The sequence below is a fragment of the Flavobacterium crassostreae genome, assembly GCF_001831475.1.
GTDB lineage: Bacteria > Bacteroidota > Bacteroidia > Flavobacteriales > Flavobacteriaceae > Flavobacterium > Flavobacterium crassostreae.
Window position 1 is genome coordinate 1499456 of record NZ_CP017688.1, and the last position, 57671, is coordinate 1557126.

Annotated in this window: 52 protein-coding genes, 7 tRNA genes and 3 rRNA genes (1 of these 62 cut by a window edge); 28 read left to right on the forward strand and 34 right to left on the reverse strand. The window is 37.1% G+C overall.

Features of this window, described 5'->3' with window-relative positions:
• On the reverse strand, nt 1–572 hold the 5' end (the start) of the coding sequence (locus LB076_RS06690; protein ID WP_066336644.1) for an ATP-binding cassette domain-containing protein. It extends 664 nt beyond the left edge of the window; the window shows 572 of its 1236 coding nt (coding positions 1–572); it begins with the start codon at nt 570–572; the stop codon falls past the left edge of the window.
• Between the two features lie 255 nt (nt 573–827).
• On the opposite strand from LB076_RS06690, the gene LB076_RS06695 reads away from it, so the two are divergent.
• Together LB076_RS06695 and LB076_RS06700 are read left to right on the forward strand one after the other, a co-directional pair.
• Nucleotides 828–1421 carry a 2OG-Fe(II) oxygenase gene (locus LB076_RS06695; protein WP_066336642.1) on the forward strand — a complete coding sequence of 198 codons (594 nt, stop codon included), beginning with the start codon at nt 828–830 and terminating at the stop codon, nt 1419–1421.
• Between the two features lie 144 nt (nt 1422–1565).
• Nucleotides 1566–2735 (forward strand): proline dehydrogenase family protein, encoded by a 1170-nt coding sequence (locus tag LB076_RS06700; protein ID WP_066336639.1) that lies wholly within the window; start codon nt 1566–1568, stop codon nt 2733–2735.
• Nucleotides 2736–2815: 80 nt separating this feature from the next.
• On the opposite strand, the gene LB076_RS06705 is transcribed toward LB076_RS06700, so the two are convergent.
• Entirely contained in the window at nt 2816–4606 is a 1791-nt protein-coding gene (locus LB076_RS06705; RefSeq protein ID WP_066336637.1) for an ABC transporter ATP-binding protein, read from the reverse strand.
• Nucleotides 4607–4825: 219 nt separating this feature from the next.
• On the opposite strand from LB076_RS06705, the gene LB076_RS06710 reads away from it, so the two are divergent.
• A tRNA-Val gene (locus LB076_RS06710) sits at nt 4826–4900 on the forward strand.
• A gap of 151 nt (nt 4901–5051) precedes the next feature.
• On the opposite strand, the gene LB076_RS06715 is transcribed toward LB076_RS06710, so the two are convergent.
• The 3 genes from LB076_RS06715 to LB076_RS06725 form a co-directional block, all read right to left on the reverse strand.
• Nucleotides 5052–5372 carry a transposase gene (locus tag LB076_RS06715; RefSeq protein WP_232505676.1) on the reverse strand — a complete coding sequence of 107 codons (321 nt, stop codon included), beginning with the start codon at nt 5370–5372 and terminating at the stop codon, nt 5052–5054.
• A gap of 120 nt (nt 5373–5492) precedes the next feature.
• Nucleotides 5493–6476, reverse strand: a complete 984-nt coding sequence (locus LB076_RS06720; protein ID WP_070786661.1) for an ISAon1 family transposase — start codon at nt 6474–6476, stop codon at nt 5493–5495.
• Entirely contained in the window at nt 6460–6822 is a 363-nt protein-coding gene (locus tag LB076_RS06725) for an ISAon1 family transposase N-terminal region protein (RefSeq protein ID WP_070786662.1), read from the reverse strand. The genes LB076_RS06720 and LB076_RS06725 overlap by 17 nt, the downstream gene beginning before the upstream one ends.
• A gap of 879 nt (nt 6823–7701) precedes the next feature.
• Between LB076_RS06725 and LB076_RS06730 the strand changes: the two genes are divergently transcribed.
• The 5 genes from LB076_RS06730 (at nt 7702) to rrf (ending at nt 12829) form a co-directional block, all read left to right on the forward strand.
• Nucleotides 7702–9215 (forward strand): 16S ribosomal RNA (locus LB076_RS06730).
• Between the two features lie 129 nt (nt 9216–9344).
• A tRNA-Ile gene (locus LB076_RS06735) sits at nt 9345–9418 on the forward strand.
• A 94-nt stretch (nt 9419–9512) separates the two neighbouring features.
• Nucleotides 9513–9586 (forward strand) — tRNA-Ala (locus LB076_RS06740).
• Between the two features lie 124 nt (nt 9587–9710).
• Nucleotides 9711–12593 (forward strand): 23S ribosomal RNA (locus LB076_RS06745).
• Between the two features lie 126 nt (nt 12594–12719).
• Nucleotides 12720–12829: ribosomal RNA gene (gene rrf, locus LB076_RS06750) — 5S ribosomal RNA — on the forward strand.
• Together the 16S, 23S and 5S rRNA genes with 2 tRNA genes alongside form the textbook arrangement of a ribosomal RNA operon.
• 122 nt (nt 12830–12951) lie before the next feature.
• Here rrf and LB076_RS06755 read toward each other — a convergent pair.
• The 4 genes from LB076_RS06755 to LB076_RS13845 all read right to left on the reverse strand — a co-directional run bounded on the left by LB076_RS06755 (nt 12952) and on the right by LB076_RS13845 (nt 16007).
• Nucleotides 12952–13935 carry an ISAon1 family transposase gene (locus LB076_RS06755; protein ID WP_070786761.1) on the reverse strand — a complete coding sequence of 328 codons (984 nt, stop codon included), beginning with the start codon at nt 13933–13935 and terminating at the stop codon, nt 12952–12954.
• Nucleotides 13916–14281 carry an ISAon1 family transposase N-terminal region protein gene (locus tag LB076_RS06760; RefSeq protein WP_066334588.1) on the reverse strand — a complete coding sequence of 122 codons (366 nt, stop codon included), beginning with the start codon at nt 14279–14281 and terminating at the stop codon, nt 13916–13918. Before LB076_RS06760 ends, LB076_RS06755 begins: the two co-directional genes overlap by 20 nt.
• A gap of 453 nt (nt 14282–14734) precedes the next feature.
• Nucleotides 14735–15604 (reverse strand): IS4 family transposase, encoded by an 870-nt coding sequence (locus LB076_RS06765; protein WP_198402038.1) that lies wholly within the window; start codon nt 15602–15604, stop codon nt 14735–14737.
• Nucleotides 15605–15854: 250 nt separating this feature from the next.
• Entirely contained in the window at nt 15855–16007 is a 153-nt protein-coding gene (locus tag LB076_RS13845) for a hypothetical protein (RefSeq protein WP_157776673.1), read from the reverse strand.
• A 481-nt stretch (nt 16008–16488) separates the two neighbouring features.
• Here LB076_RS13845 and LB076_RS06770 point away from each other — a divergent pair, with 481 nt between their 5' ends.
• From LB076_RS06770 to LB076_RS06790, 5 genes are all read left to right on the forward strand, one after another.
• Nucleotides 16489–17187, forward strand: coding sequence for a toxin-antitoxin system YwqK family antitoxin (locus LB076_RS06770; protein WP_066334592.1), 699 nt, complete (start codon nt 16489–16491; stop codon nt 17185–17187).
• An 82-nt stretch (nt 17188–17269) separates the two neighbouring features.
• A complete protein-coding gene (mnmA, locus tag LB076_RS06775; RefSeq protein WP_066334593.1) occupies nt 17270–18457 on the forward strand; it encodes a tRNA 2-thiouridine(34) synthase MnmA in 1188 nt (395 codons plus the stop codon).
• A gap of 118 nt (nt 18458–18575) precedes the next feature.
• A complete protein-coding gene (locus LB076_RS06780; protein ID WP_066334596.1) occupies nt 18576–20210 on the forward strand; it encodes a S8 family serine peptidase in 1635 nt (544 codons plus the stop codon).
• A gap of 68 nt (nt 20211–20278) precedes the next feature.
• Nucleotides 20279–21169 carry an NAD(P)H-dependent flavin oxidoreductase gene (locus LB076_RS06785; RefSeq protein ID WP_425598069.1) on the forward strand — a complete coding sequence of 297 codons (891 nt, stop codon included), beginning with the start codon at nt 20279–20281 and terminating at the stop codon, nt 21167–21169.
• Between the two features lie 9 nt (nt 21170–21178).
• Nucleotides 21179–21592 carry a hypothetical protein gene (locus LB076_RS06790; RefSeq protein ID WP_066334602.1) on the forward strand — a complete coding sequence of 138 codons (414 nt, stop codon included), beginning with the start codon at nt 21179–21181 and terminating at the stop codon, nt 21590–21592.
• A gap of 112 nt (nt 21593–21704) precedes the next feature.
• Here the strand turns inward: LB076_RS06790 and LB076_RS06795 are convergent, their stop codons facing one another.
• Both LB076_RS06795 and bshC read right to left on the reverse strand, forming a co-directional pair.
• Entirely contained in the window at nt 21705–22124 is a 420-nt protein-coding gene (locus LB076_RS06795) for a nucleoside-diphosphate kinase (protein ID WP_066334605.1), read from the reverse strand.
• 88 nt (nt 22125–22212) lie between these two features.
• Nucleotides 22213–23802, reverse strand: a complete 1590-nt coding sequence (gene bshC / locus LB076_RS06800; RefSeq protein WP_066334607.1) for a bacillithiol biosynthesis cysteine-adding enzyme BshC — start codon at nt 23800–23802, stop codon at nt 22213–22215.
• 232 nt (nt 23803–24034) lie between these two features.
• Here bshC and LB076_RS06805 point away from each other — a divergent pair, with 232 nt between their 5' ends.
• Nucleotides 24035–26227: a B12-binding domain-containing radical SAM protein gene (locus LB076_RS06805; protein ID WP_066334609.1), complete on the forward strand. Its 2193-nt coding sequence runs from the start codon at nt 24035–24037 to the stop codon at nt 26225–26227.
• A gap of 5 nt (nt 26228–26232) precedes the next feature.
• On the opposite strand, the gene LB076_RS06810 is transcribed toward LB076_RS06805, so the two are convergent.
• From LB076_RS06810 to LB076_RS06830, 5 genes are all read right to left on the reverse strand, one after another.
• Entirely contained in the window at nt 26233–27144 is a 912-nt protein-coding gene (locus tag LB076_RS06810) for an N-acetylmuramoyl-L-alanine amidase (protein WP_066334611.1), read from the reverse strand.
• Nucleotides 27145–27166: 22 nt separating this feature from the next.
• Nucleotides 27167–27628, reverse strand: coding sequence for a hypothetical protein (locus tag LB076_RS06815; protein ID WP_066334613.1), 462 nt, complete (start codon nt 27626–27628; stop codon nt 27167–27169).
• Nucleotides 27629–27664: 36 nt separating this feature from the next.
• Complete coding sequence (rimO, locus tag LB076_RS06820; RefSeq protein ID WP_066334617.1) at nt 27665–28984, reverse strand: 30S ribosomal protein S12 methylthiotransferase RimO; 1320 nt, start codon at nt 28982–28984, stop codon at nt 27665–27667.
• A gap of 207 nt (nt 28985–29191) precedes the next feature.
• Nucleotides 29192–30679, reverse strand: coding sequence for an OmpP1/FadL family transporter (locus LB076_RS06825; RefSeq protein ID WP_066334630.1), 1488 nt, complete (start codon nt 30677–30679; stop codon nt 29192–29194).
• A 30-nt stretch (nt 30680–30709) separates the two neighbouring features.
• On the reverse strand, nt 30710–31762 hold the full coding sequence (locus LB076_RS06830) for a hypothetical protein (protein WP_066334631.1): 1053 nt from the start codon (nt 31760–31762) through the stop codon (nt 30710–30712).
• Nucleotides 31763–31863: 101 nt separating this feature from the next.
• Between LB076_RS06830 and proS the strand changes: the two genes are divergently transcribed.
• The 9 genes from proS (at nt 31864) to LB076_RS06875 (ending at nt 39850) form a co-directional block, all read left to right on the forward strand.
• The gene (proS, locus tag LB076_RS06835; RefSeq protein WP_066334634.1) at nt 31864–33342 is read left to right on the forward strand and encodes a proline--tRNA ligase; all 1479 of its coding nucleotides are present in this window, start codon (nt 31864–31866) and stop codon (nt 33340–33342) included.
• Nucleotides 33343–33418: 76 nt separating this feature from the next.
• Nucleotides 33419–33490 (forward strand) — tRNA-Glu (locus LB076_RS06840).
• A 49-nt stretch (nt 33491–33539) separates the two neighbouring features.
• Nucleotides 33540–33611, forward strand: a tRNA-Glu gene (locus tag LB076_RS06845).
• A 42-nt stretch (nt 33612–33653) separates the two neighbouring features.
• Nucleotides 33654–33725, forward strand: a tRNA-Glu gene (locus LB076_RS06850).
• 39 nt (nt 33726–33764) lie between these two features.
• Nucleotides 33765–34016 carry a 30S ribosomal protein S20 gene (rpsT, locus tag LB076_RS06855; RefSeq protein WP_066334643.1) on the forward strand — a complete coding sequence of 84 codons (252 nt, stop codon included), beginning with the start codon at nt 33765–33767 and terminating at the stop codon, nt 34014–34016.
• A gap of 97 nt (nt 34017–34113) precedes the next feature.
• Nucleotides 34114–34187 (forward strand) — tRNA-Arg (locus LB076_RS06860).
• Between the two features lie 255 nt (nt 34188–34442).
• Entirely contained in the window at nt 34443–36239 is a 1797-nt protein-coding gene (gene typA / locus LB076_RS06865; protein WP_066334646.1) for a translational GTPase TypA, read from the forward strand.
• A gap of 366 nt (nt 36240–36605) precedes the next feature.
• Nucleotides 36606–38057, forward strand: coding sequence for an alkaline phosphatase PhoX (locus LB076_RS06870; RefSeq protein WP_066334648.1), 1452 nt, complete (start codon nt 36606–36608; stop codon nt 38055–38057).
• Nucleotides 38058–38062: 5 nt separating this feature from the next.
• On the forward strand, nt 38063–39850 hold the full coding sequence (locus LB076_RS06875) for a cytochrome-c peroxidase (protein WP_066334651.1): 1788 nt from the start codon (nt 38063–38065) through the stop codon (nt 39848–39850).
• A gap of 83 nt (nt 39851–39933) precedes the next feature.
• Here the strand turns inward: LB076_RS06875 and LB076_RS06880 are convergent, their stop codons facing one another.
• The 10 genes from LB076_RS06880 to LB076_RS06925 all read right to left on the reverse strand — a co-directional run bounded on the left by LB076_RS06880 (nt 39934) and on the right by LB076_RS06925 (nt 46986).
• Entirely contained in the window at nt 39934–40707 is a 774-nt protein-coding gene (locus LB076_RS06880; RefSeq protein WP_066334653.1) for a TerC family protein, read from the reverse strand.
• A 42-nt stretch (nt 40708–40749) separates the two neighbouring features.
• Nucleotides 40750–41148 (reverse strand): DNA topoisomerase IV, encoded by a 399-nt coding sequence (locus tag LB076_RS06885; RefSeq protein WP_066334658.1) that lies wholly within the window; start codon nt 41146–41148, stop codon nt 40750–40752.
• 10 nt (nt 41149–41158) lie between these two features.
• Entirely contained in the window at nt 41159–41731 is a 573-nt protein-coding gene (locus tag LB076_RS06890) for a pentapeptide repeat-containing protein (RefSeq protein WP_066334660.1), read from the reverse strand.
• Nucleotides 41731–41952, reverse strand: a complete 222-nt coding sequence (locus tag LB076_RS06895) for a DUF6095 family protein (protein WP_066334662.1) — start codon at nt 41950–41952, stop codon at nt 41731–41733. The genes LB076_RS06890 and LB076_RS06895 overlap by 1 nt, the downstream gene beginning before the upstream one ends.
• Before the next feature lie 67 nt (nt 41953–42019).
• The gene (gene murQ, locus LB076_RS06900; RefSeq protein ID WP_066334664.1) at nt 42020–42838 is read right to left on the reverse strand and encodes an N-acetylmuramic acid 6-phosphate etherase; all 819 of its coding nucleotides are present in this window, start codon (nt 42836–42838) and stop codon (nt 42020–42022) included.
• A gap of 269 nt (nt 42839–43107) precedes the next feature.
• The gene (locus LB076_RS06905) at nt 43108–43923 is read right to left on the reverse strand and encodes a DJ-1/PfpI family protein (protein WP_078055281.1); all 816 of its coding nucleotides are present in this window, start codon (nt 43921–43923) and stop codon (nt 43108–43110) included.
• 12 nt (nt 43924–43935) lie between these two features.
• Nucleotides 43936–44670, reverse strand: coding sequence for an SDR family oxidoreductase (locus LB076_RS06910; protein WP_066334667.1), 735 nt, complete (start codon nt 44668–44670; stop codon nt 43936–43938).
• A gap of 49 nt (nt 44671–44719) precedes the next feature.
• Nucleotides 44720–45304, reverse strand: a complete 585-nt coding sequence (locus tag LB076_RS06915) for a Crp/Fnr family transcriptional regulator (RefSeq protein WP_066334799.1) — start codon at nt 45302–45304, stop codon at nt 44720–44722.
• Between the two features lie 187 nt (nt 45305–45491).
• Nucleotides 45492–46160 carry a ZIP family metal transporter gene (locus LB076_RS06920; protein WP_066334670.1) on the reverse strand — a complete coding sequence of 223 codons (669 nt, stop codon included), beginning with the start codon at nt 46158–46160 and terminating at the stop codon, nt 45492–45494.
• A gap of 61 nt (nt 46161–46221) precedes the next feature.
• Complete coding sequence (locus LB076_RS06925; protein ID WP_066334673.1) at nt 46222–46986, reverse strand: class I SAM-dependent DNA methyltransferase; 765 nt, start codon at nt 46984–46986, stop codon at nt 46222–46224.
• 150 nt (nt 46987–47136) lie between these two features.
• Here LB076_RS06925 and LB076_RS06930 point away from each other — a divergent pair, with 150 nt between their 5' ends.
• Both LB076_RS06930 and LB076_RS06935 read left to right on the forward strand, forming a co-directional pair.
• A complete protein-coding gene (locus LB076_RS06930) occupies nt 47137–48309 on the forward strand; it encodes a THUMP domain-containing class I SAM-dependent RNA methyltransferase (RefSeq protein ID WP_066334676.1) in 1173 nt (390 codons plus the stop codon).
• Between the two features lie 111 nt (nt 48310–48420).
• Complete coding sequence (locus LB076_RS06935; RefSeq protein ID WP_066334681.1) at nt 48421–48657, forward strand: hypothetical protein; 237 nt, start codon at nt 48421–48423, stop codon at nt 48655–48657.
• Between the two features lie 78 nt (nt 48658–48735).
• Here LB076_RS06935 and LB076_RS06940 read toward each other — a convergent pair whose 3' ends face one another.
• From LB076_RS06940 to LB076_RS06965, 5 genes are all read right to left on the reverse strand, one after another.
• Complete coding sequence (locus LB076_RS06940) at nt 48736–49524, reverse strand: DUF6048 family protein (RefSeq protein ID WP_066334683.1); 789 nt, start codon at nt 49522–49524, stop codon at nt 48736–48738.
• Entirely contained in the window at nt 49496–50017 is a 522-nt protein-coding gene (locus LB076_RS06945) for a DUF6452 family protein (protein ID WP_066334684.1), read from the reverse strand. The genes LB076_RS06940 and LB076_RS06945 overlap by 29 nt, the downstream gene beginning before the upstream one ends.
• A gap of 33 nt (nt 50018–50050) precedes the next feature.
• Nucleotides 50051–51463, reverse strand: coding sequence for a 23S rRNA (uracil(1939)-C(5))-methyltransferase RlmD (gene rlmD / locus LB076_RS06950; protein ID WP_066334686.1), 1413 nt, complete (start codon nt 51461–51463; stop codon nt 50051–50053).
• Nucleotides 51464–51802: 339 nt separating this feature from the next.
• Nucleotides 51803–53086: a mechanosensitive ion channel family protein gene (locus tag LB076_RS06960; RefSeq protein WP_078055283.1), complete on the reverse strand. Its 1284-nt coding sequence runs from the start codon at nt 53084–53086 to the stop codon at nt 51803–51805.
• Between the two features lie 149 nt (nt 53087–53235).
• Nucleotides 53236–53868 (reverse strand): GDSL-type esterase/lipase family protein, encoded by a 633-nt coding sequence (locus tag LB076_RS06965; protein ID WP_066334691.1) that lies wholly within the window; start codon nt 53866–53868, stop codon nt 53236–53238.
• Nucleotides 53869–54130: 262 nt separating this feature from the next.
• Between LB076_RS06965 and LB076_RS06970 the strand changes: the two genes are divergently transcribed.
• Nucleotides 54131–54544 (forward strand): OsmC family peroxiredoxin, encoded by a 414-nt coding sequence (locus LB076_RS06970; protein WP_066334693.1) that lies wholly within the window; start codon nt 54131–54133, stop codon nt 54542–54544.
• A gap of 89 nt (nt 54545–54633) precedes the next feature.
• Here the strand turns inward: LB076_RS06970 and cysM are convergent, their stop codons facing one another.
• The 3 genes from cysM to LB076_RS06985 form a co-directional block, all read right to left on the reverse strand.
• The gene (gene cysM / locus LB076_RS06975; RefSeq protein WP_066334696.1) at nt 54634–55521 is read right to left on the reverse strand and encodes a cysteine synthase CysM; all 888 of its coding nucleotides are present in this window, start codon (nt 55519–55521) and stop codon (nt 54634–54636) included.
• Between the two features lie 2 nt (nt 55522–55523).
• Nucleotides 55524–56315 carry a serine O-acetyltransferase EpsC gene (epsC, locus tag LB076_RS06980; protein ID WP_066334805.1) on the reverse strand — a complete coding sequence of 264 codons (792 nt, stop codon included), beginning with the start codon at nt 56313–56315 and terminating at the stop codon, nt 55524–55526.
• 197 nt (nt 56316–56512) lie between these two features.
• A complete protein-coding gene (locus tag LB076_RS06985; protein ID WP_066334698.1) occupies nt 56513–56791 on the reverse strand; it encodes a DUF2752 domain-containing protein in 279 nt (92 codons plus the stop codon).
• Between the two features lie 105 nt (nt 56792–56896).
• On the opposite strand from LB076_RS06985, the gene LB076_RS06990 reads away from it, so the two are divergent.
• Nucleotides 56897–57079: a hypothetical protein gene (locus tag LB076_RS06990; RefSeq protein WP_066334701.1), complete on the forward strand. Its 183-nt coding sequence runs from the start codon at nt 56897–56899 to the stop codon at nt 57077–57079.
• Nucleotides 57072–57626: a Smr/MutS family protein gene (locus LB076_RS06995; RefSeq protein ID WP_066334702.1), complete on the forward strand. Its 555-nt coding sequence runs from the start codon at nt 57072–57074 to the stop codon at nt 57624–57626. Before LB076_RS06990 ends, LB076_RS06995 begins: the two co-directional genes overlap by 8 nt.
• The last annotated feature ends 45 nt before the right edge of the window (nt 57627–57671 follow it).

The window sequence follows — 57671 nt, forward strand, 5'->3', positions numbered from 1 at the left end:
AGATTGGTCATTTTGACTAGTATGTCTTGGTCTAAAAAGATGGGTTCTAGCGGGGCTGGTATTTGGGTTGCCAGAAAGTGGTGTGCTGGGGTTATAATGGATTTTAATAGCTTTAGGTCAAAAGAATTGTCATCGACGGCTGCTTTTGGAATCTCTAGAATGTCTAGGTCTACCATGCGGTTTGCTAGTAGTATTATCTGGGTTTTTTGGGTTAGTTGTTGTAGGGTGTTTATAATGGTTTGTCTAGATTTTTGGTCCAGATGGTCTAAGGGGTTGTCTAGGATTAGATACTCTGGTTGTTGGTGGATGCAGTAGTTCAAGAATACTTTTTTGCGCTCTCCAGAAGAATAAGTTTGTAACTTTCGGTTGGTATCTAATGCGCTGCTTAGGGCATTATATTGGTGTTCTTTTTGGATAAAGGCGTTTATGGTTGCGTCTGAAAACACCATGCCTTTTTGGTGGTTATAGATGGATAATTTGCCCGTTGCTTGGTTAGAGATGAGGGTGTTTATGAATTTATTTTTGTCTACTTGGTTGGATAAAAAAATCCCCAAATGCTGTAATTGTTGCATTGTTTTTTATTTAAGAAGATAAAATTAAACTTATTTTAGGGAATAAAACGGATAATTTTTAAATCTAACAACAACTATTTTTTTAGTTCCAAAACGTAGAGATACTATATTGGCGTTTAGGCTCCAAGTAGCCTTTTAGAGAGTTGGTTTTGGGTATTCTTATTTTAAATTAGTAGGTTGTGCCAACTTGGTGTAAAAGGGAACGAATATATACTACCTTGCATCAGTGGTTGTACTTGCAACCACGCAAACCAAATGGAAAATAGCTTTGAAGCTTTGATTGCTACTTATATTGCTAATGGGGTAGGGATTTCGGAATTTTTTTTGAGCACTACTTTATCGACTAACTTAAGACAAAATTTATGTAATTTACAACAAAAGAGTTTGCTTATTGCTGCCGGTACCGGAAATGCTGCTATGGTATCTTATGATACGGATATACGTAGTGATTCTATTTATTGGTTGGATAAAAAACACAACGATCCTTTTGAAAACCAATTTTTTGCTCAAATGGAGGCTTTTATTCTTTATTTGAATGAAAGTTGTTTTGCAGGTATTACGGGCTACGAATTTCATTATGCATTGTATGAAAAGGGCGATTTTTATTTGCAACATTTAGACCAATTTAAAAGCAATCCAAGCAGAAAGTATTCTATTATTTGTTATTTAAATCCGGATTGGAAAGAAGCAGATGGAGGCGAATTATTGATCCATCTTTTGGATACAAACCAAAAAATTCCTCCTACGGCTGGCAAAACCGTTTTTTTTAAAAGTGATCAATTGTTGCATGAAGTTTTGCTTACTAATACTACCAGAATGAGTATTACTGGCTGGTTAAAGAGTGATTAATTTTGGTGTTTTGTGGCTCTTGATTAGTTTGTTAAAGGCTAATCTTAAACTAAGTACATTTTTAAAAATAAAAGGATTATTTTTTTGATAAATTATCATTCAAAAAAAATAAACTATGATTATCTTTGCACAAAAAACCTGTAAATGGAAAAAATTTTCAACAATACACAAGTTGCCTTTTCATTAAAGAGTGATACAGAACTTGATCGTGCTTATTTTTTATTTAAAATGATTGCAAACCAACCCTTAGTTCGTATTGGAACTGCAATGACTAATTTTGCTCTAAAGGCAAAACTACCTGTTGAGGGACTAATTAGGGCTACTGTTTTTGATCATTTTTGTGGAGGAATCAATGAAGAAGATTGTCTGTCTGTGGTAGATAAAATGTACACCAAAGGGGTTTCGTCCGTATTGGATTACTCCGTAGAAGGAAAAGAGTCCGAAGACCAATTTGATGCTGCCTTAAAAATGACTCTCAAAACGATTGAATTTGCTAAGGAACGTATGGCAATACCTTTTGCTGTATTTAAACCCACTGGTTTAGGACGTTTTGAATTGTATGAAAAAATAGGCAGAAAAGAAGTTTTGTCCACCAAAGACCAAGCAGAATGGGATCGAGTAGTGGCTCGTTTTGATTTAGTTTGTAGTGAAGGACATAAAAAAGACGTAACCTTATTGATTGATGGCGAAGAAAGCTGGATGCAAGATGCTGCCGATGATTTAGTTACTGCCATGATGCGCAAGTATAATAAGGAAAAAGCAATTGTATTCAATACCTTACAATTGTATCGTTGGGATCGTTTGGATTATTTAAAAAAATTAGCTGCCCTTGCCAAAAGCGAAGGTTTTTATATAGGGATGAAAATTGTTCGTGGAGCTTATATGGAGAAAGAAAACCAACGCGCTTTGGATAAAGGATATCCTACTCCAATTTGTGCTACAAAACAAGCTACAGATACCAATTATGATACCACTGTTAAGTATATGATGGAGCATTTGGATCAAATGTCTATTTTTGCAGGCACCCATAACGAATCCAGCACCTATACACTAATGGAGTTGATGAAATCCAAAGGAATTGCCTCTAACGATACCCGAATTTGGTTTGGTCAACTGTATGGTATGAGTGACAATATCAGCTATAATTTAGCCCAAAACGGATACAATGTGGCTAAATATTTGCCTTTTGGACCTGTTAAAGATGTGATGCCTTACCTTATACGTCGTGCAGAAGAAAATACCTCTGTTGCTGGTCAAACCAGTCGTGAATTAGAGATGATTAAAGCAGAACGAAAACGCAGAAAAGCGAAATAATAGGTAATAAACAGGCTTTTTATATATAAAAAAACTCCATTAGGCATGACTTAATGGAGTTTTTTGGTAGTAGTTATTTTTTAAAAATCGGTAAACTGTAAGGTGCTTAAGTTTTTATATTTACCGTTTTCTAAAGCAATTAGCTCTTGATGGGTTCCTTTTTCGGAAACAATTCCGTTGTCTAGAACCAAAATTTGATCGGCACTACGGATGGTTGCTAGTCGGTGAGCAATTATAATACTTGTTCGCCCTTGCATAAGTATCTCTAAGGCTTCTTGAACCAGTTTTTCGCTCTCACTATCTAAGGAGGATGTGGCTTCGTCCAGAATCAAAATACTCGGATTTTTAAGCAAAGCTCTGGCAATGGCTATACGTTGGCGTTGTCCGCCAGATAATTTAATTCCTCTTTCGCCTACAATGGTTTCAAATTTTTCTGGAAAACCTTCTATAAAATTTAAAGCGTTGGCTTGTTTTGCGGCCATATAAATTTCATCCTCTGTGGCGTTGGGTTTACCGTAGGCAATATTTTCTTTAATGGTTCCACCAAAAAGGATCACATCTTGAGGAACAATACTCATGTTGCCTCTTAACGTTTCCAGATCATAATCATAGATGTTTTTACCATCAATTAAGATCGTTCCGCTTTCAATATCATAAAAACGCAACAGTAAAGAAGCAATAGTAGATTTACCCGCTCCACTAGGGCCAACTATGGCAATTTTTTGTCCAAAGGCAACATCAAAGCTTACTGCTTTAAGCACTTCTATTTCTTTACGCGATGGGTAGCTAAAAGCCACGTTACAAAAGTTTACGGTTCCTTTTAATTTAATTGGATTTGCTGTATCTATGGTGGTAGATATGGCTTCTGGTTTTTCGTCTAATAATTCAAAAACACGCTCTGTGGCACCAACTGCTTTTTGAATTTGTGCATACATCTCGGCAATACCACCAAAAGACGCTCCTATGAAGGTAGTGTATAGTATAAAGGAAATTAAATCTCCAACGCCTTCTACTTCGCCTTTTATGGTCAAGGTAATTCCGTACCAAACTACGGCAACGACACATCCAAAAAGGCATAATATTATAAAGGAGGCAAAGTAACCTCTATATTGGCCACCTTTAATAGCAATTTTTACAATTTCATTAATTTTATTTTTGTACCGTTGTAGTTCATACCATTCATTAGCAAAGGCCTTAACATTAGTGATACCTTGTAGTGTTTCCTCTACGATTACTTGACTTTCGGCTACTTTATCTTGTGTTTTTTTGCCATATTTTCGAATAAAACGACCAAACACTACCGCTCCCACTGCCACAAGCGGTACAATGCAAAGCATCATTAACGTTAATTTTGGGGATATACTACCCAGAATTATAAATCCTCCAACAATTAAAATAAATTGACGTAAAAACTCGGCAATTGTTGTTGTAAAAGTATCTTGTAATTGAGAGATATCGGCACTAATACGGCTATTTAGTTCTCCGACACGTTTTTGGGAAAAAAAAGACATTGGCAATTTTATCAAATTCTCGTAGAGTGCAAATCGAATATTGGATAAGGAATTTTCGGTAAAGTTAACAAAAAGCGATATTCTAAAAAAAGAGAATATAGCTTGTAAGGCCAAAACCCCCATTAATAATAAGGCAATCTCATTTGCTTGATCCAAATCTTTATTAGTAACACAATCTACCAACATACCCATTAATTTTGGAAAGGCTAGGGCAGTGGCACTGGTCAACAACAAAAAAATCAATCCTACAAAAAATTTCCATTTGTGATTTGTAGCATATTTAAAAATCCGAAGTGCTTTTTGAAGCGAATTGGAGTTTAATTTCGCTTTTGGTAAATCATTTTCTTTAATTCGAGCCATTTTTTTTTATTTATGATGCAAAGGTACCACTATAGGCAATCATTACAAAAAAATAATATAGCGATGTTTTTTTGTAAGTTATTGTAATAGAGGTATAAAGAAAAATAGCACAAAAAAAAGTGATTTATTTTTTTAAAAAGGCTTGTAAATACCAATTCTAAGTGTATCTTTGCACCAGCAATAACAAATGACAACTTAATTTGGTTTGCTTCTAAAATAGGGCGATTAGCTCAGCTGGTTCAGAGCACCTCGTTTACACCGAGGGGGTCGGGGGTTCGAACCCCTCATCGCCCACAAAACTTCTCAAGAAATTGAGAAGTTTTTTTTTGCAATAAAAATTCCAACCCATCCTTTTTTGGGATCAATCCCAAAACCTGTGGAGCGACAAGAATTAGGGGATCAGTCTCAAAACGGATCAGTCCCAAAACCTGTGGAGCAGCAAAAATTAGGCATAAATAGTAGTTAGCCTAAAAAGAAAGAATTCTACATTTCGAACACCTCTAAACTGAGATCTAAATGCTTTTATTTTTGCATTGAACGATTCAGCCGAAGCATTAGTACTTCTGTTATCAAAATAGTTTAATATGGTTTGGTAATGATTTATAATTGTGCGAGAGATTGTATTGAAAGACTTAAATCCAGATTGATTTACTTTTTCATGCCATTTAGCTAATTTTGCAAAACCAATAATTTTATCGGTTGTTTTCTCAAAGATATTTCTCAAATCCTGAGCTAAATCATAGGCTTTTTCAATGTCAGGATACAATTCAAATAATACTACAGCTCGTTCTATTTGATTTTTAGACCACTTTGATTTGGGATCAATCCCAAAACCTGTGGAGCGACAAGAATTGGATCAATCCCAAAACCTGTGGAGCGACAAGAATTAGGCATAAATAGTAGTTAGCCTAAAAAGAAAGAATTCTACATTTCGAACACCTCTAAACTGAGATCTAAAAGCTTTTATTTTGGCGTTAAAGGATTCTGCTGATGCATTAGTACTTCTGTTATCAAAATAGTTTAATATGCTTTGATAATGATTCATTATCGATCTTGAGATTGTATTGAAAGACTTAAAACCAGATTGATTTACTTTTTCATGCCATTTAGCTAGTCTGGCAAAACCAATGATTTTATCCGTTGTGTTTTCAAAAATGTTCCGTAATTCTTGAGATAGATTGTAAGCTTCTTTTATGTCGGGATATAATTCAAACAACAATAATGCTCGTTGTAATTGATTCGCCGTCCATTTTGATTTATTCTTGTATAAGAAATACCTACTTCTAGCAAGTAACTGCTTAATAGTATCTCCATTAGTCAATACTTCAGGCTCAAACCTTTTCTTGTTTTTCTTCGCTTTTTCTATTGCCTGATTTTCTTGGTCTATAGCTTGCCAACGGTATTTAATTCTTATTTCCTGTAAAGCTTCTGTAGCCAATTTTTGAACATGGAACCGGTCGATGACGCGAGTAGCATTAGGGAAACATTTTTTAGCAATCAATCCCATGTTTGCTGCCATGTCAAGAGTTATTTCGGTAACAGAATTTCGTAGTTTAAGCGGTATTTTTTCGATAATAGCAATTACTGTTTCTGCTTTGGTTCCAGCAATCATAGCGACTATAGTTCCTTTCTTTCCCTTTCCAGCTTTGTTGGTCAAAATAGTATAGAGTTCGCCATTGGACAAGGAGGTTTCGTCAATTGATAAGCGTTTGCCTATGTTTTCTGGAAATATAAGCCATTGTTTTGCGTGTAGTTTTTGATCCCATATTTTGAAATCACTTAAGAAATCTTTGTATTGATGTTGTAGATTCTTACCGCTAACGCCATAGAAAGAGGCGATAGCATTGCAATCATTAGGCTTGGAATCTATGGATCTCTTTTAAAAAAGACGCAAACTCCTGTGTCACCCGAGTTCCGTCTGCTACTAAATTCCAATCTCTAAAAACTACTTTTCCAGTATCTTCATTCAGCCATCTTCTTCGAGTGATATGAAGATATACCTGATGCCCACGAATAGGGAAATCCTGAACTGTTATTTCATCAAAGAATCCTTTTGAGCTCAATTTTGATTGTCGATGTTCTTTAGGAATTGAATTAATCTCCTTTAAGTAAAGATGAAGTATCTCTTCCTCTTTTTTATAGGAAGTCAGTTCAAAGTATTCAACTATAATTTCAGGAAGTAACAACTTGAGAAGGTCGACAAAAGAATCTTGCATTTGTATTAAATTTTAAAATGCAAATATCTAAATTTAATATTTCCCCACAACATTTAGACTTGATCCAAACAAACCCTACCTATATACAAAAAAAAACAAAGGAGCTATTTCCTGCTATCCGCTACAATCTACCTCGCCGAACCCCGTCTCGGCAGGATTTCCACTACTATCAGGGCTAGGAGCGAGGCGTCTCAAAACCAATCTCATTCCAAAGTTAAGCCTACCTATATATAAAGACAACAGATACACCTGCAAAAAACAACCACCAAACCCCTAAAACCAGCAGAATAACCACCCAAAAAGCAGCGAAGACCTATAAAAGCAACAAAAGAAGCATTTGTATAGAATTAAAAACAAAGCAGTTAGCGATTCATATTAATAAAAGGTGAATAAAAGGTAAAAAAAGTATTGATTAACCGAAAAAAGGCGGTAGTTTTGCACCCGCAACAAGAAACAAGTTCTTTCAAATACTGGCAAGCAGAAGAAATCAAGGCGAAAATTTATTTTTCAAAAAAGAGTTCAAAAGCTTGTGAGAATTAAAGCAAAAGTTTACATTTGCACCCCGCAAACAAGCGACGTTATTTGACATACTGCTAAGAGAAATAGAGAAAAAGTTAAAAAATTATTTTTAAAAAAAAACCTCAAAATTTTCTTGCCAGTTACCAAAACAAGTTGTAGTTTTGCACCCGCTTCGAGAGTCATGAAAATTGACTAACGAAACGAGAAACAAGATAAGACACGTTCCTAGACATATTGAATTGACAGCCGTTTTAAGAGAGATCTTAAGACAAAGAATAAGAGTAATAGAAATGCAAGAATAAAAAAGAACCAATAGATCTTCAGTCAAAAATAAATAGCTTAGAGATAAGCAAACAATATACGATGAAGAGTTTGATCCTGGCTCAGGATGAACGCTAGCGGCAGGCTTAACACATGCAAGTCGAGGGGTATAGTTCTTCGGAACTAGAGACCGGCGCACGGGTGCGTAACGCGTATGCAATCTACCTTTCACAGAGGGATAGCCCAGAGAAATTTGGATTAATACCTCATAGTATAGCAGTCTCGCATGAGACCACTATTAAAGATTTATCGGTGAAAGATGAGCATGCGTCCCATTAGCTAGTTGGTATGGTAACGGCATACCAAGGCTACGATGGGTAGGGGTCCTGAGAGGGAGATCCCCCACACTGGTACTGAGACACGGACCAGACTCCTACGGGAGGCAGCAGTGAGGAATATTGGACAATGGGCGCAAGCCTGATCCAGCCATGCCGCGTGCAGGATGACGGTCCTATGGATTGTAAACTGCTTTTATACAGGAAGAAACCCTGGTTCGAGAACCAGCTTGACGGTACTGTAAGAATAAGGATCGGCTAACTCCGTGCCAGCAGCCGCGGTAATACGGAGGATCCAAGCGTTATCCGGAATCATTGGGTTTAAAGGGTCCGTAGGCGGTCAGATAAGTCAGTGGTGAAAGCCCATCGCTCAACGGTGGAACGGCCATTGATACTGTCTGACTTGAATTATTAGGAAGTAACTAGAATATGTAGTGTAGCGGTGAAATGCTTAGAGATTACATGGAATACCAATTGCGAAGGCAGGTTACTACTAATTGATTGACGCTGATGGACGAAAGCGTGGGTAGCGAACAGGATTAGATACCCTGGTAGTCCACGCCGTAAACGATGGATACTAGCTGTTGGGCGCAAGTTCAGTGGCTAAGCGAAAGTGATAAGTATCCCACCTGGGGAGTACGAACGCAAGTTTGAAACTCAAAGGAATTGACGGGGGCCCGCACAAGCGGTGGAGCATGTGGTTTAATTCGATGATACGCGAGGAACCTTACCAAGGCTTAAATGTAGATTGACCGGTTTGGAAACAGACCTTTCGCAAGACAATTTACAAGGTGCTGCATGGTTGTCGTCAGCTCGTGCCGTGAGGTGTCAGGTTAAGTCCTATAACGAGCGCAACCCCTGTTGTTAGTTGCCATCGAGTCAAGTCGGGAACTCTAACAAGACTGCCAGTGTAAACTGTGAGGAAGGTGGGGATGACGTCAAATCATCACGGCCCTTACGCCTTGGGCTACACACGTGCTACAATGGACGGTACAGAGAGCAGCCACTATGCAAATAGGAGCGAATCTACAAAACCGTTCTCAGTTCGGATCGGAGTCTGCAACTCGACTCCGTGAAGCTGGAATCGCTAGTAATCGGATATCAGCCATGATCCGGTGAATACGTTCCCGGGCCTTGTACACACCGCCCGTCAAGCCATGGAAGCTGGGGGTGCCTGAAGTCGGTGACCGCAAGGAGCTGCCTAGGGTAAAACTGGTAACTAGGGCTAAGTCGTAACAAGGTAGCCGTACCGGAAGGTGCGGCTGGAACACCTCCTTTCTAGAGCCTTAGTGTTAGCGCAAGCACGCTAGGGAAAGAGACGAAAAGAGAAGTTGGTCATTATGCTTAAAGTTTTATTACTCTTGCTGTTAATTTAAAAAAAAGAACAAATAATTTAAGAATGAAGAGTGTCTCGTAGCTCAGCTGGTTAGAGTACTACACTGATAATGTAGGGGTCGACAGTTCGAGTCTGTCCGAGACAACAATTTAGGATTAGTTATATATAAGGAAATTTTAGAAGTATGAGTATGAATACCTTAATTCAAAATTCAACATTCATAATTTAAGATTAGAAATGGGGGATTAGCTCAGCTGGCTAGAGCGCCTGCCTTGCACGCAGGAGGTCAACGGTTCGACTCCGTTATTCTCCACAATTCCGAAAGGAAAAAAGTTCATTGACATATTGAGATAAGAAAATATTACAAGTAGAAAGCGTTTTTTACTATTAGTAGTAAAAGACAAAAAAAACGGTCTTAATTAATTTTAAGATTGGTACAATAAGCAAAATAAGGGCGTATGGGGGATGCCTTGGCTCTCAGAGGCGATGAAGGGCGTGATAAGCTGCGAAAAGTTACGGGGACGAGCACACATCGATTGATCCGTAAATACCCGAATGGGGCAACCCACTATGTTGAAGACATAGTACACCTACGGGTGGGCAAACCCGCTGAACTGAAACATCTAAGTAGGCGGAGGAGAAGAAAACAAAAGTGATTCCGTAAGTAGTGGCGAGCGAACGCGGATTAGCCCAAACCAAAGTTGTTACGGCAATTTTGGGGTTGTAGGACCACGATATTCCATGTAAAACGAACTAGAATCTACTGGAAAGTAGAACCAAAGAGGGTGATAGTCCTGTATAGGTAAGTGCTATAATGGATAGTGGTATCCTGAGTAGGGCGGGACACGAGAAATCCTGTCTGAATTTGGCGGGACCATCCGCTAAGGCTAAATACTCCTGAGAGACCGATAGTGAACCAGTACCGTGAGGGAAAGGTGAAAAGAACCGTGAATAACGGAGTGAAATAGATCCTGAAACCATACGCTTACAAGCGGTCGGAGCCCTTTCGTGGGGTGACGGCGTGCCTTTTGCATAATGAGCCTACGAGTTAACGTTGCTGGCAAGGATAAGTGGTTAAGCCACGGATCCGTAGCGAAAGCGAGTCTGAATAGGGCGCTTTAGTCAGTAGTGTTAGACGCGAAACCGTGTGATCTACCCATGGACAGGTTGAAGCTTTGTTAACCCAAAGTGGAGGACCGAACCCGTTGACGTTGAAAAGTCTTGGGATGATCTGTGGGTAGGGGTGAAAGGCCAATCAAACTCGGAAATAGCTCGTACTCCCCGAAATGCATTTAGGTGCAGCGTTATGTATAAGTTATATAGAGGTAGAGCTACTGATTGGATGCGGGGGCTTCACCGCCTACCAATTCCTGACAAACTCCGAATGCTATATAATGTTTCATAACAGTGAGGGCTTGGGTGCTAAGGTCCAAGTCCGAGAGGGAAAGAACCCAGACCATCAGCTAAGGTCCCCAAATATATACTAAGTTGAAAGAACGCGGTTTGTCTGCCTAGACAGCTAGGATGTTGGCTTGGAAGCAGCCATTCATTTAAAGAGTGCGTAACAGCTCACTAGTCGAGCGGACGAGCATGGATAATAATCGGGCATAAGTATATTACCGAAGCTATGGATTTACGATAATACGTAAGTGGTAGGGGAGCATTCTAATGGGGTTGAAGGTGATTCGTAAGGGTTGCTGGACTAATTAGAAAAGAAAATGTAGGCATAAGTAACGATAATGCGGGCGAGAAACCCGCACACCGAAAGACTAAGGTTTCCACAGCTATGCTAATCAGCTGTGGGTTAGTCGGGACCTAAGGCGAACCCGAAAGGGACAGTCGATGGACAACGGGTTAATATTCCCGTACTAGTTTTAACTGTGATGGGGTGACGGAGTAATGAAAGTGTCGCGAACTGACGGAATAGTTCGTTGAAGTACGTACCTATAGGCTGCGCAGGCAAATCCACGCGGCTTGGGGAAATACGATAGTACTCGGCGTCTTCGGACAAAGAGATAGTACACCTAAGCGCTTCCAAGAAAAACCTCTAAACTTCAGGTTAATAGTACCCGTACCGCAAACCGACACAGGTAGTCGAGATGAGAATTCTAAGGTGCTCGAGAGATTCATGGCTAAGGAATTAGGCAAAATAGACCCGTAACTTCGGGAGAAGGGTCGCCAGCAGCAATGCTGGCCGCAGTGAAGAGGTCCAGGCGACTGTTTATCAAAAACACAGGGCTCTGCAAAATCGTAAGATGAAGTATAGGGCCTGACACCTGCCCGGTGCTGGAAGGTTAAGAGGAGATGTTATCTTCGGAGAAGCATTGAATTGAAGCCCCAGTAAACGGCGGCCGTAACTATAACGGTCCTAAGGTAGCGAAATTCCTTGTCGGGTAAGTTCCGACCTGCACGAATGGTGTAACGATCTGGACACTGTCTCAGCCATGAGCTCGGTGAAATTGTAGTAGCGGTGAAGATGCCGCTTACCCGCAGTGGGACGAAAAGACCCTGTGCACCTTTACTATAGCTTAGTATTGACCTTGGACAAATGATGTGTAGGATAGGTTGGAGACTATGAAGTGGCGTCGCTAGGCGTTGTGGAGTCATTGTTGAAATACAACCCTTTGTTTGTCTGAGGCCTAACCCCGCATTGCGGGGGACATTGCTTGGTGGGTAGTTTGACTGGGGTGGTCGCCTCCAAAAGAGTAACGGAGGCTTCTAAAGGTTCCCTCAGTACGCTTGGTAACCGTGCGTAGAGTGCAATGGCATAAGGGAGCTTGACTGAGAGACATACAGGTCGATCAGGTACGAAAGTAGAGCATAGTGATCCGGTGGTTCCGCATGGAAGGGCCATCGCTCAAAGGATAAAAGGTACGCCGGGGATAACAGGCTGATCTCCCCCAAGAGCTCATATCGACGGGGGGGTTTGGCACCTCGATGTCGGCTCGTCACATCCTGGGGCTGGAGAAGGTCCCAAGGGTTGGGCTGTTCGCCCATTAAAGTGGCACGCGAGCTGGGTTCAGAACGTCGTGAGACAGTTCGGTCTCTATCTACTGTGGGCGCAAGAAATTTGAGTGGATCTGATTCTAGTACGAGAGGACCGAATTGGACAAACCTCTAGTGTATCTGTTGTCACGCCAGTGGCATGGCAGAGTAGCTACGTTTGGAAGGGATAAGCGCTGAAAGCATATAAGCGCGAAACCCACCACAAGATGAGATTTCTTTTAAGGATCGTGGGAGATGACCACGTTGATAGGCTATAGATGTAAAGGCAGTAATGTCATAGTCGAGTAGTACTAATAATCCGTAAGCTTATGTACACCCTTTCCAGCCTCGCAAGAGGCTGGGGAAACTTTCTAATTATATTTTTTTCTTTATCTCAGTATGTTACGATATTCTGTAATGTTTATTAGCACCATGCTAATTTACCCATTGCAAAACGACCTTAAGGTGGTTATTGCGGCGGGGCTCACCTCTTCCCATCCCGAACAGAGAAGTTAAGCCCGCCTGCGCAGATGGTACTGCAGTTATGTGGGAGAGTATGTCGTCGCCTTTCTTTTTAAAAAACCCTTATCCTAATTCGGATAAGGGTTTTTTGTTTTATATCTAAAACCCATTGGATCTAATTTAGTTGGTCTTAAAAAGCGATCAATCCTAAAACCTGTGGAGCAGCAAAAATTAGGCATAAATATTAGTTAGCCTAAAAAGAAAGAATTCTACATTTCGAACACCTCTAAACTGAGATCTAAAAGCTTTTATTTTGGCGTTAAAGGATTCTGCTGATGCATTAGTACTTCTGTTATCAAAATAGTTTAATATGCTTTGATAATGATTGATTATGGTTCGAGATATTGTATTGAAAGACTTAAATCCTGATTGATTTACTTTTTCATGCCATTTAGCTAGTCTGGCAAAACCAATGATTTTATCGGTTGTGTTTTCAAAAATGTTCCGTAATCCTTGAGATAGATTGTAAGCTTCTTTTATGTCGGGATATAATTCAAACAACAATAATGCTCGTTGTAATTGATTCGCCGTCCATTTTGATTTATTCTTGTATAAGAAATACCTACTTCTAGCAAGTAACTGCTTAATAGTATCTCCATTAGTCAATACTTCAGGCTCAAACCTTTTCTTGTTTTTCTTCGCTTTTTCTATTGCCTGATTTTCTTGGTCTATAGCTTGCCAACGGTATTTGATCCTGATTTCTTGTAAAGCCTCTAACGCTAATTTTTGCACATGGAATCTATCTGTGACACGAGTGGCATTAGGGAAACATTTTTTAGCTATCAATCCCATGTTTGCTGCCATGTCAAGAGTAATTTCCTTGACTAGATTGCGCTGTTTAAGCGGTATTTTTTCAATAACACTAATAACTGTTTCCGCTTTAGTTCCTGCAATCATAGCCACTATAGTTCCTTTCTTTCCCTTTCCAGCTTTGTTGGTCAAAATAGTATAGAGTTCGCCATTGGACAAGGAGGTTTCGTCAATTGATAAGCGTTTGCCTATGTTTTCTGGAAATATAAGCCATTGTTTTGCGTGTAGTTTTTGATCCCATATTTTGAAATCACTTAAGAAATCTTTGTATTGATGTTGTAGATTTTTACCGCTAACACCATAGAAAGAGGCTATAGCATTGCAATCATTTGGGCTGGAATCTATGGATCTCTTTTAAAAAAGACGCAAACTCCTGGGTTACACGAGTTCCGTCTGCTACTAAATTCCAATCTCTAAAAACTACTTTTCCAGTATCTTCATTCAGCCATCTTCTTCGAGTGATATGAAGATATACCTGATGCCCACGAATAGGGAAATCCTGAACTGTTATTTCATCAAAGAATCCTTTTGAGCTCAATTTTGATTGTCGATGTTCTTTAGGAATTGAATTAATCTCCTTTAAGTAAAGATGAAGTATCTCTTCCTCTTTTTTATAGGAAGTCAGTTCAAAGTATTCAACTATGATTTCAGGAAGTAACAACTTGAGAAGGTCGACAAAAGAATCTTGCATTTGTATCTGATTTGGAAATACAAATATCTCTATTTTTATATTTCCCCACAACTTTTAGACTTGATCCATATAAATGCTTTTATTGCATCATTTGCATAAAGTTTTTGTCTATAATATATTTAATATTGTATTTTTATTAAAAAAATTCACTAATGTCCACTTAAAATAAGCTGAAAACCAATTGGTTAGTAATATGTTCAGTGACATTATTGTAATCTGATTTCATAAGTAATTCATTTACAGGTGTTTTATCGAGTAATGATGCTGATAAAATTTGCAAAATTTCGTAATTTGAACGATTGATTTTTAAATCATTCGCAATGATTGAAACCAAGCAATAAGTTATTATTGCAATGTTGACTTGAATACGAACAGCATTTTGTGTTATCCCCCAAAAAGCCTTAACTTTTAAATGTTATTTAATCCATTTGAAGAATAATTCAATTGCCAACGCTATTTATAAAGTAAGGCGATTTGTTGGGCTGATAAATCAAAATTGTTGGTCAAAAAGATTAGTGTTTTTTTATTTTCAGGATTAATATACTTTACTTTTCTTATCTTTCCGGGATAATCTTTTGAAGTATAAAATCCGTCGATTTTTCCTATTTGATCATAGATAACTCCTGTTGATTTATCCGTTTTTTTGGAATACATCCTCTTGAATTTTAAATTTGATTTTGCTCTAACAACAAAATAAGCTGATGATTTAGTAATTCTATAAAGCCTTAAATAATCAACGTAAGCACGGTCAAAAATATAATAAGCAAAAGCCTCATAATTAATAATATCCATCGCGTTAACATCGTAAATATTTGCCTCTGTAATATGAATAAAAACGCGGATTTGTGTATTTATATCAAAAAGTGTGTGGAGTTTTATTCCAGCTTTGGTTGTTCTAAAATGAGCCCACCAAAATACACTTAGACATAAGTCAATTGTTGAAGAATCAAATGCATAAATATTGCCTTTTATTTCAAAACTATTGTTGTAGTTTTTATCTTGAGCAATCAATATTAAATGGTTAGCAAAGTCTTCAAATATCTTATAATTACGATTCTCATTTGCCTTGGATAAGTTGCTTCGAGTAACACTTTTACCAAAACCTAAATGATACGATTTTGATTGATGTGCTTCGATAACAATTATTAAATCTCTCAAGCTATCACGAGAAGATAATTGACCGAAAATCATAGATAAAAGTTGATTCCAACAAGTAAAATGTTTAACATATTTATTACCATCATACTTTGTTACAAATCTATCAAAAACACGTTGTGGCAGAAATTCAACCAATTGAGAAAAGACATATTTTCCTTGATTCATATTCGTAAAAGTTAATTTACGAACATAATAGATTCATTTCAAATCGTCACGCTAAAAAAAATGACTTAAAATACAGATTTACAATAATTTCAAAGAACTTTTTTTAATCTTTAGTGGACACTATTGAAAAAAATTAACAACCCAATAACTTTTTTTGTTGTGTTTAAAAGATGCTCTAGAGTCCTTGAGAGATATAGTAAGCCTTTCGTTATCCGAATATAATCCAAATAAATAGATACGCTTCTTATTTTTAGTTGTCTGTCCATTTTTTTTGATTTATATAAGTAATAATTAGTTTTGACAAATAAATGGTTGCAGTTTTTCCATAGTTTAAAAATTTTGGAATATGTGTTTTGTTTTCGGATTTAGTATCTAGTTGTTTTCCGTGTCTATGGTTTCTCATTGGTTTTTTTATAAAGGTTTTTAAAGCTAATTTTTACATATGAATTTAGCGAGGTGGTATCACAAATTCGAAAATTTAAACATAAAATGGAGTAAATCTCTTCGTTAGTTGTAGGTCTTTTGATAAAAACTTTTAGCGATCAGCGGTATAGAATCAGCCATGTGTAAGGTAGTTTTGATAACAGTTTGTTTTCTAGATTTAATTTTACTCGGCTGTTCAATAACTTGTTCTGTCTTAGTGCCAGCAACAATAGTTACTAACTAATTTTTCTTGCCCTTGGCTTTTTATTGGTAATGATAAAATAAAGTTCCCTTAAGATAGAACGATTATATTAAAGTATAATTAGTGTTTTAAAAACCAGGAATCGATAAACTCTAAAAAAGTTTGTTTGTCTTTTATTAAAAATAAGGCTGGATTGCCAAATATTTTTAATTTAAAAGAATTATTTTTGTGTTTTACAGTCATCAAAAATTATAGATTTATGAAATATTATACCTTTTTAGTAGTTAGCTTTTTTATTTGTTTCAGTCCGATAGTATTTGCTCAAACTAATTTTAATAAAGTAGATGCTAATGGAAATAAACATGGCATTTGGAAAGGGGTTTATCAAGAGTCAAAAAGACCTAGGTATGAAGGTAATTTTACTCACGGAAAGGAAGTTGGGATGTTTAAATTTTTTGATGATACCAAAGCCAACACAGTAATTGCTACCCGAAATTTTGACGATAAGGGAAATGCTGCTTATACCATTTTTTATGATCAAGCCAATAATAAAGTAAGTGAAGGAAAAGTAGTCCATAAGTTGTTTGAAGGAGAATGGAAATACTACCACCAAGCTTCAAAAACAGTTATGACTCTGGAAAATTATAAAAATGGAAAGTTAGAAGGCTTGCGTTCTGTTTATTATTCAGATGGGAAAATTGCAGAAGAAACCAATTATAATAATAATTTGAAAAACGGTATTAGTAAAATATATTCTCAAAAAGGGATTGTGCTTGAAGAGGTTTATTATTCTAATAACCAGTATAATGGCCTTGCGATCTTTAGGGATGCACAAGGGAATATTGCTTCTACAGGGAAATTTATAAACAATAAGAAGGAAGGTATTTGGTCTTTTTTTGAAAATGGAAAAAAAGTTAAGGAAATCAATATGAGTTTTCCGCAGACTAAATCTAATTAGACTGCTAATTAATTGTAAATCTAGTGTACAACTACCATAAAACATTGTAGCTTTGTAGTGTGTATTTAAAATAAAAAATAAGATGAAACGTGTTGTAGTAGGGCTTTCTGGTGGTGTTGATTCAAGTGTTGCGGCCTATTTGTTGCAGGAACAAGGCTATGAAGTGATTGGCCTTTTTATGAAAAATTGGCATGATGATTCGGTTACTATATCCAATGAATGTCCTTGGCTCGAAGATAGTAACGATGCGCTATTGGTAGCTGAAAAATTAGGTATTCCTTTCCAAACAGTAGATTTAAGTGAAGAATACAAAGAAAAAATTGTGGACTATATGTTCAACGAATATGAAAAAGGAAGAACCCCAAATCCAGATGTGCTTTGCAATCGAGAGATAAAATTTGATGTGTTTATGAAAATTGCTCTGAGTCTTGGTGCGGATTATGTGGCAACGGGGCATTACTGCAAAAAAGCCCAAACGAGTATTGAAGGAAAAACAGTTTATCAATTACAAGCTGGGGCGGATGGCAACAAGGATCAGTCGTACTTTTTGTGCCAATTATCCCAAGAACAATTGTCAAAAGCATTATTTCCTATAGGAGAGTTAACCAAGCCAGAGGTTCGTGAAATAGCTACACAAATGGAATTAGTAACTGCCGAAAAGAAAGATTCGCAAGGACTCTGTTTTATAGGTAAAGTGCGTTTGCCAGAATTTTTGCAGCAAAAATTGCAGCCAAAAGAGGGAGTAATAGTTCAAATAGATAAAGATAATCCAATTTATAAAACGAAAAACGAACCGGTATTAAATTCAAGAGAAGAATTAATTTTAGCGGCTACTAAAATAACCTACACTCCAGAAATGGGTAACGTAGTAGGGAAGCACCAAGGAGCACATTATTTTACTATTGGACAACGCAAGGGACTCAATGTAGGTGGCACAAAAGAACCATTATTTATTATTGGAACAGACGTAGCTACTAATGTTATTTATACAGGATTGGGTAGTCAGCATCCTGGTTTGTTCCGAAAAGCACTTTTTATTGCCAATCCAGAAGTGCATTGGGTTCGATCAGATATGAAATTAGAACATGGTCAAAAACTCGAAGTAATGGTACGTATTAGATATAGACAGCCGCTGCAAAAGGCAATGTTGTATCAGTTTGAAACAGGTATGTATATTTCTTTTCAAGAACCGCAGTCTGCGATAACCGAAGGACAGTTTGCTGCTTGGTATCATGGGGATGAGTTATTAGGATCTGGTGTGATCTCTTAAATTACAAAAAAGAATAAGATAGTGACGTATTGAAAAACCAGATTGTAAATTATTTTTTTTGCAATCTGGTTTTTTAGGGATTTAATTTGTAGCTTAGTAAGCTAATTAAAAACCAACCATGAAGAATTTTATTTTACTATTATTACTCACAACAACCACTATTACTTTTGCGCAACAAGATGCTTGGGTGTATTTTAAGCCTAAAACTAATTCAGAATTTTATTATAATTCCCCATTAGAAATGCTAACTCAAAGAGCTATTGATAGAAGAACAAATCAAAATATTCCATTAGATCTAAAAGACATTCCAATAGATAAAACCTATATTAGTCAGATTAAATCTACCAATGGAATTAGCGTTATGGCAAAATCAAAATGGTTAAACGCCATTCATGTCAGAGGTACTCAAAATGCAATTAACAGTCTTAAATCAAAATCTTTTGTAGAGAAAGTAGATTTTGCTAACAAAAACCTCAATGCTGCCAATGGAACGATGCCTCCCGTTCTAACAAATGCTAGTAGAACTAAAAAACTAGCAAAAAAAACAAATACTGCAGTAGATTATAATTATGGTAATTCTGCCAATCAAATTGAGATGCTTAAAGGGCATCTTTTGCATAAGCAAAATTATACCGGTTCCGGAAAAATAATAGCCGTTTTGGACGCAGGATTTCCAGGTGTAAACACCATAGCGCCTTTTAAGCGGTTGCTAGGTGAAGGCAAAATATTAGGAGGATATAATTTTGTGGACAGAAACGATAATTTTTATACAGGTGATTCTCACGGAACGTCGGTTTTATCCACCATGGCGGGTTATGAGGCAAATAAATTAGTAGGTACTGCTCCAGATGCCTCTTATTACCTTTTTATTACAGAAAATGTTAATGCAGAAAACCCGGTTGAAGAATCTCTTTGGGTAGAAGCAGCAGAAAGAGCCGATAGCTTGGGTGTGGATGTAATCAATAGTTCTTTAGGGTATTTTGACTATGATGATACCAATTATAGTTATACCTACCAGCAAATGGACGGAAAAACAGCATTTGTTTCTAGAGGGGCAGAAATTGCCTGCAGTAGAGGGATGGTAGTGGTAATTTCGGCTGGAAATTCTGGAGATACCGTAAATCCACACATTGCTGTACCTGCAGATGCACCTTCGGCATTAACTATAGGAGCTGTAAACAGTTCTAAAATGTATGCCTCTTTTAGTTCTATAGGGCCTTCTTTTGATAATAGAGTAAAGCCTGAAGTTATGGCTCAAGGAGCTGCTACGGTATTGTCTAATCAATATGGCAGTATTACGACCTCTAATGGAACCTCCTTTTCAGGACCTATAATTGCAGGAATGGTAGCTAGTTTATGGCAAGCATTACCTAATAAGACTAGCAAAGAAATAAAGCAAATAATCCTGGAATCTTCGGATAGATTTATCAATCCTAATGCTCAGTATGGGTACGGAATACCAGATTTTAATTTGGCTATAACCAAAAATTTAGCCACTACAGATTTCAATGCTAAAGAAGCTAATTTTTATATTTACCCTAATCCAACTACTGATTTTGTTCAAGTTACCATTACAGATGGCTTTACTAAAGGGATGCTTTATTTTTATAATGAGTTAGGTCAAAAGGTTTTAGAGAAAGAATTGGCAAGTTCTTCTAATTTTATCTCCTTACAATCATTACGTACAGGGATTTATTTCTATAATTTTAAAACCGATACCTATACTACGAGCGGTAAAATAATTAAACAATAAATAACCTTCTTTTGACCGATAAGATAACCAAACTATTCCATATTAAATACCCCATTATTCAAGGAGGAATGATTTGGGTCAGCGGCTATAAGTTAGCCAGCGCAGTGAGTAACTCTGGTGGCTTAGGACTTATTGGAGCAGGATCAATGTATCCAGAGGTTTTGCGAGAACATATTCGGAAATGTAAAAAAGCAACTACAAAACCTTTTGGAGTAAATGTTCCTATGCTATACCCTGATTTGGCAGAAATAATGAAAATTATTGTTGACGAAGGTGTCTCTATAGTCTTTACCTCTGCCGGAAATCCCAAAACATGGACTGCTTATTTGCAACAGCATAACATAACCGTAGTACACGTGGTGAGTAGTGCTTTTTTTGCATTAAAAGCCCAAGATGCCGGGGTAGATGCAGTTGTTGCCGAAGGATTTGAAGCTGGAGGCCATAACGGAAGAGAGGAAACAACCACCCTAACGTTATTGCCTATAGTTAAAGAAAAAATCTCCATCCCAGTTATTGCTGCAGGAGGTATTGCTACAGGACGCAGTATGTTGGCAGCAATGGCATTAGGAGCAGATGGAGTACAGGTAGGAAGCAGATTTGCGGCTTGTTTAGAATCTTCTGCTCATGATAATTTTAAGCAAAAAATTATTGAAGCAACAGAAGGAGCTACACAAGTAACTTTAAAAGAACTTGCGCCAGTACGTTTGCTTAAAAATAAATTTTATGAAGACATCCAAGAACTATATGCAAACAACGGATCCAAACAAGAGTTGCAGACTCTTTTGGGTAGAGCTAGAGCAAAACTTGGTATGTTTGAAGGAAATATAACAGAAGGCGAGTTAGAAATAGGACAAGTTGCAGCATTAATACATCGGATAGAACCAGCAGCAACAATTATAGAAGAAATGGTGGCCGAATTTAAAAAAGTACAGCAAGAAGTAGCCGCGTTTGATTTTTAAATAAAAAAAATGAAAAAAAGATATTTATATATAGTTGGTATTCTATTAACGATGGCCATACAGCCGTCTTTTGCACAAAAATATAAATTTAAAACCTCTGGGTTTAGTGTTTTACAAAAAGACCAGAGAGGTAAATGGGGCAATTGGTCTGAGTTAGATTTAGTGGCTATTTCAATCCATTTGGATACCGACAAAAATAGATTTGTAGTTTATTTGCCTCTAATACAAGTGTATGACATCGTAGCCTACCAGCCTAGTTCTGAAAACGATACCGATTTAGTCTACTCTTTCAGTTGCAAGGATGCTAGTAGTGCCCTTTGCACCTTGTCTATAATTACCCGAAAAAAACAAGACAACAGAAAACAATTGTACATCACCTCTGAAGATAAAATTATTGTCTATAACATAGTCAATGCAATGTGATTTCAAGATAACACATCCCAAAAAAAAGGGATTCTTCAATTAGAAGAATCCCTTTTTTTATTGTAGTAAAACGCGTTAAGGTACTTTATAAAAAAAACACGTTATAGAAATATTAGAATTGCTCTCTTCCTGCAAAGTGGAATGCACCTTCAATAGCTGCGTTTTCATCACTGTCCGAACCATGAACTGCATTTTCTCCAATAGAAGTAGCATATGCTTTACGGATAGTTCCTTCGGCAGCCTCTGCTGGATTAGTAGCACCAATTAAAGTTCTGAAATCATCTACTGCGTTATCTTTTTCTAAAATAGCAGCAACAATTGGTCCTCTTGACATAAATGCAACTAATTCTCCGTAGAAAGGTCTTGCAGCATGTACTGCATAAAATGCCTCTGCATCTGCAACGGTAAGTTGTGTTAATTTTAAAGAAACAATTTTGAATCCTGCATTAGTAATCATTGCAAGAATGTTTCCGATGTGTCCGTTAGCAACTGCATCCGGCTTAATCATGGTAAATGTTCTATTAGTAGCCATTTTTTTTATTTTTATATTTTGTGCAAAAATAGTTTTTTTTGTTTAATAAAGAGATACTTTTTTACAATATAGTGATGCAATAGCGTTGTTACAAGGAGATAATTTCAAATTTTTGATCTAAAGGGCGCAGTTGTGCCAGTAATTTTGGAATCAAATCCGTGCCACTTTGCAAATAAAATTCCGAAAAATTAACCTGTCTTTCTTGCAAGCTCTTATTGGGGAAGAGTTCATTTTGAAGGTTGGTTGCACGTGTAATAATTTCTTTGCACTTTCTTTTTTGCGCTTTGAGCAACCGTTTTTCTAGATTTTCTAATCCTTTTATTTGTTTTATTTCTTGGGCTTTCACTGCTCCCACAAAAGATTTGTCGGTACGTTCTGCCAATTCATAAAGGGTTTTGAATTGCAGTTGCAACTGTTGCTTTTGGAGGGTTAAATCTATCGGAAATGCTGTGTTTTGTACGGTAACCTGATGAATAAGTGTTTCTTGTTTTGCAAATAGCTGGTGCCAATTAAGTGCAAGTTTATCTATTTTATGGGTTTGTTTCTCGGAGGTTAATAAAACGGAATTACGTACCACTAGTATCGGAAAAGAAATGTTTGCAGCATCAAAAAAAGATTTTAATTCTAACCAATAAGCAATTTCGCCGCCGCCGCCAATATAGGCTAAATTAGGCAAAATAACCTCTTGGTACAATGGACGCATAATTACATTAGGGCTAAATTTTTCGGGATTACTTTCTAAAAGTTGGGTTATTTCTGTACGGCTAAAATGGATTTTGGTATTGTTTATTTTATAAAGGCCTTTTTCGTAAATAATGCGTTCTCTTAAATCCTTTTCTATATAAAATAAATTAATATCTCTAGGAGTTACCTGAATGGGGTATTGGCTTAACTTTTGGGTAGTTTCTAGAACTGTTTTGTATGCGCTCTGGTGGTATAGTTCCTCTTTTATATAAGGTATAAAACGTTTTTTGAGCACTGGATTATCTGCATCGATGATTACTAATCCGGAGTTTCCAAAAAGAGTGTTGGCTAAATATCGGGTTGCATCTGCTAGATTGGTATGTTGTAGGTAAGCTTCTTGAAAGGTTTTTTTTAGTACCGAAGCATGGGTGCTGTTGCCAAGTTCTTGCTCAAAAAGTTCCAATACAGCATCCAAGCCTTCTGTGGACAAACGCCCCACGGGACCAGAACTTTCTTTGTTCCATCGAAATTTTTTTCCTTTAAAATTAAAATAATTAATTTCTTCAAAATCATGATCCTCAGTTGCCATCCAATATACCGGAACAAAATTATAGGCGGGGTATTTGGCCTTTAGATCTTTGGTTAGATTGATGGTTGTAATTATTTTGTACAAAAAGTAAAGCGGTCCGCTAAACAAATTAAGTTGGTGTCCTGTAGTGATGGTAAAGGTATTGGATACCTTAAGGGCTTCCATGTTTTGTTGGGTTAGGTCCGAAACAGGAACTCCTTTGTATTGTTTTTGCAAAACCAAAGCCAACTCTCCTCTAGAGGTATGGTCAAAATTGGTTGCTTTTTCATGAATTTGCGCCTCAAAGTTTTCTAGTTTTGCAAAACGATGGTAAAAGGGTTTTAAAGAGGGTTTTTCGTCTAAATAGTCTTTTATTAAAGAGGAAAAATAGCCAGAATTTTGATAGCTGATACAGTCCGTAGGCATAAGTGTAAATTTCTAAATTTAGTGCTAAAGTAATAAAAAATAAAGTTAGCCTTTTTAGCTTTAGCAAAGCTTTAGGAAAGGCTATAAACCAGATTTTTTTTTATTTACAAAAAAGTACGAATTGAATGTTTCTTTGGTGGTAGTTAATCTGGAGAGACAATTGCAAAAGGAGGTCTATAAATAAAGAATAATTTCATAAATATGACCTATTTTTGCACCAAAAACCTCCCTTTTGAAAACAAAGCTATTTCTCATCACACCGCCTTTTACCCAATTAAACACACCGTATCCCGCAACGGCATACATTAAGGGTTTTTTGAACACCCTAAATATAGATTCTGTTCAGGCAGATTTAGGAATTGAAGTGATCCTGCAATTGTTCTCTAAAGAAGGATTAACACATTTGTTTGCATACTCTAAATCAGAAACCAAAGCAATTTCAGACAATAGCAAGCGTATCGTTGCATTAGCAGCAGAATACATAAAAACAATTGACGGCGTTATTGCTTTTTTGCAAGGCAAAAACCCAACCTTGGCGCTACAGATTTGTCAAGACGATTATTTGCCTGAGGCCTCTCGATTTACGCAGCTAGAAGAACTAGATTGGGCTTTTGGATCCATGGGAACGCAAGACAAAGCCAAGCATTTGGCCACCTTGTATTTGGAGGATATTTCTGATTTTATTGTAGATTGTGTCGATAGTAATTTTGGATTTAGTAGGTATGCAGAGCGTTTGGGGCGTAGCGCAAGTTCTTTTGATGGCTTGTATGAGGCATTACAGCAACAAAACACCTATATGGACACTATTTTGCTATCTATTCTGAAAGAAAAAATAGCCACCATCCAGCCCACTATTTTTTTAATATCGGTTCCCTTTCCAGGGAATTTATATAGTGCTTTTAAGGCAGCACAATGGGTCAAACAAAACCATCCCGAAATTAAAATTGCCATGGGTGGCGGTTTTCCTAACACAGAATTACGGTCCTTATCGGATGTTCGGGTTTTTGAGTTCTTTGATTTTATAACCTTAGATGATGGCGAATTGCCAGTAGAGGAATTAATTAAAAACGTTGTGGACCCAGATTATCAAACGTTTAAAAGAACTTTTGTTTTAGAAAACAACAAGGTAGTATATAAAAACAATGCCACTAAACCGGATTATAAGCAATCCCAAGTCGGTACTCCAGATTATACAGACTTACTTTTGGACCAATATATTTCAGTTATCGAAATTGTGAACCCCATGCACAGAATGTGGAGTGATGGCCGCTGGAACAAACTTACCATGGCTCACGGTTGTTATTGGGGCAAATGTACGTTTTGTGATATCTCTTTAGATTACATAAAAATTTACGAACCCGTTACAGCCAATTTGCTTTGTGATCGTATGGAAACAATGATTGCTCAAACCGGACAAAACGGGTTCCATTACGTAGATGAGGCAGCACCACCAGCTTTAATGCGAGCTTTGGCCATAGAAATTCTCAGACGAAAATTAGCCGTAACCTGGTGGACCAACATTCGGTTTGAAAAAAGTTTTACCGCAGATCTCTGCAAACTCCTTAAAGCCTCTGGATGCATTGCAGTTTCGGGAGGGTTAGAAGTAGCTTCGGATAGGTTACTAAAATTAATAGACAAAGGCGTTACAGTAGAACAAGTAGCTAAGGTCAATAGTAATTTTACCCAAGCAGGGATTATGGTTCATGCCTATTTGATGTACGGTTATCCCACACAAACAGTCCAAGAAACGGTGGATAGTCTAGAGATGGTACGGCAATTGTTTGCAGTTGGGGTTTTGCAATCGGGTTTTTGGCATCAATTTGCCATGACAGCCCACAGTCCTGTAGGCATGCATCCAGAAAAATTTGGTGTCGTAAAGCAGACCGAATCCATTGGAACTTTTGCAAACAATGACATTAATTATACCGACAAAACAGGCATTGCTCATGATAAGTTTAGTTTTGGACTCAAGAAATCCTTATTCAATTTCATGCACGGCATTTGTTTGGATTATGAGCTCCAAGAATGGTTTGATTTTAAAATTCCAAAAACAAAAATTGCCTCAGATTTTATTGAAAATGCCTTACAAGAGCAACTTAGTTTAAGTGTAAAACCCAATGCTAAAGTTATTTGGTTAGGAGGCACGCCACATGCAGAAGCTTTCACAAAATCCAAAAAAGGAAAATCTTGGGAAACATGCCAACTGACATTTCAGGATAAAAAAACCTGTTTTACCATTTCATTACATAAAGAGCAAGGGATTTGGTTGCAGATTATTTTAGAAAAAATAAAAGTGACCAATACCAAAGTATATACTTTTCAGGAAATAAAAGCAGATTTCGAAACCAATTTGCCTGATTTTGAACTTTTTTGGTTTTCTAAGCCCATTACAACTTTAAGAGAATTTGGTTTGCTAGTGCTGTAGTATTGCTATAAGGCCTGCTTTTGATACACCGCATAAATCACATTGATGGTATTTTGGTCCAAAGCAGGACTCAACTCTTTTTGCATGTAGTGCAATTTAAAAGCACTAACGGCAGCGCTTAAATTTTTGGTGTTATACCCAATGACACGCAAACCCAATTGAGGATCAAAATTTAAAGGAGCAGCCATCAAAGATTCTTCGTCATACCAAAGTCCAAAACCATTATCGGCCAAGGTTTTCCAAGGAAAAAGCACACTTGGATCTTGTTTACGGCCAGGAGCAATATCTGAGTGGCCTAAAATATTGGTAGCCGGAATGTTGTAATCTTTGGTTAATTTACGCAACAAAGCCATTAGGCTCGTTATTTGCGCCTCCGAAAACGGTTCTGTTCCATTATTATCTAATTCAATACCGATGGAGGAGGAGTTGATATCGGTATTTTTGCCCCAGCTACCACTACCTGCATGCCAAGCTCGTAAATAATCATTAAGCATTTGTACCACATCTCCATTATCATCAATCACATAATGAGCGCTCACTTGTGTTCTTTGCAAAGTAAAAGTTTTAATGGTCTGCTGTATCGAGTCTTGCGCAGTATGGTGTATAATTATAAAGTTGGGTTTGCGTAGATTAAAGTTAACGGTTCCTACCCACTTCATGGTGGTATTGTTTTTCAGGGAAGAATTTTCGGTATTATAAATACTATTTTTAAAGGTGTACAATTGCCTAGAATACAAGCTATCTATAGAGATAGTGCTTTTAGAAACAATAGGCAACGCCTCTGGCTCCTTATTGGAGATAACCTCTTTAAGATCTTTTAATTTAGTATTGTATTCTTTTTCACTAACTTTATAAGGGTTGGGTGAGCAAGATGCCATCAAGGCAAGCAAAGCAACGTAATAATAGTACTTATTCATGGAGTAAAACGCTTTTTAAAAACTACCTGTTTCTTCTTCTTTTTTGGTTAGAAATTTCACTTTCTACTTTCATGTTTTTAAATTTTTCTATTTGGTCTGGATTTAAAAACGCTTTTATTTTTCGGTCCGTGGTCTCGGATAACGCTTCTGCTTCCTTTGCTTTTTGTTCCGCATTACTATTGTTTTTAGACAAAACCCCTTGAGAGTGGATGCTCTCTGTCAAAACATTTGCAATAGCAATCTCTTGCAGCGCATCCAGATTTAGGGTAGATTTCATTCCGTCCATTATTTTAGCAACCGTAACTTCCACCGGAATTTCTTTAGGTTTATTCTGATCCATGTCTTGGTCTAACTTTCCTAATTGGCTTTGTCTGTTATTTCTGTCGTATCCATTTGCACTATATCCGCTATTGCGATACTGCGCCGTAATCGAATTAAAACTTAATAAAAAAAATAAAACAGATGTCAGTAGCGTTGATTTCATAATAAAATGTTTAAAAAGGCACTATTAAAATAAAAATTATTCCGTAACCGGTTCTCCATAAAGATCAAATTCAGTAGCTTCCGTAATTTTAATCCAAGCAAAATCAGCAGTTTTTAAATAATGCTTAGAGGCATCAATTAAAACCTCATTATCAACATCAGGGCTATCAAACTCCGTTCTTCCCACAAAATGGCCACCTTCTTTACGATCAATAATACACTTAAAAACCTGTCCAATTTTTTCTTGATTCAAATCCCACGAAATCTGAGATTGTAATTCCATAATTTCATTAGCACGAGCTTGTTTCACATCGTCCGGAACATCATCTTCAAGTAAATAGGCATGCGTATTTTCTTCGTGCGAGTAAGCAAAACAACCCATTCGATCAAACTTCATTTCTTGTACCCAATCTCTGAGCGTATTAAAATCTTCTTGTGTCTCCCCAGGATACCCAACAATTAAGGTTGTACGAATAGCTATTCCAGGCACTTTTGCACGAAAATCCTTTAGTAACGCAGTAGTTTTTTCTTGCGTAGTTCCTCTGCGCATGGATTTCAATACCGAATCCGAGATATGCTGCAACGGAATATCAATATAGTTACAAATCTTAGGTTCTCGCTGCATTAAGTCCAACACATCCATCGGAAAACCAGTCGGAAAAGCATAATGCAATCGAATCCATTCAATACCCTCCACCTTCACTAATGCTTCCAATAGTTCGGCAAGATTGCGTTTTTTATAAATATCCAGCCCATAATAGGTTAGATCCTGAGCAATCAAAATCAATTCCTTCACACCATCTCTGGCCAAACCCTCGGCTTCTTTAACTAATTTTTCAATAGGCTGCGAAACATGTTTGCCTCGCATTAACGGGATAGCACAAAAACTACACGGTCTATCACAACCTTCGGCAATTTTTAAGTATGCATAATTTTTTGGCGTAGTAGTCAAACGTTCGCCCAACAATTCGTGCTTATAATCCGCACCCAGAGCCTTCAATAATTGCGGTAATTCGGTAGTACCAAAAAACTGATCCACATTCGGGATTTCCTTTTCCAAATCCGGTCTGTAACGTTCCGACAAGCATCCAGTCACAAAAACTTTATCCACTAACCCCTTTTCTTTTTTATCGGCATATTCCAGAATCATATTAACCGATTCTGCTTTTGCATTGTCAATAAAACCGCAAGTATTAATCACAATAATATTTCCTTCCTTGTCAGCAGGAGCCTCATGTTCCACCTCTTTACCATTGGCACGGAGTTGTCCCATTAGGACCTCGCTGTCGTATATATTTTTAGAACACCCAAGAGTGATCACGTTAATTTTGTTCTTTTTTAAAGACTTGGTTCTCATAGATTTGTAAATTGGAGTGCAAAATTACAATTTTTATTTCGGCTAAAGTAATAGATTTCTATTTTTATGAAGCTAATCCTGCTGTCCGCTGTATCTTTTCCTAGCTAAAGAAGCTAGAAAAAGGATGCCGCTTCCATCAGGGCTAAAAAAAACCATCTAGATCCGTATTCCCTAGATGGTTTTTTAATCTACAAAAGCGCAACGCAATTACAATTCAAACAAAAAAGTCAACGAAACCGTATTGGTTACTGCATTAATTTTTGCACCATCCGTAAACCCTTGACTAAAAAAACCTTCTTCCGAAGCCCTTTTGGCGTAAGCATACGATAGATCGACTTTGGTGGCGCCAAAATTGTAACCCAAACCTCCAGAATAGCCATTCAGATCCCCAATGGTAGCTTTGTCTTTGTATGGACTCTGCTCGTATCGGTATCCAGCCCTTAAGCGCAATAATTTAATTTTATATTCGGCACCAACTCGTATCTCCGAAGTATTTGCCAGATCCGTACGCATGCTCTGGTTTAATTTGCCAAAATAGTTGTCATTCTCGGGCTTAAATTGGGTATTGCTATAGTTTTTTATAGCATAATCAATACTCACGAGCCCTTTTTTGTCAAAAACATAAGCCAAACTCCCCGTTAATTTGCTTGGAGTTTTTATTTTATAAGGTGCATACACGTTGGTGATTCTAGGATTTACGACATTCTGTTTACCGGATTCTGTGATGGAAGTTATTTTTTGGGTAAGCTCATCATTCAAGCGGTACCACGTAGCAGACTCATAGGCTAAACCAGCACGCAACGCATTGGTTACTTTGGCAATGGCACCTAATTGGAACGAAAATCCAGCCCCGTACGTGTAAAGATCGTTATCAAAACTTACTTTTTGAATAGGTAAAACTACAGTTGGTAGCTTCTTTTCTTCATGAAAACTAGAGTAGCGTCTGTAATCGGTAAAATGCGAGTTTAAATTCAAACCGATATAGAGTTTGTCTTTGTAGGTTGTAGCAGCATTAAAAGAGAGTTTGCTGTTGTATCCTTCTGTTCTTACGGCGTTTTGTTGGTAATAATTTGCTTTTTGTTGTACCGCAGATTCATAGACAGTATTGTCAACCACTTTATCTTTAGGATTAATAATGTAGGCATTATATCCCAAAAACGCTTGTTGTTCTTTGTTCACCAAATCTCTATATTGGTTGCTTTCTAATACGCCCAAAGGCACGCCATTAGCAAAACTCAAAAAATAGGCGTCAATGGAGTTGTTTGGGTTGGTTCCTTCCGAGTATACTGCGTTTTTAAAATTATTTGCATTCTCATAATTAACTCCAAAAGTAAATTTTTTCCAATCGCTTTTTTTGTCCTGATTATTAAAAACAAAAACACCTCCTGCTTGATTTATATCCAGGTTGTTGTTTTTTTCGGTCTTTTGGCTGCCAAAATAATCCGAATTATTTTGGGTATTGAAGTTGCTTAGTGTAACGGCTACTTGGTTGTTAATAAACACCGCAGAACCTGCCGGGTTTACGTTAAGAGAAGATAAATCTGCGCCAAGTGCGCCAAATGCCCCGCTCATTGCTCTGTAGCGAGCAGTTCCGTTTAAGTTGTCTTGCGAGTACCGTAGTGCATCGCGTATTTCTTGCGATTGTGCAGCGGTAAAAGAAAACCCTGTTAGTAGTACTAAAATATATTTTTTCATTTGATTGGAATAAAAGTGATGCCCTCTGGTTTAGTTTCCGCCTCTTCTGGAGTTTCCGCTAGAGCTCGATCTAGTGCTTGAGCTATTTCCATAATTGGTGGAGCTGGATCTATTGTTATTGTAATTGCTATTGGATCTTGACGGACTGTTGTTGCTAGGAGTGTAGCTTCTGTTGGGTGTAGTTTCTCTACGGTTAGTGTTGGTATTGGTGTTGGATCTTACAGGGGTGCTGTAGGAGTTATTTTGTCCTTGACTTCTTCGGTTGTTGTTATAATCGGTTGGATTGCTAGAGTTCCGTCTATACTCCCCATTGGTTGTAGTGTTGTAATTTCGGTTCGAGTTGCTTCGGTCCGTAGAGTATCGGTTAGCCGAATTTCGATCCGTAGAGTAGTTTCTATTAGAGTCTACTCGGTTGTTGGAGTAGTTTCTGTCCGAATTTCGGTTGCTGTAATTATAGTCCGAAGAACCTCTTCTGCTTGGGTTGTAAGAATAGTTGTTGCGGTTGTAATTGTAAGGGCGGTTGTAGTTGTAATACCCATAATAAGGCGTGTAATAATTGTAATTGTTCCATCCAAAATTGGTATAACCATAGCCATAATAAGGCGTGTTCCATCCAAAGGTACTCCAGCCATAATTATTCCAACCAAAGTTGTTGTATCCATAATAGGGTGCGTTCCATCCAAAACCAGAAGCATAGCCCCAGTTGTAAGGATAGCTGTTAATTTCGATGGTAGTGCTGTTGTATCTGCTGCCCCAATCTGGGTAATTTTGGTTAGCAGCGGCATTGTTGTTGTAATCGGTGTTGTTATAGTCGGAATTGTAATTTTCAACATCCGTAAAAATAGCCACATCTTGGTTCTTGTCTTGCAAGGCGTTAAAGTAGTCTTTGTAGGGCGTGTTGGGGTTGCTGGTTGTGTTTTGATAGGCAGTTTCTGGACGGTCTTGGGTAGTGGTTCCGTAAATGCCATCATTGTCATAGTAAGAACTATTTTGATAGGATCCGCAAGAAACTACTAAAAGGCTTAGCAATCCAATAGCAGCATATCTAATGCTATTTTTGGACGAAAAAATATTAGTTTTCATATCTCTGGGTGTTTTTATTGTTGCACATTACAAAAATAGTTAGTTTTGCTGAACTATTTAGTTAAATAAAATAATGCAAAATTTGTGCCAAACTATTCAATATGAGTAAGAACCTTACAACAAGATCAGAAGATTATTCAAAATGGTATAATGAACTGGTTGTTAAAGCCGATTTAGCCGAAAATTCAGGAGTTAGAGGATGTATGGTTATCAAGCCTTACGGATACGCCATTTGGGAAAAAATGCAAGCAGAATTAGACCGTATGTTTAAAGAAACAGGGCATCAAAATGCGTACTTTCCATTATTTGTACCCAAAAGTATGTTTGAAGCCGAGGAGAAAAATGCAGAAGGCTTTGCGAAAGAATGTGCTATCGTAACGCATTATAGATTAAAAAATGATCCAGATAAGCCAGGTAAATTAATGGTGGATCCCAATGCAAAATTAGAAGAAGAATTAATTGTACGTCCAACCAGTGAAGCCATTATTTGGTCTACCTACAAGGGGTGGGTGCAATCTTACCGAGACTTACCTTTGTTGATTAACCAATGGGCCAATGTAGTGCGTTGGGAAATGCGAACCCGTTTGTTTTTAAGAACTGCAGAATTTTTATGGCAAGAAGGGCATACGGCTCATGCTACCAAAAAAGAAGCCATTGCAGAATCGGAAACAATGATGCATATCTATGCAGAATTTGCCGAGAATTTTATGGCAATACCGGTGGTAAGAGGTGTTAAAACCGAAACAGAACGCTTTGCAGGTGCCGAAGAAACCTATTGTATTGAAGCTTTAATGCAAGATGGAAAAGCATTGCAGGCTGGTACGTCGCACTTTTTAGGACAAAATTTTGCCAAAGCTTTTGATGTAAAATTCGCAAATTCTGAAGGCAAGCAAGAATACGTTTGGGGTACATCATGGGGGGTTTCTACCCGACTTATGGGAGCGTTAGTAATGACGCATTCTGACGATAAAGGATTGGTGTTGCCGCCTAATTTGGCGCCTATACAAGTAGTTATTGTGCCTATTCATAAAACAGAAGAGCAACTCGAGCAAATTACTAACGAAGTAACGGTATTAGTAGCGCAATTAAAAAAGCTGGGTATTGCTGTTAAGTATGACCACAGAACAACCCAAAAGCCAGGCTTTAAATTTGCAGAATGGGAGTTAAAAGGAGTTCCAGTCAGAATTGCTATTGGGCCAAAGGATTTAGAAAACGGTACTTTTGAAATAGCACGAAGAGATACCTTGACCAAAGAATTGGTTTCAAAAGAAGGAATTGCTTCTTATATACAGGATTTGTTAGCGCAAATTCAGAAAGAGCTTTTTGATAAAGCGTTAAATTATAGAGATTCTCATATTACCGAAGTAAATAGTTTTGAAGAATTTCAGACAGTTTTAAATGATAAGGGCGGTTTTGTATCGGCACATTGGGACGGCACAGCTGCAACAGAAGCGCAGATACAAGAGTTGACCAAAGCTACTATCCGATGCATCCCTCTAGATCAAGCCGAAGAGGCGGGAGTCTGTGTGTTTACTGGTAAACCATCCAACAAAAGAGTGCTTTTTGCTAAGGCGTATTAAAAATATTTATTTTTTTTGCCTCAGCTATTGTGTGACTCAAAAATAGTTGTATCTTTGCATCCGCAATACAGAAGCAGGCCCGTTCGTCTATCGGTTAGGACGCATGGTTTTCATCCATGTAAGAGCGGTTCGATTCCGCTACGGGCTACTATCTTATTGTTGTCAAAGTGTCACTTACTTTAAAAAAAAGTGATAATGGCCCGTTCGTCTATCGGTTAGGACGCATGGTTTTCATCCATGTAAGAGCGGTTCGATTCCGCTACGGGCTACAAATAATCGTTAATATAGATTATACTAACTAGGAGGATAATGGTCCGTTCGTCTAGGGGTTAGGACGCCAAGATTTCGTCTTGGTAACAGGGGTTCGATTCCCTTACGGACTACAAATACAAAGAATAGTAAAAAGATAAAATTATAATAAAATGGCAAATCATAAGTCAGCTCTAAAAAGAATCAGAAGTAACGAAAAGAGAAGAGTATTAAACAAATACCAACACAAAACTACTCGTAATGCTATTAAAGCATTAAGAATAGCTACTGACAAAACTGATGCTACATCAAAATTGTCTAATGTTATCTCTATGATTGACAAGTTAGCTAAAAAGAATATTATTCATAATAATAAAGCTTCTAACTTAAAATCAAAGCTAACTAAATTTGTTGCTAAATTGTAATTACAATAAACAATACAAATTAAAAGCCTCTTTTTAAGAGGCTTTTTTTTTCCATAGTATTTGGATCAAAACAGTACTGCATTTTTATTCTAAATTTGGAGGCATAGCTCAGCTGGATAGAGCACCTGCCTTCTAAGCAGGCGGTCGAAGGTTCGAATCCTTCTGCCTTCACAAAAAAAACTCGTAATCAGATGATTACGAGTTTTTTAGGTTTGTAGTTATTGGTTTAGTTTCCTCTTAGGGTATATTTTACTACATTTTGATACAGAAATGAAAAAAACCGAAATAATTATAAGGTTAAAGTTGCTTCTGTTCGTTTAAAGTTGGCTCCAAAAAGGCATTAATGGATTAAGAATAGGGAAACTATTGACGAAATATTTTTTATATCAAAATAAAGTGTACCTTTGCAACCATTAAAAATAACAGATGGAATCAATTAGAAACATTGCAATTATTGCCCACGTCGATCACGGTAAAACAACTTTGGTTGATAAAATTATGTATCACTGTCAATTATTTCGTGACAACGAAAATACAGGAGATCTAATCCTTGATAACAACGACTTAGAGCGCGAAAGAGGTATTACTATTACCTCTAAGAATGTTTCTGTTCAGTATAAAGGAACAAAAATCAACATTATTGATACCCCTGGTCACGCCGATTTTGGTGGAGAAGTAGAGCGTGTATTAAATATGGCTGATGGAGTTTGTTTGCTTGTAGATGCATTTGAAGGGCCTATGCCACAAACGCGTTTTGTATTACAAAAAGCATTAGACCTTGGTTTGAAACCATGCGTTGTTATAAATAAAGTTGATAAAGAAAACTGTACTCCTGAAGAAGTTCATGAAAAAGTTTTTGACCTAATGTTTGAATTAGGCGCTACTGAAGAGCAGTTGGATTTTCCAGCAGTTTATGGTTCTGCTAAGAATAACTGGATGTCTGACCATTGGGAAAACATAACGGATAATGTAGAAGCATTATTGGATATGGTTATTGCTAATGTACCAGCTCCTAAAGTATCAGAAGGTACACCACAAATGTTAATTACCTCTTTGGATTTTTCTGCTTTTACAGGTCGTATCGCTATCGGTCGTTTAGAAAGAGGCGTTTTGAAAGAAGGCATGCCAATCTCATTAGTAAAAAGAGATGGTACTGTTATGAAATCTAGAATTAAAGAATTACACACCTTTGAAGGACTTGGTCGTAAAAAAGTACAAGAAGTAATTGCTGGAGATATTTGTGCAATAGTTGGAGTAGAAGGTTTTGAAATTGGGGATACTATCGCTGATTTTGAAAATCCGGAAGGCTTAGCTTCTATTGCTATTGATGAGCCTACTATGAGTATGTTGTTTACCATTAATGACTCTCCTTTCTTTGGAAAAGAAGGTAAATTTGTGACTTCTCGTCATATTAGAGAGCGTTTGACTAAAGAATTAGAGAAAAACTTAGCAATGAAATTAGGTGAAACTGATTCTGCAGATAAGTTTATGGTTTTTGGTCGTGGTGTACTTCACTTGTCTGTTCTTATTGAAACCATGAGAAGAGAAGGATATGAGTTACAAATTGGACAACCACAGGTTATCATTAAAGAAATTGATGGTAAAAAATGTGAACCAATTGAAGAATTAACCATTGACTTACCAGAAAATCTTTCAGGTAGAGCTGTAGAATTTGTTACTATCCGTAAAGGAGAAATGCTATCTATGGAAGGTAAAGGAGAACGTATGATTATCAAATTCAACATTCCATCTCGAGGAATCATTGGATTGCGTAATCAATTACTTACTGCAACCGCAGGTGAGGCTATTATGTCACACCGTTACATTGGATATGAGCCTTTTAAAGGAGCAATTCCAGGACGTAACAACGGTTCATTAATTTCTATGGAAAACGGAAAAGCAATTCCTTATTCTATTGATAAATTACAGGATCGTGGTAAATTCTTCGTTAATCCTAACGACGAAATCTATGAAGGACAAGTAATTGGAGAAAACTCACGTAGTGATGATATGTGTGTTAACGTAACAAAGGCTAAAAAACAGTCTAACGTACGTTCCTCAGGGAATGATGAGAAAGCGAGAATTATCCCTCCAATTATTTTTTCACTCGAAGAAGCTTTAGAGTACATTCAAAAAGACGAATATGTAGAGGTTACACCAAAATCAATACGTCTTAGAAAAATTTATTTGACAGAGACAGATAGAAAAAGATTTAAAATCTAAATTCGGATATATTTGTTTGTTTATCCAAACAAACTACATTTTAAAACAGCAATAAACATTGGTTTATTGCTGTTTTTTTTATTAAAAAGAGCCGTGGCAATTTGCTGTAAGCTGTTTTATTTTAATAAGGTATTCTCAATTGGTGTTTTAGGGATATAAGGAATACTTTTATTTTAAATGATTTATAAAACCGCAATATAAAAAACATGCTGTTTATCGATTCAAAACCAGTAGTATTTTGCTCCGCGATTAGTAGCAAAGACGGGTAACGGTTTATTGATACTCCGATAATAGAATAGTAATTTGCAATTTGCTTTATCTTTACATTAGGATAGTAGTTTTGACCCATAAAACAAATCCATTAAAATGAAAACAAATTACAAAGCTTTAGTATTACTTTCTTTAACTTTAGGGTTCGTATCTTGTGATAAAAACGATACAAAAGAAATTGAAGATCAAAACGGATCTAAAATAGTTTTAAAAGACCAATCCGTAACCCCTGCTTATTTATCCAAAAAATCCGGTTTTGAGAATTTAGAGATTTTTTCTATCTTAAGTTCTGATGATAAATTATCTGGTAGCCCTGATTTTGTATACGGTTCTATGGCAGATGGAATGGGATTAATGAAATTAGACAACGGAACTTTCTCTTTAATCAATAATATTGAGGCAGATTATTCTATTGCTAGAATTTCTTTTGACGAAACTTTTAAGCCAGTAAAAGGAGAATATATTTTAAATTCGGCAGCTACAGCAAGAACTGCTCAATGTTCAGGTAGCTTGATTACGCCAGCAGAACATGGTTTTGGGCCGCTTTATCTTTCAGGAGGAGAATGGGGAGGCGCCTCTAAAGGTGTTTTTGCAACAGATCCCTACAAGAGTGCCGATAATGCACAATTAGCTTCTATGTTACCTGCTTTAGGGCAATGGTCTACGGAGAATGCGGTAGTTTTAGGAAAAGATGCCTATGCAGATAAAACGGTGGTTATCATTGGAGACGATACTTCGGATAGTACAACTCCATCTGGACAATTAGCAATGTATGTTGGTAACCGAGGAAATTTGTCAAGTGGTAAATTGTATGGTTTAAAAGTTACCACTACAGGGATTAACTATGAGATGGATATGAAAGAAGGAACCACTTATGAGGCTTCTTTTGTAGAATATTCCGAAAGAACTTTGGATGCCTTAGAGACAGAATCTAGAGCAAAAGGAATCATGGGATTCTCTAGAGTGGAAGATATAGATTACCGTAAAGGATCTGGAGCTAATAATAGAGAGTTGTATTTTGCTGTAACTGGTAAAAAAAGCAATGCTTTAAAAGACAAAGGAACTTTTTATGGTAGAATTTATAGAGTAATTTTAGATAGTAAAGATCCAACCAAAGCTACCATTTCGTGTGTATTAGATGGAGATAATTTAACTGGTATTGCTAAATCTTTCCATAGCCCAGACAACGTAATGGTAACTAAAGATTATGTATACATCATGGAAGATCCAAACGGGTATCCAGATACTGCTGACAAAACCCACTTTGCTTATTTGTATCAATATAATATTAAAACAAAAGCATTAAAAGTGGTTTTAGAGTGCGATCAAAACAAAGCACAGGCTGCAGGAATAGGTAAAGCAAGTAGTATGTGGGAACTTACTGGTATGATTGACGTTTCGGAAACAATAGGAGTTGAAGGAAGTTTTTTAATGATCACTCAAAACCATGGTTGGGAAAAAGAGGCATTTACAGACAAAAAAGCCAATCCAACATCAGATAGTAACGAAGGAAGTCAACTCTACTTAATAAAAGGTTTAGAAAGATAGTAACTATGAAACTATTGAAATTCAGTACCCTAAGGGCTATATTTTTATATAGCCTTTTGGTTTTTTTGGCAAGTTGTAAAAAAGAAACGGCCTATGAGGAGGTATCATCGTTTAAAAAATTAGAAAAAATATATAAGACAGAATTAGTACAAACAGCAACTACTTTAGACCAATTAAATAAAGAAATAACCGTCACAGAAAAACAACAGAAATACCGAGAGGCCAGAAAACATTTCAAAATGGCCGAATCTATTTTGGCATTTACGGACTCGGATAGCTATACTTTTTTGAACCAACCCAATATTTTAAAAATAGAGGAGGAAGATTTTACAGACATAAAAATCAAAGAACCCAGAGGCTTCCAGGTTATAGAAGAACTATTGTTTGCGGACACAATAGACCAAGATGCACTAAAAAAGCAAGTGACCATTACCAGTACGCGGCTTAAATTTTTGCATAAAAACCAAACACTTCAGTTTTTAAAAAAACACCATATTCTTTGGATTTTGCGGGATGCAATACACCGTGTGGCTTTAACAGGGATTACTGGTTTTGATTCTCCGGTTCTAGAAAACTCCCTCGAAGAGAGCCAAACCGTGTACCAGTCTTTGTTGGTAATCCTGGATGTTTTTAAAAGCGAATTTAAGGATCCATCCTTATATAGTCAATGGACAAAACAACTAGAAAAGGATATTGCTTTTTTGGGTAAATCTAATTTTAAAGATTTGGATCGTTACGTTTTTATAAAAAACCATACGCAAGAAACGCTCAAAATATGGAATAAAACCGTTACAGATTGGAAGGTTACTTTTCCGTTCAAGCAACCATTTAATTATCAAACATCCGATTTGTTTTCCGACAAAACGTTCAACTTGTTGTATTTTACCAACCAGAATGGAGATGCAGTAACTGCAGATAAGATCGCATTGGGCAAACTTCTTTTTGAAGATAGCTCTTTATCCAAACAAAAAAACATGAGTTGTGCTTCGTGTCATAAAGAGGCGCTATATTTTACGGACGGATTAGCAAAATCAGCAGGAGCAACACGTAACTCTCCAACGTTGTTTTATGCGGCTTTTCAGAAAGGTTTTTTTCATGATAACCGAGCAGCAAGTCTAGAAGGCCAAGTGGTGGATGTAGTTAACAATCCAGCAGAATTTCATTTGTCTTTAAATGATTTAGAAGCTCGTGTCAAAGAAAAAACGGTCTACAAAGCTGCTTTCAATAAAGCCTACAATCAAGAGATTAGTAATGATTTAATTAGAAACGCCATTGCTTCCTACATTATGTCTTTGAGTCCATTTAATTCTAAATTCGATCTCAATATGCAAGGCAAACAAAATACCTTAACCCAAAGTGAGATTCATGGTTTTAATCTTTTTGCTGGCAAAGCCAAATGCGCAACCTGTCATTTTGCTCCTTTGTTTAATGGTTTAGTGCCTACTAGGTTTAAAGAGTCTGAGGTAGAATCCATAGGAGTGCCTAAAACTAAAGACACCATTCATCCAGAAATAGATCCTGATTTGGGACGCTATGGAGTGTATAAAACGCAGGAGAGAAAACATTTTTTTAAGACTCCAACAATCCGGAATATTGCAAAAACAGCACCCTATATGCACAATGGAGTGTATACAACCTTAGAAGAAGTAATGACTTTTTATAATAATGGAGGTGGGAGAGGGTTAGGTATTGATGTGCCACATCAAACCTTAGCCTCGGATTCTTTAAAGCTGTCCAAACAAGAAATAAAAGATCTGATTGCTTTTATGAAAACACTGACCGATACGTATTAGTAGAACCCAAAAAAGACTGTTTGAATTAGTACATTCAAACAGTCTTTTATTTTAATGGTTAATTAAGCCAAGGTTGTGTTGGGTTAGTTGTTTTTTTTAGACATTTTCATGTTTAGTACTTCTACAAAAAGCGAAAATGTAATAGCAAAATATAAATAGCCTTTGGGTACGGGAGTAACATGACTTCCGAAAATAAGTGCACCAGATAAATGAGCACTTTCTGTAAGTAGCATCATTCCAATTAAGATTAAAAAAGAAAGACCCAAAATTTGTATAGAAGGGTGTTTGTTTACAAAATTACCTACTGGTACTGCAAATTGCATCATTATCAAAACCGAAATAACCACAGCAGTAATCATAATGTATAGTGCTCCTGCAACCCCATTTGTCATCCCTACGGCAGTTAGGATGCTGTCAAACGAAAAGACCATGTCTATCATAATGATTTGTATCAAAACACTCTGAAAGGATTTTGTAGCTGCTTTTCCTAATTCTTTTTCTTCAAGCCCTTTTTCATCTACTTTTTCATGAATCTCGCTGGTACTTTTGTAAATTAAAAACAAGCCTCCTAAAAACAAAATGATACTTTGACCGGTTATTGCCGCAGAAAACCAACTCAGATGGATGGAAAACCAAGGTTCTTTCATTTGGATTAACAGATTGATTCCAAACAAAAGAGCAATTCTCATAAACATAGCCAAAAACATGCCTATTTTGGTAGCTTTTTTTCGGCTTTCGGGTGGGAGTTTACCGGTGGCTATCGAAATAAAAATGATGTTGTCAATTCCGAGTACTATTTCTAAAAAAGTTAGCGTTAGTAGGGCTATCCACGCGTCGGGATTCAAAAATACTTCCATTTTATAAATTTAAATTAGTGCTTTTGGGCTACAATTGTCTTATTAGTCTAATTTGGTTACGGTTCCTTTTTGTTTTTGGGCTACTCCCACCATTCCAAACTCAAAGGTGTAGGTGTTTTTGGTAGTGGTCAAAATTTTCATGTTGAGGGCTTTTTTTTCGGCCATGTTTTTTGGATGCAACTTTTGTAATATATATTCGCAATCATTTACCCAGCGTATGGAGGCGGTATCTGTTTTGCCTTCAAAAGTTTCAATCTGGATGCTGTCATTTCGTTCCAAAAATGTGGTTTTTTTTATGCCATCTATCTCGTGCTCAAATTTAAATTTTCCGGTTTTAAAATCCTTGCAATTACGTTCTACCGGATAACAAGAAACCATTAAGAGTACTAACGTAAGAGGGACTAATTTGAGTCTGTTTTTTTTATTAAAGAGAGTTGGCATAAATACGGTTTTATTGAATTAGGATTTGGTATTTGTCTAAAAGTCCTGGTAGCCCTTGAGTAGCAAACTGTGCTTTTTTCATGGGGTTGTATTCGGGATCTATTTTATAATTATATGCGGTCAGAAAGTTGGCTTCTTTGAGTTCGGTGTTGTTAAATAGGGCATTTTCTAAATTGCAGTCCTCAAACAAGGCGTAGGATAAATTGCAACCCGTAAAATTGGCTTCTTTTAGGGTGGATTTTATAAATTTAGTTTTGGCCATTTTTTTGTTGGCAAAAGAGGTGTAGTCCAGGATGCAATCTTGAAAATTAACTTGAAATAAAAAATCATTGCATGCATCAAAGGCAACTCCCATCAGTTTGCAACGAATAAAGGCAACGGTTTTTAGATCCGTGCCATGGAGTTGCATTAAAGAGAGGTTGCAGGCTATAAATTGGCAATCTATAAAAGTACAGTTGGAAAAATGGGTAGTAGAAAAATCACAATTTTTAAAAACACAATCTTCAAACTCTCGGTTGCTCACTTTTTGGTTGCTGTAGCTCACTTTGTCAAAGGTCTTTTGTATGTGTAGTAGTGCTTCCATTAGTCGTTAAATAAGCCTTTGACTATGGTTTGGAGCCCTCTAAACATAAAGTAAACTGCTGCAATACAAAGCGCAATACCTACTGCCAATACAAGATAGTGCCATAGCGATTGTTTGTTTATAAAGGCATTATAGATCACCGAAGGGCCAATAAACAGTAGTGGCAAAGACCAAGCTAAATAGCGTATGCCTTTGGATAAAAGTATTTTGTTGGTAGCCATAAGGATGTGTTTTTGATTTAAGAGCTAAAGATACGTAATTGGTAGAAAAATCTAAAAAACAGAAGGGCTATTTATGGTTTAAATAAGATTCTATTGCTTTTCTGACGCTACCATTTTGTTTTAATAATTTGGAAGCTATTTCGTGGGTTACTGGAATTTCGGCCTGAATCATTTGGATGCCTCGATCTACAAGTTTGTTGTTGCTCAACTGCATGTCTACCATTTTGTTTCCTTTTACTTTGCCTAGCTGTATCATGGTGGTGGTAGAGATCATGTTTAATACTAATTTTTGTGCGGTTCCTGCTTTCATGCGGGAGCTACCGGTCACAAATTCGGGGCCTACAACTACATCAATAGCAAATTGTGCCGTTTGAGAGAGTGGACTATTGGCGTTGCAAGAGATGCTGCCTGTGGTGATGTTGTTTTGATTGCAGGATTGGATGCCTCCAATTACATAAGGGGTGGTGCCAGATGCGGCGATACCTATAACTACGTCTTTGGAGTTTATGTGGAATTGTTGTAAGTCTTTCCAGGCTTGGGTTGGGTTGTCTTCGGCGTTTTCTACGGCTTTGCGTATGGCTGGATCGCCACCGGCAATGAGAGCTACAATGGTGTCAAATGGCACTCCAAATGTAGGTGGACATTCGGAGGCGTCTACTACGGCAAGCCTTCCGGAGGTTCCTGCGCCTAGGTAAAAGAGCCTACCGCCTAGTTTCATTTTGGCTACAATTTGGGTTACTAGAGCGGTTATTTGTGGCAGTGCTTTGGCTACGGCATGAGGTACTGTTTGGTCTTCTTGGTTTATGTTGGTCAAGATTTCGGAAACAGACATTTGGTCTAGGTTATCGTATTTTGAGGCTTGCTCGGTGGTTTTTATAAATGTCATTGTTTTGAGGATCAAATGTGGCTAGATTTCAAAGGTACTATCTTTTTGAAAAGTACCATCCATTTGGAACTTGGATTTGTTATTGCGGGATTAAATTAGTTTCTTAATCTGCTAAATAAAGCTTAAAAGACAGGCGTAGTATTTGCTTGTCTTTTGAGCTTTTTACAAATCGGCATTCCAGCCAGAAGAAGGTGGGGATTTACCATTTTATCTTAATTCATTATGCGGGTGAAATTAGTATGTCCAAACAGTAGAATTTTTTAATGCTGTTATTCGGGAGTATTTTTTGTTACTGGATTCTCGTTTAAATACTCTGTTAATGCCTCTAAGTAAAGGGTGTTAAATGCTGCTCCAGAAAATGGATTTTGACTGGTTACTAGATTTCGGTCTTTTATTGAAAAGTTTGATTTGGGTAATTTGTGTTTGTATTTTAAGCCCATTTTTTTCAATTGTTGAGCTATTTTTCTGTTTTTTGGTTTTCCCTTCATGATGAAGTGTTCAATAATAAACTCCTCAAGTGGCGATACGGAATTCACTTCAAAACCAATGTATGGGTTTTCTGCCATGGGTATGGTAAGTAGCAGACTTGGAGCATGACAAATGAGTCCAGTTGGTTTTTTTGTTTTTGCAAAATGCGTTAACAAAATAGGTATGTTAGCATCGTTTGTTAAATCAACCATCAAGCCTTGACCACCAGGGATTACCAAACCGATATAATCTGCTTTTGTTTCTACTGCTTTTTCGAGTGTTTTTGGATTGTTAAATAAGCAATCTGTTTGGGTGAAAAGTAAGGCTTCGTCTTTCATCTCTAGGTTGTTTTTCCAATATTTAGCATTGCTGCTTTGGTTGTCAATTGTTGCTGTAATTCCATTTGGGGTTGCAAAATCTACGGTGTATCCAGCCTGGATGACGGATTTGTAGGCAAGATAAAATTCATTCAAAAAAACACCTGTTTGTCTAAGCTTTTTTCCGTTGTTTAGTTCTAAGGTGTCTGCTGCGCTCATAACAAATAATATTTTGTTGTTTTGTGCAGAAACTGTTTGGGACAAAAGTAGTATTGTAAGTAGTAGAATTCGGATTTTCATTTTTATACGGTTTTAAATTATGCTGCCTTTCATTATTCGATCGGCAATTTTTGGGCTAATTCTATTTATGATTCTCAATAGTTTTACTTTATGAATATTTACTTCATATTTATTGTTTTTAAAGGCTTTTATAAATTCATCCACCAATCTTTTGACAGTAATTTTCTTGGCTCCTCTTCCTTTGGTCATTTCCGTATTTACTAAAGGTGGGAGTATTTCAAATACTTTTATTTTGTTGGATTGGTATCGTAATGACTTTGAAAAAATATGAATTGCTGCTTTGGTTCCACAATATACGGCTGCTTTGGCTTTGGGAACAATGGCTAAACCGGAAGAAATGGTAACAATAGCTGCGTTAGAATTTTTTTGCAGCACCGGAAGTAACAAAGTAATGAGTTTTATGGGGGAAGTGAGGTTTGTAAGGACTTCCTTTTCAATTTTTTTTAGCGTGTAGGTTGGATCCAATAGGTTTTGATTGTATTGAATACCAGCGCTGTTTATTAACACATTGAGGTCTTGGTGTTTTTGTTTTATATGGGCTACAAGTTGGTTTAATTCGGATTTTGAGGTAATATCACATTTGAAAGTGGTGATTCTGCTGTCAAACTTTTCGAGTTCTTTTAATTTGATTTCATTTCTACCAACAGCGATTATTTGATTGTTTAATAGGCAGAATCTCTCAGTTAATTCTCTGCCAATTCCTGAAGTGGCTCCTGTGATGAGAATCTTGTTTTGGTCTAATTTCATGGTTGTAAATATTTAGACCAAAATTCTTGAGAATATAAAGTAAAAGCATTTACATAGGTAAAGATTTTTGTTTTTGGCTCCTTATACGACTTAATTGGGTTGGTGTAATACCTAAATAGGAAGCAATATGGTATTGGTTTATTAGGTTTTCTAAGTCTGGATGTTCTTTTTTGAAGATAGTGTAGCGTTCTTTTGCATCAATGGTTACAAGTTCAATTTCTCTTTTTTCTTTTATGGCAAATTTGTATTCTGCCATAATTCGGGCAAGGCTTTCAAATTTTGGATATTGTGTATAAAGTGAGGTGAGTTGTCTAAAATCTGCAATTAATAGCGTGCAGTCGGTTAAGCATTGGATGTTGATTACGTTTTGTTGTCTTGTTGTTATGAATGCGTATGCTGCTACAAATTGGGAAGCTGTAAAGAAGGTTTTGTTGTATTCGTTCCCGGATTTATTACGAAAAAAAGCACGCATTACTCCGGTTGAAATAAAAGCTAATTTTGATGAAAATTCGGACTCTATGGCAAAATATTCTTTCTTTTTGAGTTGGATTTCAGAAAATAAGGAAAGGAATACTGCTTTTTCTTTTTCTGTAAAAGCGATTAATGTTTCTAAATATAGTTGTAGTGCCTCCATTGGTGTTTTTTTGTTGTTGAATTTTTTTATCAAGGAGGTTATTGGGTTGTTTTCTGTTGAAAGATCTCTCTCTGGGGTGGGTTTTGCGTGAGGGATAGCAGCCGGAAATCCTTTTCTTTTTTTAGAAAAATAAAAGATTGGAGCGTATAGCCCGACCCGTAGTTTTTACGAAGGGGCACGCCCAAATTTATAAAAAATAGGCCATCAGGATGCCTAATACTATCATGGATACTTTGGCGATGTTGAATTTGTGTCCTTCACTGCTTTCAAAAATAATGGTGGAGGAGATGTGAAAGAGTATTCCGATGACTATGGCGGTGAGTTCGGTGTGGTAATTGCGCAATAGGGGCAGATAGTTTGCGGCAATGGTGCCCAAAGGGGTCATGGTGGCAAAGGTGATCATGAAGGCAAATATGGCTTTTTGGTTGAGTTTGGCATGGATAAAAAAGGTGGTCAGGATGATGGCTATGGGCAAATGGTGTATGGCAATTCCGATGGCTAAATCGTGGTGGTGGCTTACTGGAAAGCCTTCTAGAAAGGCGTGCAAACATAGGCTGATAAAGAGTAACCAGGGGATGTGCGCCATGTGGGGTTTGCCGTGTACATGGCCGTGTTCTGCTCCTTTGGAGAAAAATTCGAGAATGATTTGGAATAATATGCCGAGCATGATAAAGATCCCGATATTTGGATGGTTTGTTTGGTATATCTCTGGCAGTAAATGCATTACGGTTAGGGATAGCAAAAAGGAACCGCTAAAGGCGAGTAATAGTTTGAGGTTGGTTTTGTTTTTGGGTTGTAACACCAATGCAATTACGTATCCGAGCAGTACCGAGAGTAGGGGTAATAGATAATTCATTTTTGTGGTTTAACCGTTTGTGGGATTTTTTTGGTTTTTGTTGTTCAATTGGGCTACAGAATTATTTAAAGAGCATTATTAATCGGTCGCTTTGGTTTTGGTAAAACTTTTTTAATTTGTAATCTCCAAATAGGTCTAAAAGATATATTCCGGCTTGTTCCATGAGGGTTTCAAAGTCTGCTAGGGTTAGGGCTTTTACTTTCTCGGTGTAATGAAATTCTTGGCCTTGGTCGGTAAAGTGTATTTCTTTGTAAATGTATCCGTCTTTTAGGTAGCGTTTTAAATTAAAATCGATTCCGTCTACGGTTTTTGTCTCTTCGGGGACCAGTGTTTGGAGTACTTTGGTAACGTTCATAAAATCGATTACTGCAAATCCGGTGTCTGTTAAACTGGCTCGGATGGCCTGCAAGGTGGTGAGGTTGTCTTGCTCGTTTTCAAAGTAGCCAAAGCTGGTAAAGAGGTTAAATATGGCGTCAAATTTTTCGTCAAAGGGTTGGCGCATGTCGTGCACTTTAAATTGCAACTGGGCATTGGTGTGTTGGCTGGCTTGTGCAATGCTGTTTTCGGAGAGGTCTGCGCCCAAAACATTGTAGCCTAGTTGGTTGAGGTAAATAGAATGGCGTCCTTTGCCGCAGGCTAAATCCAAAACTTTTGCTTTTTCGGGTAGGTTTAAATACTGGGTTAGGTTGTCCATGAAGAGCTGGGCTTCGTTATAATTTCTGTCTTTGTACAGAATGTGGTAATAAGGGGAATCAAACCAAGAACCGAACCAAGTGGCTGTAGCTGTTGGGGGATTTACTGGAGTTGCTTTTTGTTGTTCGGACATTTATTCTTTTTCTATTTATTCTATCCGGCAAATTTAGTGTATTTTTGCTAAAAAATATCAAATCTGTGGTAATACAGCTGTATTGCTATAATTTTACTACAAGTGCCTCTTGGATACAAAAGAGGACTTGTTTTAATGGAAACATAAAAAATGGAAGACAATTTTAAGATGGTAGCCAAAACTTTTTTTGGTTTTGAAGAAATATTAGCAAAAGAGTTGCTACAACTAGGTGCTCAAGAGGTAGAGCAAGGAGTAAGAATGGTGCGTTTTAAAGGAGATAAAGGGTTTATGTATAAGGCAAATTTGTCTTTGCGTACGGCTTTAAAAATTTTAAAACCTATTTATTCGTTTAAAGCAAATAATGAACAGGCTTTGTATAAAGGAATATTGGGGGTCAATTGGTCTCGGTATATTAATGCCAACCAAACCTTTGTGATTGATGCAACGGTACACTCGGATGCTTTTAACCACTCGGAGTTTGTTTCTCAAAAATGCAAAGATGCCATTGTGGATCAGTTCCGAGAGCGCACAGGTCAAAGACCAAGTATTGATAAGGCACACCCGGATTTAAGGATCAATATTCATATTGATAGAGATCAGGTTTCGGTAGCTTTGGATACCTCTGGCAATTCTTTGCACCAGCGAGGTTACCGTACTGCTACTAATATTGCTCCTATAAACGAGGTGCTTGCTGCTGGGGTTTTGTTGCTATCGGGATGGGATGGACAAGGAGATTTTTTGGATCCCATGTGTGGTTCTGGAACCTTTTTGGCAGAGGCCGCTATGATTGCGTGTAACATTCCGGCCAATATAAATAGAAAAGAATTTGCTTTTGAAAAATGGAGAGACTGGGATAATGACCTATTTGATAGCATTACCGCTAGTTTGCTCAAAAGGGTACGGGAGTTTCATTATACCATCAAAGGATATGACAAAGCACCCTCTGCGGTCCAAAAAGCCAAAGAAAATATAAAAAATGCCAATCTAGACGAGTATATCACCATTGCGGAGCAAAACTTTTTTGATTCTGAAAAAACCACACAAGGAAAACTGCATATGGTATTTAATCCTCCTTATGATGAGAGGTTGGATATACACATGGAAGAATTTTATAAAAATATTGGGGATACTCTCAAGAAAAATTACCCGGGCACCGATGCTTGGTTTATTACCGGAAATCTGGATGCTTTAAAATTTGTAGGATTGCGTCCTTCTAGAAAAATAAAACTCTTTAATGCAAGTATTGAAGCACGTTTGGTAAAATACGAAATGTACGAAGGCAGCAAAAGAACCAAGTTTCAAAACACAATCCCCGCCGAATAGGGAGTGTGATTTGTTTCTGGGATTATTTTTTAGTAAATCAACCGTTTTAAAAACTTTTAAAAACCTATTTCCCTAATAGGATTTCCTCTTTTTGGGGATAGGGAGCACAACATGACAAAATTACAACTAAGAGCTTTTTTGTACCAACTAGGATGTTTTGCAATATTGTTTATATCCGTGAGGTATTTAGTCGAAAAATACACCCATTTGATTGGTTTATGGATTCCATTTACCGCATTTGTAGTAGGAACGCTATTGTCTCCTAAATTTAAAGCAGTTAAAACCAAAGATGGAGAAAAGTTGTTCATGAAATGGATCTTTTTTAAAGACGTAAAAGAAATAGCCTAATAGATTGCTCCAGTCGCAATCCAAAAAAAAAGCGCACTTTAGTTACAAAGTGCGCTTTTTTTTTGGATAATTAAGGAACTATTTTGGGCTCCTAACGTTCTTTTTGTATATAGGTATTAAATAAGAAACACTATAATTAAAACCCACTCCAAAACTTCCGTTATAGGTTCTGTTAAAACCCGGAATATAAAGATTGTCAAAATTAGCAGGTTTTTTGTTGCTGATTAGGCTGTTAAGCCTTAGACTAAATCCTACAAAAACGTTGTTGAAAACCTTGGCTTTAATACCGGCAACCACTTCTGCCCAGCTTGCAGTGAGACCATCGTAGTTTTGTCCAGAAACACTGTTTTGAACTTCCGCAAAATAAGGGGTTGCATTATAAATTTTGTAGCTGTAGAGCTGTTGATTAAAAGAACTAAAACCATAACGCAAACCCACATAAATACTGTTTTCCATATCCAGCCAGTTTTGATAGCCATTATAATCAAAACCAACCTTTAGGTAACTGCCTTTGGTAGCAAAATGCACCCGATCGTCCGTAGTGGTTTTGTTTTCGTTACCTAATTCAGCGGCTATAAAATATTTTTTGGTTACTCTATAATCTCCCGTAAACTCGATCCCTTTGTAATTTTTGTCATACAAAGAGCGGCTAATTTTAAATAAATCAACACCCAGACGCAATCCATATCTAGTTGTTTTAGCAACAGTATTGGTGTCTGTGATGGTCTTAGCATCCTTGTTGGTGGATTTAGAAAGTGTTGTAGGCAACACCGCACTACCGTTGGGAGTATTGGTTTTTTGGGCACTGCTGACCAATACTAAAAAAACAAGGCAAATGCTAAAAAAATATTTCAAGATGTGTTTCATTTTCGTGGACTATTGTACTGGTTTTTACGGCAATGTGTTTCATCCATAGCAAGTCTGCCGCTGCGCCATCCGTATGTTCTAAAGGTTGTATAGGATCTAAAGTATATTCGGTTTTAAAACCACAAGCTCTAGACACAAAAACATCCTTGCGACTATAATTTATTTGCAAAACATCCTCGTTCTCTAAGGGTATAACCGTGCTTTTGTAATTCAAAATAAAACGAAAACGAACCAAATCGGCATCGGTTTTTAAAGGAATTGCTACCTTACTACCGTTAATTAGAGTGCTGCCTTGGTAGCTAACGCCTTGGCTCATTCCGTCGGCAATAACAGTCAAGTTTTTGACCTCTTTAGGTACAGATGCATTGGCAATATCATAAAAAGAAAGCACTAATCTAGGAGTAGTGATGGTATTGGCATCACAAATATCGTCTTTCTCGCATCCGGAAAACCCCCAAGCAACGACCAATAACAATAAAAGTTTCTTTTTCATATATTTATTTAAAAGGACATGCAAGGTATGCCACTACCTTCTTTCCAAAAGTACAACATTTTCAACATGATGCGTTTGCGGAAACATATCCACCGGACGCACCCGAGTTACTTTATATTTCTCATCCATCAAGGCCAAATCGCGCGCTTGTGTAGCAGAGTTACAGCTTACATACACCACTTTGGCAGGAGCAATTTTTAGAATTTGTTCTATCACATCTTTGTGCATCCCATCTCTAGGAGGATCCGTAATAATTACATCCGGTTGTCCGTGCTGCGCAATAAAGTGCTCGTTAAAGACCAACTTCATGTCTCCTACAAAGAACTCACAATTAGTAATTTCATTGCGTACCGCGTTGGCTTTGGCATCTTTGATGGCATCTGGAACACTCTCCACGCCAATCACTTTTTTTGCTTTCTTGGAAACAAATTGCGCAATAGTACCCGTTCCGGTGTATAGGTCATACACAATTTCATTACCGGTCAATCCAGCAAAATCCCGAGTTATTTTGTATAATTCGTACGCTTGATCCGAGTTGGTTTGATAGAATGATTTGGCATTAATACTAAATTTAAGGCCTTCCATTTCTTCTAAGATATAATCTCTTCCTTTATACAAAATAACCTCCGTATCATACAAGGTATCGTTTGCTTTATTATTAATCACATATTGTAACGACGTAATTTGCGGAAATTTCTCATATAAATGATTCAAAAGCAACTCTCTAGCCGCTTTGTCGTTTTCAAAAAACTGAACCAATAACATAATCTCACCCGTAGATGCTGTACGCAACATCAAGGTTCTCAACAAACCCGAATGCTCTCTAGGATTAAAAAACGTCATTCCATTAGCATTAGCAAAATCCCTAACTTCATTTCTAATTGCGTTAGAAGGATCTTCTTGCAAGTGGCATTTAGTAATATCCAGAATTTTATCCCACATTTTAGGGATATGAAAACCCAAAGCATTTCGATTTCCTAAATCTTCCGTGCTGCCAATTTCGGCCTGGGTCAACCAGCGGCTATTAGAAAACGAAAATTCCATTTTATTTCTATAAAAAAACTTTTTCTCAGAACCCAAGATAGGTTCCAAATCCGGAAGTGCAATTTTTCCAATGCGTTGCAAATGGTTCAAAACCTCATTTTGCTTATAAAACAACTGTTGGTCATAGTTCATGTTTTGCCACTTACAGCCCCCACAAACCCCAAAATGCTCGCAAACAGGCTCTACACGGTGCTCCGAGAACTCGTGAAAATGCACTGCTTTTCCTTCATAAAAAGACTTGCGTTTTTTAAAAGTTTGCACATCGACCACATCTCCTGGCACCACATTTGGTATAAACACCACCTTACCATCGGGAGCCTTAGCCACCGATACGCCTTTTGCGCCTGCATCAAGAACTTTAATTTGATGAAAGACCACCTTGTCTGTATTTTTTCTTCCCATGCCGCAAAAATAAGCGTTTGTAAACTTTTATAAATTCAAAATTCAAAATATTTTCTAAAAATAACCGTATTTTATGTAACTCCAAGGCACAGCCGTTTGCAAACCCCAAACAACAAAGCCATCCTAGTAGTTTTTTCGGTAGAGCCCAATCCTGCTTTTCGCTACAAATCCTCGCTTTGCTGGCAGTACTCCTAAGCCCATAAAGGAGCTTCCTACGGTCGCTCTTTATTGGCAAGGAGTACAAGAGCCAGCAAAACTGTGGGTTTTTTGCTACAATCAGGGGCAGAAACCCCCCTGCGCACCACCAACTAAGCAAAGCCATACCAACTACCAACTACATTATGGTTTAGCAGTATCCAGTAAATGCACAAAATCCTTTCCGGTAGGCTCCTCAAAAACCTCCAATTCAAATTGCGATATAATAGTTAGTAAATGGTCAAAAATATCCGATTTTATTTGCTCGTATTTTTCCCATTCTTTCTCGTAGCTAAAACAATAAATCTCCAAAGGCAATCCCTTAGAGGTAGGGTCCAACTGCCGTACCATAGTAGTCATTTCGGTATTGATGTGCGGATTGGCCAGAATATAATTTTCGGCATATACCCTAAAAACCCCAATATTGGTAAGGCTTTTTGTGTTAACAATATTGGTTTGGTTTTGCATTAAAGCATTGTTTATGGTATCGATTTCGTTTTCTTTTTTAATAATATAATCCCTAATTAGGGTATATTGCTTAAACCGATCCAACATTTTTTGGTCACAAAACTCAAAACTACTCACCTTAAGATAAATGGCTCTTTTGATCCTTCGGCCGCCAGAATTACTCATTCCGCGCCAGTTTTTAAAAGAGTCATTAATAAAAGCATACGTAGGAATGGTTGTAATTGTTTTATCCCAATTTTGTACCTTAACCGTACTTAAATTGATAGACATCACATCGCCATCTGCATCGTATTTAGGCATGGCAATCCAATCTCCAACCCGTACCATATCGTACACAGACATCTGGATACTAGCCACAAAACCCAAAATAGTATCCTTAAAGATCAAAAGTAACACAGCAGTCATGGCTCCCATGGCTCCCAGAAAATAAAAAGGACTCTTGCCCAAAAGCAAAGACAACACCAATATGCCTCCCACAAAATACACAAGTATATTGAGCACTTGGATGTAGCTACTAATGGGTTTGTCTTTAAAAATGTGTGATTGAGACAGTATTTCATTCAGCACTGATAGCATGGCGTTGATAGTCCGGATGATTACAAATAAAATCAGTATTTTGGCCAAAGTAACCACATAGCCAGATACTGCTGCATACTTAGCCAATAGAATAGGCACCAAAAAAATAACCAGTACTGCAGGAATAATATAGGCAAGCTTGTCAAATATTTTTTTTTCAATCAAAATATCGTCCCAAGTAGTTTTAGTTTTTAAAAACAGCCTATGAATGGCGTTTACAATTATTTTTTTGGTCAAATACCAAGTCACAAAACAAGCAATAAACAAGCCCAAAAGCAGTAGCGGAAGACTTAAATAATAGGCTATTTTAGGATCGGCATCAAAATAATAGGTTAGCCAGCTGGGATCAATTTGTAGCGAATATAATTCTTGGTTCAAAAGCATTCTTGTTTTTAATTGGTTGTCTTGCAAAGATAACATTCCGTATGGAAGACACGTACGATCTAATTTAAAAAAAAGAATCCATATCTGAGGATAACAAGATCTCTTACTATTAAGGGTCTTGTCTTTAATTTTGGTTACAGTGGTTTAAGTTAGCAACCAGCCAAAGCTTGATCCACTATAGGCGCCATGATTTGGTAGCCTTTTTTATTGGGGTGTACCCCATCATAAGAGTATATTTTGGGCAACCCATTTTGAGTGTCTGCCATTGCGGAGTGGTAATCCACAAATGCAATGCCATGCGTTGTAGCGTAGTTTAGTAGCAACGCATTTAGAGCTATTATCCTAGCAGCTGGGTTTTGATTTGGACTCCAAGGAAAATCTATGGCAGGCAATACGCTACACATAATGGCTTTTATACCATGATTTTGGGCTAGTTCTACCATGTCGAAAATGGTTTCCGAGATGGTTTTTATAGTTGCCGGACCCGTGTTTCCGGCTAGATCATTGGTGCCCGCCAGAATAACTACCACAGCAGGTTTTAGAGCCAGCACATCTGCAGTAAAACGTAGGTATATTTGTGGTGTGGTTTGTCCGCTGATGCCTCTATTGATATAGCGCGAATTCTGAAAATATTCTGGCATTACCGCAGACCAAAATGCAGTAATAGAATCCCCTATAAACACCACTCGGGTAGGATCCAAGGGTTGGTTTTGTAACCAAATATTTTGGGATTGGTATTTGTTTAAATTAGGAAAATCTGCAAGACTTGATCTTTCTGGCATAGCTAAAATTAGTTGTTAAAATTAAAAACACCCTACAAAGTGGTACACATGCAGTTTTGCTTGTAACAAATTTAACAATTAAAGCGGGATAAATTGCAACTATTTTTTAACAATTAGGGTCTAATAGTCTCCATTAAAGAGTTTTATGCTAAAGATAAAAAGGTGTTTTACGGCAATATTTTAAAGTTAAGTTAAAAAGGGTTTATGGGCAATGTTCTGGTTAGTAATGTTTTAAATTTGAGTAACCTTAAAAAAAACAATTATGAAAAGAAATGCAACCGCAATTTGGAATGGCTCTCTTAAAGAAGGAGCAGGAAATCTAAGTACGCAAAGTACTGTCTTACAACAAACGCCATATTCTTTTAAATCCAGATTTGAGACCGGAGTGGGGACTAACCCAGAAGAATTAATTGCAGCAGCGCATGCAGGCTGTTTTACCATGCAATTAACGGCTTATATTGTAGAGGCCGGACACGAAGTAGAAAGTATAGAAACAAAATGTGATATTGATTTTCAAGAAGGCAGTGTTGTGGGGTCTCACTTGAGCGTCCATGCTAAAATAAAAGCGATGGATAGCGCTGGTTTTCAAGAATTGGTTACCAAAGCCGAAAAAAACTGCCCAATTTCTAAATTATTAGCTACTAAGATAACTTCTGCAGCTACTTTGGTTGGATAATTTTATAGTATCAAAAGTATTCTAAACTAGGTATTTGCTCCCAAGTAAGTCCAGTTTAGAATACTTCTGTTTTATAATCCTAAAGAAGATCAATCAAATAAATCCGAAGACAAGTACCGATCTCCTCGGTCACAAATAATAGCTACAATAACTCCAGACTCAATCTCTTGTGCCATTTTTAGTGCAGCAACTACAGAGCCTCCGCTGCTCATGCCAGCAAAGATACCTTCTTCGAGGGCTAAGCGTTTGGTCATTTGGCGGGCTTCTTGTTCTGTAACTTCGATCAGACGGTCTACTTTTGAGGCATCAAAAATTTTGGGTAAATATTCTTGGGGCCATTTTCTAATACCCGGAATTTGGGACCCATCACTAGGTTGTGCCCCTATTATTTGCACCCTCGGATTTTGTTCTTTTAAATACGTTGAGGTACCCATAATGGTTCCTGTAGTTCCCATGGCCGATACAAAATGAGTCACTTTGCCCTTGGTGTCTTTCCATATTTCGGGGCCTGTGGTTTTGTAATGGGCTTTCCAGTTATCCTCATTTGCAAACTGGTTTAGCATTACATAACCTCCTTGTGCTACTTTGTTGTCGGCATAATCTCTGGATCCTAAAATACCTTCTTTGGCAGGAGTAAGGGTTACGGTTGCTCCATAAGCCCGCATGGTTTGTATGCGTTCTTTGGTGGCATCTTCGGGCATTATTAACTCTATGTTGAGGTTAAATAAAGAGGCAATCATTGCTAGGGCTATTCCAGTATTTCCGCTGGTTGCTTCAATTAAGGCATCTCCTTTTTTAATATCTCCTCTTTCTAAGGCTGCAGCAATCATGTTGTAGGCTGCTCTGTCTTTTACACTGCCTCCAGGATTATTGCCTTCTAATTTTAATAACAAAGTAATGTTTTTGTTTTGTACTAAACTAGTAGTTTTTACCAAAGGGGTATTTCCTATGAGTTGCAGTATTTTTTTGGGTTTCATATCTATCGGATCTCTTTTATTTTCACTTCAGTGGTGGTGGTATTTAGCACCATAGATTTGGCAGGAATGGATTTTGTAACCCAGGCATTTCCGCCAATAATACTTTTTTTACCTATAGTAGTAGTACCTCCCAGGATAGTAGCATTGGCATAAATGCAAACCTCTTCCTCTACTGTGGGGTGTCTTTTTGCGTTTTTCATTTCTTTGCTCACACTCAAAGCTCCTAAGGTAACGCCTTGATAAATTTTGACGTTTTTGTGAATAACGGTAGTTTCGCCAATTACAATTCCGGTAGCATGGTCTATAAAAAAGGGAGAGGCTATATCTGCTCCAGCATGTATATCGGTACCTGTTATTCTGTGGGCGTACTCACTCATCAATCTAGAAAATAAAAGCAAATCTAGTTGGTACAATACATGGCTAAGTCTATAAATAGCAATGGCATAAAAACCAGGATAGGCCAAGTAAACTTCTTCAATACTGTTTGATGCAGGGTCATTCTCTAAGATATAATGGGCGTCTTTTTTGAGTTTTTCAAGAACCGATGGTAGCTCTTCTAGAAAAGAATCCCAGAGTGTCTCGCAGCTTCTTTGTGGTTTTTTGCAAGCCAATACTGCTATTTCTTTAAAGCTTTTTTCTAAACCATCAATACTCTGATTTAAAGGAGCGTTACTGTCAAATAAAGTATAAAATAGTTGTTCGGTAAAAGCTTCGGTTTTAGTCTTTATTCCGTAATTGATGCAAGTATGGTTTTTTAAAGCACTAATATTTTGGATAATCTGCTCTTTCGTCACGATTATGAAATTGAAATTATTAATAAATAAGGCATAAATAAACAAAACTAATAACGTACAAAAGCAAATGTATTAAAAAAAAACACCGTCTATTTTCTGCTTGCACAAAGCAGCACTACTGTTGTTAGTATATAAAGTATACAAAGGTATTGAACTATTTTGGATTTTAGTAGGGGTATACGCAACAAGCTCTTTTTTTAATAATAACGATACAGATATCCCAAAAACACGCAAGCGCCATTTATACCTGCCAACACCAGTATGGTTTTTTGAGAGAAAATCCCTTTATAAACCATAGAAATCCCGAGGCAGCTTAAAAATACTAATGTAGTATAAATGGCTGGATACATTCGGAACGATGCAGCAAATTCGCCTTGTATAAAAAGCAAAAATGCACGCTGAAAACCACAGCCTAAGCAGGCAACGCCAAAGAGTTTTTTGGTCCAACAGGGGATCATGTATTTTTCTAGATTCATATGGAGACCTTATAGTTAGGATAACAAAAAAAATACACGAAAGCCATTTGTTAGTTAACCTAGCTATTTTAAATTTGTTACTTTTGACACTTGATAGATAAAGATATGAAAAAAATTATAATTCCTATAATGATTTTGGCCATTGTGGTTGCTTTTTATGAACAAGTGAGTACTCCCAAGAATGTCTACGTTACGGTAGCTGCTATTGCCATTTTTATGTTTGGAATGATGCAATTAAGTGCCAAAACACCAAGTAAAAACCAAAATAAAGAAGATAAAGATGTTTAATAAAGGCGATACTGTTTCGGTACTTGACGAAGCAATAAATGGGATTGTTCTTGCAACAAATGGCAATCAGGTTACTATAGAAACCGAGGACGGATTTACTATGAATTTTACAGACAAAGAGCTTCTTAAAGTCAGTAATTCTAACAATTTGTTAGACACTATCCAAAGGATTAATGTAGACGAAATTGCCAAAGAAAAAGCCATCCCTAAACCCCGAAGTTTTGTCAAAGAACGCAAAGACAAACACGAAGGAGGGGTTCCAGAATTTGATTTACACATAGAAAAACTTGTTAAAAATAAACAAGGCATGTCTAATTATGATATTTTGACCTTGCAGGCAGATACCGCCAAGAGACATATTGAATTTGCCATACGCAACCGTATTCCAAAAATTGTTTTTATACATGGAGTAGGAGAGGGCGTGCTAAAGGCAGAGTTGGATTTTTTATTAGGGCGCTATGATTCTATTGATTTTAAAGAGGCAAATTATCAAAAATACGGACAAGGTGCCACAGAAGTATATATCAAACAAAATAACAAACAGTAATTTTAGATCCCAAAAAAAAGCCGTTTTGTAGCATTACAAAACGGC

Coding starts and splice junctions, on each gene's coding strand:
- typA (WP_066334646.1), top strand. CDS start 34,443: ATGGAATCAATTAGAAACATTGCAATTATTGCCCACGTCGATCACGGT.
- LB076_RS06815 (WP_066334613.1), bottom strand. CDS start 27,628: ATGAAATCAACGCTACTGACATCTGTTTTATTTTTTTTATTAAGTTTT.
- rlmD (WP_066334686.1), bottom strand. CDS start 51,463: ATGGGAAGAAAAAATACAGACAAGGTGGTCTTTCATCAAATTAAAGTT.
- LB076_RS06705 (WP_066336637.1), bottom strand. CDS start 4,606: ATGGCTCGAATTAAAGAAAATGATTTACCAAAAGCGAAATTAAACTCC.
- LB076_RS13845 (WP_157776673.1), bottom strand. CDS start 16,007: ATGAGAAACCATAGACACGGAAAACAACTAGATACTAAATCCGAAAAC.
- cysM (WP_066334696.1), bottom strand. CDS start 55,521: ATGAAACCCAAAAAAATACTGCAACTCATAGGAAATACCCCTTTGGTA.
- LB076_RS06880 (WP_066334653.1), bottom strand. CDS start 40,707: ATGGAAGTATTTTTGAATCCCGACGCGTGGATAGCCCTACTAACGCTA.
- LB076_RS06960 (WP_078055283.1), bottom strand. CDS start 53,086: ATGCTTTTGAACCAAGAATTATATTCGCTACAAATTGATCCCAGCTGG.
- LB076_RS06780 (WP_066334596.1), top strand. CDS start 18,576: ATGAAGAATTTTATTTTACTATTATTACTCACAACAACCACTATTACT.
- murQ (WP_066334664.1), bottom strand. CDS start 42,838: ATGACATTTATAAAAACCACCGAGCAAGCCTCAAAATACGATAACCTA.
- LB076_RS06770 (WP_066334592.1), top strand. CDS start 16,489: ATGAAATATTATACCTTTTTAGTAGTTAGCTTTTTTATTTGTTTCAGT.
- LB076_RS06760 (WP_066334588.1), bottom strand. CDS start 14,281: ATGCAAGATTCTTTTGTCGACCTTCTCAAGTTGTTACTTCCTGAAATC.
- LB076_RS06910 (WP_066334667.1), bottom strand. CDS start 44,670: ATGAAATTAGACCAAAACAAGATTCTCATCACAGGAGCCACTTCAGGA.
- LB076_RS06790 (WP_066334602.1), top strand. CDS start 21,179: ATGAAAAAAAGATATTTATATATAGTTGGTATTCTATTAACGATGGCC.
- LB076_RS06920 (WP_066334670.1), bottom strand. CDS start 46,160: ATGAATTATCTATTACCCCTACTCTCGGTACTGCTCGGATACGTAATT.
- LB076_RS06830 (WP_066334631.1), bottom strand. CDS start 31,762: ATGAAAACTAATATTTTTTCGTCCAAAAATAGCATTAGATATGCTGCT.
- LB076_RS06905 (WP_078055281.1), bottom strand. CDS start 43,923: ATGAAAATCCGAATTCTACTACTTACAATACTACTTTTGTCCCAAACA.
- LB076_RS06785 (WP_425598069.1), top strand. CDS start 20,279: ATGATTTGGGTCAGCGGCTATAAGTTAGCCAGCGCAGTGAGTAACTCT.
- LB076_RS06725 (WP_070786662.1), bottom strand. CDS start 6,822: ATGCAAGATTCTTTTGTCGACCTTCTCAAGTTGTTACTTCCTGAAATT.
- LB076_RS06985 (WP_066334698.1), bottom strand. CDS start 56,791: ATGAATCTAGAAAAATACATGATCCCCTGTTGGACCAAAAAACTCTTT.
- LB076_RS06930 (WP_066334676.1), top strand. CDS start 47,137: ATGGAAGACAATTTTAAGATGGTAGCCAAAACTTTTTTTGGTTTTGAA.
- LB076_RS06795 (WP_066334605.1), bottom strand. CDS start 22,124: ATGGCTACTAATAGAACATTTACCATGATTAAGCCGGATGCAGTTGCT.
- LB076_RS06700 (WP_066336639.1), top strand. CDS start 1,566: ATGGAAAAAATTTTCAACAATACACAAGTTGCCTTTTCATTAAAGAGT.
- LB076_RS06810 (WP_066334611.1), bottom strand. CDS start 27,144: ATGAATAAGTACTATTATTACGTTGCTTTGCTTGCCTTGATGGCATCT.
- LB076_RS06945 (WP_066334684.1), bottom strand. CDS start 50,017: ATGAAAAAGAAACTTTTATTGTTATTGGTCGTTGCTTGGGGGTTTTCC.
- LB076_RS06890 (WP_066334660.1), bottom strand. CDS start 41,731: ATGGAAGCACTACTACACATACAAAAGACCTTTGACAAAGTGAGCTAC.
- LB076_RS06870 (WP_066334648.1), top strand. CDS start 36,606: ATGAAAACAAATTACAAAGCTTTAGTATTACTTTCTTTAACTTTAGGG.
- rpsT (WP_066334643.1), top strand. CDS start 33,765: ATGGCAAATCATAAGTCAGCTCTAAAAAGAATCAGAAGTAACGAAAAG.
- bshC (WP_066334607.1), bottom strand. CDS start 23,802: ATGCCTACGGACTGTATCAGCTATCAAAATTCTGGCTATTTTTCCTCT.
- LB076_RS06995 (WP_066334702.1), top strand. CDS start 57,072: ATGTTTAATAAAGGCGATACTGTTTCGGTACTTGACGAAGCAATAAAT.
- proS (WP_066334634.1), top strand. CDS start 31,864: ATGAGTAAGAACCTTACAACAAGATCAGAAGATTATTCAAAATGGTAT.
- LB076_RS06875 (WP_066334651.1), top strand. CDS start 38,063: ATGAAACTATTGAAATTCAGTACCCTAAGGGCTATATTTTTATATAGC.
- LB076_RS06925 (WP_066334673.1), bottom strand. CDS start 46,986: ATGTCCGAACAACAAAAAGCAACTCCAGTAAATCCCCCAACAGCTACA.
- LB076_RS06895 (WP_066334662.1), bottom strand. CDS start 41,952: ATGGCTACCAACAAAATACTTTTATCCAAAGGCATACGCTATTTAGCT.
- mnmA (WP_066334593.1), top strand. CDS start 17,270: ATGAAACGTGTTGTAGTAGGGCTTTCTGGTGGTGTTGATTCAAGTGTT.
- LB076_RS06970 (WP_066334693.1), top strand. CDS start 54,131: ATGAAAAGAAATGCAACCGCAATTTGGAATGGCTCTCTTAAAGAAGGA.
- LB076_RS06695 (WP_066336642.1), top strand. CDS start 828: ATGGAAAATAGCTTTGAAGCTTTGATTGCTACTTATATTGCTAATGGG.
- LB076_RS06885 (WP_066334658.1), bottom strand. CDS start 41,148: ATGCCAACTCTCTTTAATAAAAAAAACAGACTCAAATTAGTCCCTCTT.
- LB076_RS06765 (WP_198402038.1), bottom strand. CDS start 15,604: ATGAATCAAGGAAAATATGTCTTTTCTCAATTGGTTGAATTTCTGCCA.
- LB076_RS06940 (WP_066334683.1), bottom strand. CDS start 49,524: ATGAAACACATCTTGAAATATTTTTTTAGCATTTGCCTTGTTTTTTTA.
- LB076_RS06825 (WP_066334630.1), bottom strand. CDS start 30,679: ATGAAAAAATATATTTTAGTACTACTAACAGGGTTTTCTTTTACCGCT.
- LB076_RS06965 (WP_066334691.1), bottom strand. CDS start 53,868: ATGCCAGAAAGATCAAGTCTTGCAGATTTTCCTAATTTAAACAAATAC.
- LB076_RS06990 (WP_066334701.1), top strand. CDS start 56,897: ATGAAAAAAATTATAATTCCTATAATGATTTTGGCCATTGTGGTTGCT.
- rimO (WP_066334617.1), bottom strand. CDS start 28,984: ATGAGAACCAAGTCTTTAAAAAAGAACAAAATTAACGTGATCACTCTT.
- LB076_RS06915 (WP_066334799.1), bottom strand. CDS start 45,304: ATGGAGGCACTACAACTATATTTAGAAACATTAATCGCTTTTACAGAA.
- LB076_RS06935 (WP_066334681.1), top strand. CDS start 48,421: ATGACAAAATTACAACTAAGAGCTTTTTTGTACCAACTAGGATGTTTT.